Origin of the sequence: Methylobacterium frigidaeris, from assembly GCF_022179185.1 — a bacterium.
Taxonomy (GTDB): Bacteria; Pseudomonadota; Alphaproteobacteria; order Rhizobiales; family Beijerinckiaceae; genus Methylobacterium; species Methylobacterium frigidaeris.
The window spans coordinates 169,372-219,910 of sequence record NZ_BPQJ01000008.1 but is presented as its reverse complement, the minus strand read 5'-3'; the positions used below and the strand labels follow the sequence as shown (position 1 = coordinate 219,910).

Annotated in this window: 47 protein-coding genes (1 of these 47 cut by a window edge); 33 read left to right on the top strand and 14 right to left on the bottom strand. The window is 71.2% G+C overall.

The features are described from left to right. Window positions 1-107: 107 nt before the first annotated feature. From MFF64_RS11425 to MFF64_RS11405, 5 genes are all read right to left on the bottom strand, one after another. On the bottom strand, window positions 108-1,106 hold the full coding sequence (locus MFF64_RS11425; RefSeq protein WP_099901518.1) for a MaoC family dehydratase: 999 nt from the start codon (window positions 1,104-1,106) through the stop codon (window positions 108-110). Window positions 1,107-1,156: 50 nt separating this feature from the next. Then, window positions 1,157-1,822: a deoxyribonuclease V gene (nfi, locus tag MFF64_RS11420; protein WP_238190806.1), complete on the bottom strand. Its 666-nt coding sequence runs from the start codon at window positions 1,820-1,822 to the stop codon at window positions 1,157-1,159. A gap of 16 nt (window positions 1,823-1,838) precedes the next feature. Continuing rightward, window positions 1,839-2,936, bottom strand: a complete 1,098-nt coding sequence (ychF, locus tag MFF64_RS11415) for a redox-regulated ATPase YchF (protein ID WP_238190804.1) — start codon at window positions 2,934-2,936, stop codon at window positions 1,839-1,841. A gap of 79 nt (window positions 2,937-3,015) precedes the next feature. Beyond that, a complete protein-coding gene (pth, locus tag MFF64_RS11410; protein WP_238190798.1) occupies window positions 3,016-3,627 on the bottom strand; it encodes an aminoacyl-tRNA hydrolase in 612 nt (203 codons plus the stop codon). Window positions 3,628-3,721: 94 nt separating this feature from the next. Next, window positions 3,722-4,402, bottom strand: a complete 681-nt coding sequence (locus MFF64_RS11405) for a 50S ribosomal protein L25/general stress protein Ctc (protein ID WP_099904944.1) — start codon at window positions 4,400-4,402, stop codon at window positions 3,722-3,724. Window positions 4,403-4,717: 315 nt separating this feature from the next. Between MFF64_RS11405 and MFF64_RS11400 the strand changes: the two genes are divergently transcribed. Beyond that, window positions 4,718-5,263, top strand: a complete 546-nt coding sequence (locus MFF64_RS11400) for a retropepsin-like aspartic protease family protein (protein ID WP_099904946.1) — start codon at window positions 4,718-4,720, stop codon at window positions 5,261-5,263. Window positions 5,264-5,300: 37 nt separating this feature from the next. Here MFF64_RS11400 and MFF64_RS11395 read toward each other — a convergent pair whose 3' ends face one another. The 3 genes from MFF64_RS11395 to MFF64_RS11385 all read right to left on the bottom strand — a co-directional run bounded on the left by MFF64_RS11395 (window position 5,301) and on the right by MFF64_RS11385 (window position 7,219). Beyond that, window positions 5,301-5,966, bottom strand: coding sequence for a TadE/TadG family type IV pilus assembly protein (locus MFF64_RS11395; protein ID WP_099904948.1), 666 nt, complete (start codon window positions 5,964-5,966; stop codon window positions 5,301-5,303). Further along, window positions 5,963-6,616, bottom strand: a complete 654-nt coding sequence (locus MFF64_RS11390) for a TadE/TadG family type IV pilus assembly protein (protein ID WP_238190797.1) — start codon at window positions 6,614-6,616, stop codon at window positions 5,963-5,965. The genes MFF64_RS11395 and MFF64_RS11390 overlap by 4 nt, the downstream gene beginning before the upstream one ends. Window positions 6,617-6,733: 117 nt before the next feature. Beyond that, entirely contained in the window at window positions 6,734-7,219 is a 486-nt protein-coding gene (locus MFF64_RS11385; protein ID WP_099904950.1) for a pilus assembly protein N-terminal domain-containing protein, read from the bottom strand. Between the two features lie 276 nt (window positions 7,220-7,495). Here MFF64_RS11385 and MFF64_RS11380 point away from each other — a divergent pair, with 276 nt between their 5' ends. From MFF64_RS11380 to MFF64_RS11340, 9 genes are all read left to right on the top strand, one after another. Beyond that, window positions 7,496-7,660 (top strand): Flp family type IVb pilin, encoded by a 165-nt coding sequence (locus MFF64_RS11380; protein ID WP_099904952.1) that lies wholly within the window; start codon window positions 7,496-7,498, stop codon window positions 7,658-7,660. A gap of 227 nt (window positions 7,661-7,887) precedes the next feature. Continuing rightward, window positions 7,888-8,394 (top strand): A24 family peptidase, encoded by a 507-nt coding sequence (locus tag MFF64_RS11375; RefSeq protein ID WP_099904954.1) that lies wholly within the window; start codon window positions 7,888-7,890, stop codon window positions 8,392-8,394. A 360-nt stretch (window positions 8,395-8,754) separates the two neighbouring features. After that, window positions 8,755-9,564, top strand: coding sequence for a Flp pilus assembly protein CpaB (cpaB, locus tag MFF64_RS11370; RefSeq protein WP_238190796.1), 810 nt, complete (start codon window positions 8,755-8,757; stop codon window positions 9,562-9,564). Between the two features lie 59 nt (window positions 9,565-9,623). Further along, window positions 9,624-11,201: a type II and III secretion system protein family protein gene (locus MFF64_RS11365; protein WP_438823066.1), complete on the top strand. Its 1,578-nt coding sequence runs from the start codon at window positions 9,624-9,626 to the stop codon at window positions 11,199-11,201. 94 nt (window positions 11,202-11,295) lie between these two features. Beyond that, entirely contained in the window at window positions 11,296-12,009 is a 714-nt protein-coding gene (locus tag MFF64_RS11360) for a CpaD family pilus assembly protein (protein ID WP_238190794.1), read from the top strand. Between the two features lie 117 nt (window positions 12,010-12,126). Next, window positions 12,127-13,371, top strand: a complete 1,245-nt coding sequence (locus tag MFF64_RS11355) for a CpaE/TadZ family protein (RefSeq protein ID WP_099901879.1) — start codon at window positions 12,127-12,129, stop codon at window positions 13,369-13,371. A gap of 75 nt (window positions 13,372-13,446) precedes the next feature. Further along, window positions 13,447-14,913 carry a TadA family conjugal transfer-associated ATPase gene (locus MFF64_RS11350; protein ID WP_238190793.1) on the top strand — a complete coding sequence of 489 codons (1,467 nt, stop codon included), beginning with the start codon at window positions 13,447-13,449 and terminating at the stop codon, window positions 14,911-14,913. A 34-nt stretch (window positions 14,914-14,947) separates the two neighbouring features. Further along, window positions 14,948-15,913: a type II secretion system F family protein gene (locus tag MFF64_RS11345; protein ID WP_438823065.1), complete on the top strand. Its 966-nt coding sequence runs from the start codon at window positions 14,948-14,950 to the stop codon at window positions 15,911-15,913. An 86-nt stretch (window positions 15,914-15,999) separates the two neighbouring features. Continuing rightward, window positions 16,000-16,962: a type II secretion system F family protein gene (locus tag MFF64_RS11340; RefSeq protein ID WP_099904461.1), complete on the top strand. Its 963-nt coding sequence runs from the start codon at window positions 16,000-16,002 to the stop codon at window positions 16,960-16,962. Window positions 16,963-17,004: 42 nt separating this feature from the next. Here the strand turns inward: MFF64_RS11340 and MFF64_RS11335 are convergent, their stop codons facing one another. Continuing rightward, window positions 17,005-18,342 carry an LLM class flavin-dependent oxidoreductase gene (locus tag MFF64_RS11335; RefSeq protein ID WP_099904459.1) on the bottom strand — a complete coding sequence of 446 codons (1,338 nt, stop codon included), beginning with the start codon at window positions 18,340-18,342 and terminating at the stop codon, window positions 17,005-17,007. A 129-nt stretch (window positions 18,343-18,471) separates the two neighbouring features. Here MFF64_RS11335 and MFF64_RS11330 point away from each other — a divergent pair, with 129 nt between their 5' ends. The 8 genes from MFF64_RS11330 to MFF64_RS11295 all read left to right on the top strand — a co-directional run bounded on the left by MFF64_RS11330 (window position 18,472) and on the right by MFF64_RS11295 (window position 29,861). Further along, window positions 18,472-19,293 carry an NADPH-dependent oxidoreductase gene (locus tag MFF64_RS11330; protein ID WP_099904457.1) on the top strand — a complete coding sequence of 274 codons (822 nt, stop codon included), beginning with the start codon at window positions 18,472-18,474 and terminating at the stop codon, window positions 19,291-19,293. Between the two features lie 95 nt (window positions 19,294-19,388). Continuing rightward, entirely contained in the window at window positions 19,389-20,555 is a 1,167-nt protein-coding gene (gene metB, locus MFF64_RS11325) for a cystathionine gamma-synthase (RefSeq protein ID WP_238190791.1), read from the top strand. A gap of 62 nt (window positions 20,556-20,617) precedes the next feature. Then, entirely contained in the window at window positions 20,618-21,958 is a 1,341-nt protein-coding gene (locus MFF64_RS11320) for an LLM class flavin-dependent oxidoreductase (protein WP_099899995.1), read from the top strand. A 75-nt stretch (window positions 21,959-22,033) separates the two neighbouring features. Then, window positions 22,034-23,227 (top strand): L-dopachrome tautomerase-related protein, encoded by a 1,194-nt coding sequence (locus MFF64_RS11315; protein WP_099899993.1) that lies wholly within the window; start codon window positions 22,034-22,036, stop codon window positions 23,225-23,227. A 435-nt stretch (window positions 23,228-23,662) separates the two neighbouring features. Beyond that, the gene (locus MFF64_RS11310; RefSeq protein ID WP_238190790.1) at window positions 23,663-24,553 is read left to right on the top strand and encodes an endonuclease domain-containing protein; all 891 of its coding nucleotides are present in this window, start codon (window positions 23,663-23,665) and stop codon (window positions 24,551-24,553) included. Further along, window positions 24,550-25,308, top strand: coding sequence for a hypothetical protein (locus tag MFF64_RS11305; protein WP_238190789.1), 759 nt, complete (start codon window positions 24,550-24,552; stop codon window positions 25,306-25,308). The genes MFF64_RS11310 and MFF64_RS11305 overlap by 4 nt, the downstream gene beginning before the upstream one ends. Then, a complete protein-coding gene (locus MFF64_RS11300) occupies window positions 25,305-28,694 on the top strand; it encodes an ATP-binding protein (protein WP_238190788.1) in 3,390 nt (1,129 codons plus the stop codon). The genes MFF64_RS11305 and MFF64_RS11300 overlap by 4 nt, the downstream gene beginning before the upstream one ends. Before the next feature lie 111 nt (window positions 28,695-28,805). Then, window positions 28,806-29,861, top strand: coding sequence for a PAS domain-containing protein (locus MFF64_RS11295; RefSeq protein ID WP_133123498.1), 1,056 nt, complete (start codon window positions 28,806-28,808; stop codon window positions 29,859-29,861). A gap of 75 nt (window positions 29,862-29,936) precedes the next feature. Here the strand turns inward: MFF64_RS11295 and MFF64_RS11290 are convergent, their stop codons facing one another. Beyond that, a complete protein-coding gene (locus MFF64_RS11290) occupies window positions 29,937-30,209 on the bottom strand; it encodes a hypothetical protein (protein ID WP_133123497.1) in 273 nt (90 codons plus the stop codon). 147 nt (window positions 30,210-30,356) lie between these two features. On the opposite strand from MFF64_RS11290, the gene MFF64_RS11285 reads away from it, so the two are divergent. From MFF64_RS11285 to MFF64_RS11235, 11 genes are all read left to right on the top strand, one after another. Beyond that, window positions 30,357-30,494, top strand: coding sequence for a hypothetical protein (locus MFF64_RS11285; protein ID WP_165795749.1), 138 nt, complete (start codon window positions 30,357-30,359; stop codon window positions 30,492-30,494). A gap of 155 nt (window positions 30,495-30,649) precedes the next feature. Beyond that, a complete protein-coding gene (locus MFF64_RS11280) occupies window positions 30,650-31,894 on the top strand; it encodes an ABC transporter substrate-binding protein (protein WP_238190787.1) in 1,245 nt (414 codons plus the stop codon). A 31-nt stretch (window positions 31,895-31,925) separates the two neighbouring features. After that, window positions 31,926-33,812, top strand: a complete 1,887-nt coding sequence (locus MFF64_RS11275) for an ABC transporter permease (RefSeq protein WP_099905383.1) — start codon at window positions 31,926-31,928, stop codon at window positions 33,810-33,812. Further along, a complete protein-coding gene (locus MFF64_RS11270) occupies window positions 33,809-34,591 on the top strand; it encodes an ABC transporter ATP-binding protein (protein WP_099905385.1) in 783 nt (260 codons plus the stop codon). Before MFF64_RS11275 ends, MFF64_RS11270 begins: the two co-directional genes overlap by 4 nt. Then, window positions 34,591-35,304 carry an ABC transporter ATP-binding protein gene (locus tag MFF64_RS11265; RefSeq protein WP_099905387.1) on the top strand — a complete coding sequence of 238 codons (714 nt, stop codon included), beginning with the start codon at window positions 34,591-34,593 and terminating at the stop codon, window positions 35,302-35,304. The genes MFF64_RS11270 and MFF64_RS11265 overlap by 1 nt, the downstream gene beginning before the upstream one ends. A gap of 160 nt (window positions 35,305-35,464) precedes the next feature. Next, a complete protein-coding gene (locus MFF64_RS11260) occupies window positions 35,465-37,501 on the top strand; it encodes a hydantoinase/oxoprolinase family protein (RefSeq protein WP_238190786.1) in 2,037 nt (678 codons plus the stop codon). Beyond that, complete coding sequence (locus MFF64_RS11255; RefSeq protein WP_238190785.1) at window positions 37,498-39,186, top strand: hydantoinase B/oxoprolinase family protein; 1,689 nt, start codon at window positions 37,498-37,500, stop codon at window positions 39,184-39,186. The genes MFF64_RS11260 and MFF64_RS11255 overlap by 4 nt, the downstream gene beginning before the upstream one ends. Next, window positions 39,183-40,697, top strand: coding sequence for a 6-hydroxynicotinate reductase (locus tag MFF64_RS11250; protein WP_099904434.1), 1,515 nt, complete (start codon window positions 39,183-39,185; stop codon window positions 40,695-40,697). Before MFF64_RS11255 ends, MFF64_RS11250 begins: the two co-directional genes overlap by 4 nt. Further along, window positions 40,694-41,164, top strand: coding sequence for a MarR family winged helix-turn-helix transcriptional regulator (locus tag MFF64_RS11245; RefSeq protein ID WP_099904436.1), 471 nt, complete (start codon window positions 40,694-40,696; stop codon window positions 41,162-41,164). The genes MFF64_RS11250 and MFF64_RS11245 overlap by 4 nt, the downstream gene beginning before the upstream one ends. A gap of 4 nt (window positions 41,165-41,168) precedes the next feature. Next, entirely contained in the window at window positions 41,169-42,023 is an 855-nt protein-coding gene (locus tag MFF64_RS11240) for a UPF0280 family protein (RefSeq protein ID WP_099904438.1), read from the top strand. Then, entirely contained in the window at window positions 42,020-42,598 is a 579-nt protein-coding gene (locus MFF64_RS11235; protein WP_099904440.1) for an amino acid synthesis family protein, read from the top strand. The genes MFF64_RS11240 and MFF64_RS11235 overlap by 4 nt, the downstream gene beginning before the upstream one ends. Window positions 42,599-42,851: 253 nt before the next feature. Here the strand turns inward: MFF64_RS11235 and MFF64_RS11230 are convergent, their stop codons facing one another. After that, window positions 42,852-44,204: a GGDEF domain-containing protein gene (locus MFF64_RS11230; protein ID WP_238190784.1), complete on the bottom strand. Its 1,353-nt coding sequence runs from the start codon at window positions 44,202-44,204 to the stop codon at window positions 42,852-42,854. 717 nt (window positions 44,205-44,921) lie between these two features. Next, the gene (locus tag MFF64_RS11225) at window positions 44,922-46,070 is read right to left on the bottom strand and encodes a DUF2125 domain-containing protein (RefSeq protein ID WP_099900019.1); all 1,149 of its coding nucleotides are present in this window, start codon (window positions 46,068-46,070) and stop codon (window positions 44,922-44,924) included. Window positions 46,071-46,230: 160 nt separating this feature from the next. On the opposite strand from MFF64_RS11225, the gene MFF64_RS11220 reads away from it, so the two are divergent. From MFF64_RS11220 to MFF64_RS11205, 4 genes are all read left to right on the top strand, one after another. Continuing rightward, a complete protein-coding gene (locus tag MFF64_RS11220) occupies window positions 46,231-46,773 on the top strand; it encodes a gamma-glutamylcyclotransferase (protein WP_099900017.1) in 543 nt (180 codons plus the stop codon). A 174-nt stretch (window positions 46,774-46,947) separates the two neighbouring features. Further along, entirely contained in the window at window positions 46,948-48,219 is a 1,272-nt protein-coding gene (locus MFF64_RS11215; protein ID WP_099900015.1) for an MFS transporter, read from the top strand. Between the two features lie 103 nt (window positions 48,220-48,322). Continuing rightward, the gene (locus MFF64_RS11210) at window positions 48,323-49,165 is read left to right on the top strand and encodes a universal stress protein (protein WP_099900013.1); all 843 of its coding nucleotides are present in this window, start codon (window positions 48,323-48,325) and stop codon (window positions 49,163-49,165) included. A 9-nt stretch (window positions 49,166-49,174) separates the two neighbouring features. Next, complete coding sequence (locus MFF64_RS11205) at window positions 49,175-49,588, top strand: HIT domain-containing protein (RefSeq protein ID WP_238190783.1); 414 nt, start codon at window positions 49,175-49,177, stop codon at window positions 49,586-49,588. Window positions 49,589-49,671: 83 nt separating this feature from the next. Here MFF64_RS11205 and MFF64_RS11200 read toward each other — a convergent pair whose 3' ends face one another. Together MFF64_RS11200 and MFF64_RS11195 are read right to left on the bottom strand one after the other, a co-directional pair. Further along, window positions 49,672-50,103, bottom strand: coding sequence for a SixA phosphatase family protein (locus MFF64_RS11200; protein ID WP_099900011.1), 432 nt, complete (start codon window positions 50,101-50,103; stop codon window positions 49,672-49,674). 141 nt (window positions 50,104-50,244) lie between these two features. Continuing rightward, window positions 50,245-50,539, bottom strand: partial view of a protealysin inhibitor emfourin gene (locus tag MFF64_RS11195; protein ID WP_133123049.1) — the 3' portion only. It continues 35 nt past the right edge of the window; the window shows 295 of its 330 coding nt (coding positions 36-330); its start codon lies beyond the right edge, outside the window; it ends in the stop codon at window positions 50,245-50,247.

The following is a 50,539-nucleotide window of genomic DNA, read 5'->3' as shown; positions in this document are numbered from 1 at the left end:
CCATCGCCAACTTCAAATACATCGCACGCGTCAATGCTTAAGCGCGGTGGTATGACACCTCAGGATGAGGTCGTGGATGGGATGACGCTTTTCATCTAGGCTCTGCCTCACGCACCCCGACTCGGCGCCAGCCACGCCCCCGCGAACCGAAAAACCGCCTCGCCCCGCTGGTTCGTCCCGGTCGCCGTATGGCTGACCACGCCCCAGCCCGGCCGGGTGCGCGAGGGCCGGGCCTCGGTCAGGGTCACGTCGTAGCGAATCGTGTCGCCGGCATAGACCGGCTTCAACCATTGCAAGTCGCGAAAGCCCGGCGAGGGACCGCCCTCGACCACCGGCTCGCCCCGCTCCAGCGCGAGCATGCGGCCGCGGTCGCGGGCCGCCACCATCCGCTTCATCCAGGCCGCGGCGGTGTGCCAGCCGGAAGCGCACAGGCCGCCGAAATGCGTTTGCGCCGCCGCCGCCTCGTCGACGTGGAAGGGCTGCGGGTCGAAGGCGCGGGCGAAGCGCAGGATGTCGTCGCGGGTGAAGTGATGCGCGCCGAGGTCGAAAGGCCGGTTCAGCGGCATGTCCTCCAGACAGGCCGGCGGCAGCGCCTCCCCCTCCGGCAGGTCGGCGGGCGTCTGCTCCTCGGGCGGGCGCGGGCGAGGCGGCAGCGGCGGCGTGCCGCGTCGGCCGAACATCGCCCAGAAATCCTGGGTCATCACCGGCTGGCCGGCGCCGTTCGCGATCTCGAGCAGGACGCGCACGAAGCCGCGGTCGGGCTTGCTGCCGGAGGGCCGGCTCTCGGTGACGCTCATGCGCATCGACAGGGCGTCGCCGGGGCGGACCGGACGCAGCCAGCGCACTTCCTCGATCCCGGGAGAGCCCATCGAGCTCGATTGCAGGATGAAGCCGTCGGCGACGAGGCGCATGCCGAGCGCGCAGGTATGCCAGCCCGAGGCGATCAGCCCGCCGACGAAGCTTTTTTCCGCCGCCGCCTCGTCGGTGTGGAAGGATTGTGGGTCGAACTCGCGGGCGAAGCCCACGATGTCGTCGCGGCTCACCGGAAGCGGCCCGAAATCGAGCCGGAAGCCGGGCGTGAGATCCTCGAAGCAGTAGCGGGGCATGACGGGCGTCCGGCGGCGTTTCGGGCCGCCGGGCTAGCACGGCCAGGGTCTCAACTGAAAGCGCCGGCGGCCTTGTGGGCGAGGCGGATCGGCTCCGGCAGCCGGAATTTCGGCGCGCAGGCCAGCACCAGGGCGACGCTCGTCGGGATGTCGGCGAGGTGGCCGGGGGAGATGAAGAGCGGATGCTTGCCCGTGCGCGTACGGACGACCGCGCCGATGGTCTCAGCCCGATCGATCAGCGGCTGGTGCGCGCCCTTCGCCTCGTCGAGCGGCGCGTTGCGGCCGCAGAGCCGGGTCTTGCCGACGCCGATCGTCGGGCGCTGGAGCCACAGGCCCATATGACTGGCGATGCCGATCCGGCGCGGATGCGCCGTGCCCATGCCGTCGAACAGGAAGACGTCCGGCTCGGCCTGGAGGCGCCCGAACGCCTCCTCCAGCACCGGGCCCTCGCGGAAGCTGAGGAGGCCCGGCACGTAGGGAAACGGCGTCGGCATCAGCGCCGTCACGGTCTCGACCACCCGGAAATCCGGATAGGTCGCGACCACGATCGCCGCGTGCGAGCGGTCGTTCTTCACGCTGACATCGACGCCGGCGACGAGACGCACGGCGTCGAGGGCGAGGGGCCGGTCGGCCACGACCTCGGCGGCGAGCTGGCGCTGGAGCGCGATCGCCTGCGCCGGCGTCAGGTCCCAGTCGTGGCGCCGGACGAGGTCCATCCCTGCCTTCCGTGCCTCAGTTGGCGAAGCGGAAATGCAGCACGTCGCCGTCCTGCACCAGGTACTCCTTGCCCTCGAGCCGGAGCTTGCCGGCCTCTCGGGCTCCCGCCTCGCCCTTCAGCGCCGTGTAATCGGCGAAGGCGATGGTCTCGGCGCGGATGAAGCCCTTCTCGAAGTCGGTGTGGATCACCCCGGCGGCGGCCGGGGCGCGGGTGCCCTTGGTGATGGTCCAGGCCCGGGCCTCCTTCGGCCCGACGGTGAAGTAGGTGATGAGACCCAGAAGCTCGTAACCGGCGCGGATCACCCGGTTCAGGCCCGGCTCGGCGAGGCCGACCGCCTCCAGGTACTCGACCTGCTCGTCCGGCGGCAGCACCGCGATCTCGCTCTCGATCTTGGCCGAGACGACGACGGCCTTGGCGCCCTCCGCCGAAGCGCGGGCGAAGACGGCGGCCGAGTGGGCGTTGCCCGAATCGGCCGATCCCTCCTCGACGTTGCAGACGTAGAGCACGGGCTTCGCCGTCATCAGGCCGAGCTGGGAAAAGAGGCGCTCCTCCTCCGGCTTGCGCTGGACGAGGCGGGCCGGCTTGCCGTCGCGCAGGAGCGGCAGCGCCCGCTGGACGAGATCGAGGACCTCCTTGGCCTCCTTGTCGGAGCCCTTGGCCTTCTTCTCGAGCGCGGTGACGCGCTTCTCGAGGCTGTCGAGGTCGGCCAGCATCAGCTCGGTCTCGATCGTCTCGATGTCGGCGATCGGGTCGACCTTGCCCTCGACGTGGGTGACGTCGCCGTCCTCGAAGCAGCGCACGACGTGCGCGATGGCGTCGACCTCGCGGATGTTGGCGAGGAACTGGTTGCCGAGCCCCTCCCCTTTCGAGGCGCCGCGCACCAGGCCGGCGATGTCGACGAAGGTCAGGCGAGTCGGGATGATCTCCTTCGAGGAGGCGATCCGGGCGAGGTTGTCGAGCCGGCTATCCGGCACCGCCACCTCGCCGACATTCGGCTCGATGGTGCAGAACGGGTAGTTCGCCGCCTGCGCCGCCGCGGTCTGCGTCAGCGCGTTGAAGAGCGTCGACTTGCCGACGTTCGGCAGGCCGACGATGCCGCATTTGAAGCCCATCAGATCAGTCCGTTCGATTCGTGTAGACCGCCGGCCCGCGGCCCTGTCGCGTCGCCATTGGGGGGTTAGGGGGCACGGGTCAAGCCGGCTTCTCGCCCACGCGCTTCACCTCGTCCCAGCCCCGCCCGGCCATGGCGAGGTGGACCTTGTTCTGGAAGCGGGCATCCTCGCCCGCGGCCAGCAGCTCGGCGGCGTCGGCCATCGCGTCGCAGAGGTCCTCGACCCAAGGAGTCTCGGCCTTGGCGAAGTCGTTGAGCACGTAGGCGTGGACGAGCGCCTTGTCGCCCGGATGCCCGATGCCGAGGCGGGCACGCCAATACTCGTTGCCGCATTGCGCCGTGATCGAGCGCAGCCCGTTATGGCCGGCATTGCCGCCGCCCTTCTTCACCCGCAGCTTGGCGGGCGCGAGGTCGAGCTCGTCGTGGAACACCACCACGTCCTCGAGGGGAATCTTGTAGAAGCGCTGCGCCTCGGCGACCGCCCGGCCCGATTCGTTCATGTAGGTCAGGGGCTTCAAGAGCAGCACGCGCTCGGAGCCGATCACCGCCTCGGTGCTCTCGCCCTGGAACTTGCGGCGCCACGGCGCGGCGCGGTACCGGCGGGCGATCGCGTCGAGCGCCATGAAGCCGATATTGTGCCGGTTGCCCGCGTAGCGGGTGCCGGGATTGCCGAGGCCGACGAACAGCCGCATGGCGACAGAAAGCTCCCCGAGAAAGCGGAAACGCCCCGGGTCTCGCGACCGGGGCGTCCCGATTGAACAGGTGAGGCCGGAGCCGGAGACCGGCTCAGTCCTCCTTGGCGGCCTCGCCCTCGGCAGCCTCTTCGGCGGCCTCGGCAGCCGACTCGGCGCGGGCGGCCTCGGCCACCGCGGCCTCCTCGGCCTCGACCTCGGCGCCGAGCACCGTCGGCGGCACGATGGTGGCCACCACCTCGGCCCCGTCGAGGGCGAGGGTGGCGCCGGCCGGCACGGGCAGGTCGGAGACGTGGATGGTGTCGCCGATGTTCTTGCCGGTCAGGTCGACGGTGATCGCGTCGGGGATCGACTCGGGCGCGACCTCGACCGCGACGGTGTGGTGCACGACATTGAGCGTGCCGCCGTTCTGCTTGATGCCTGGGGCCGCATCCTCGTTCGAGAAGTGCACCGGCACCGCGACCTCGACCGTCTGGCCGGCGACGACGCGCAGGAAGTCGACGTGCAGCGGCACGCCGGTGACCGGGTCGAGCTGGTAGTCGCGCGGGATCGCCCGGACCTTGCGACCGCCGGCGGTGATCTCGAACACGGTGGTCAGGAAACCACCGGCGTAGATCAGGGTGCGGGTGCGGATGAGGTCGACGGCGATGGCCTGCGGCGGCTGGTTGCCCCCGTAAATGACGGCCGGCACCTGGCCCTGGCGACGAACGGCCCGGGCGGCCCCCTTGCCGACCCGGTCGCGTGCCACGGCCTCAAGCGGCTTCACGGCGCTCATGGCGTGATCCTTAAATTCAGTGTTGATAGATGGCTCAAACGCCGAAGGCCGCCCCCTCGAGGACGGCCCTGTGAACCGACGTCGCCACGCCCGTTCCCTGGCGGGAATCCGGCCTCCAAGGGTGTCCGGCGGGCGGGGTGCTGCTAGCAGACGCGAGCCCCGATGGCAAGGACGGGCAAGGATCAAGAAAGCTCGAGGGAGAGATCGAGAACTGCGCCGGAGTTTCACGCGGTCGCCGGACGGATCCTTAACCGGTCGGGCGCGAGCCTCGCCCCGGTCTTCCCCACCCGCCCTCCCCGATTTCGGAGACTCATCGTGACGCGCCCGATCCTCTGGGCCCTCGGCGTGCTCGCCGTCGCCGCCGTCGCCGGCGGGTCGATGACCGAGCGATTCGCCCGGATCGGCCGCGGCCCGGCCGCAGCCCCGGCCCAACTCTCGGCCCCACTCTCGGCCTCTGCGGCCGGGGTGGTTCAGGCCGCGCCGGGATCCGATCCCAGTGTGACCCTGGCCCAAGACCTGTCCGGCCATTTCCGGGCCCACCCGCAGGTCGACGGGCAGGTGCTGCGCATGCTGGTCGATACCGGCGCCACGCTCTGCGTCTTCACCCGCGAGGATGCGGGCCGGATCGGGCTCACCGTTGCCGAGCGCGACTACACCGCGCGGGTCGCCACCGCCAACGGCACGGTGCCGGCGGCGCGCGTGCGGGTGCGGGAGATGCGCCTCGGCGGGATCACGGTGCGCGACGTCGAGGCCCTGGTGCTGCCGGGCGGGCGTCTCGAGACCAGCCTGCTCGGCATGTCGTTCCTGCGCCGCCTGCGCGGGTTCGAGGTCGCGGCGGGCCGGATGATCTTGCGGGGATGATACGCTTTCAGCCGGCTTTCGTGTGAGACCGGCTTTTTCAGGTGCTCGGGCAGGCCCCGCCGTTGCTGTTGGAGACGACGGTCGGCAGCACGACTTCCGGGACCGAGGTGACCGAGACGTTGTAGACCCTGCCGTTGCGCACCGGCCAGATCACGGACTCGGTCAGGGTGCCGAGGTTGAACCGCTTGGCGAAGCTGGCGACGAAGGTCGGCCTGTAGGCCATCGTCAGTTCGACGACGACGTAGCGGGCACCCGCGCTCTTGAAGGCGTCGGGCACCGGCGGCACCTCGGTCGGGCCGGTCGGGGCCGATGCGGCGGCGTTGCCGGCATCCACCGCATAGGAACAGACCTTGGCCCTGCCGCCCGCGTCGTAGACGCCGATCGCCTTCGCGGAGATCCGAGCCGTGGCGCCGTCATAGGGGGCCAGCACCGCCTGCCCGGCCTTCACGATGGTGGCGAACTGGGCCGCCGAAATGTCGCCCCCCTCCCGCGCCACCAGATCGGCTACGGTGCGGGCCGCCAGCGTCACCTTGCGGAAGTTGCTGATGTAGCCGGCGAGATCGGTCGTGCCGAAATAGAGCAGCAGCAGGAGCGGCAGCACCAGCGCGAACTCGACCGCGGCGACGCCGTCCCGCCCGCACCGGAAGCGGGCGAGCGCAGACCGGAGGGCGCACGGGAGGTCCGACGCACGCCGAGCGCTCATGAGAACGGCTCCGTGCGGAAGGCCACGGTGCTCTGCAGCACCCTTCTGCCGTTCGAGAGGGTGTTGGGGTTGAGGAAGCCGAAGAAGACCGGGAACTCCACTGCCGCCTGCACGATCACGATCTGGCTCGGTCCCGGATTCTGGTACTTTGTGCCGAAGTCGTTTCGCCAGGACCGCGAGCCGGCATCGACCGGGCTTGCCGGCGTGTAGGTGGTACCGTCGGTCACCGTCAGCACGTCGACCTTGACGGTGCTGCAGGAAAAGATCGCGACCCGGCTGTTGCAGATCGCGTCCTTGAACTTCTGCAATGCGACCTGCTGCGTCGTGGTATTGGCGGGCGGAGCCGGATCAGCCGCGCGGGCGGCCTGGAACTGCCCGGTATAGAGCTGGCGGGCCGCACTCGAGACGGCGTTGTCGAGGACCTGGCCGGCGAAGAACGCCAGCGCGGTCTCGGTGATCGCCGCGACGAGGCAGAGGAACGGCATCCCGATCAGCCCGAACTCCACCGCGGTCGCCCCCTCGCGGGCGAATGGGAAGCCTGCGATCCGCCATCGGATCGCGGGGATGCGCGAGCGGAGAGAGGTGCCGCGCGCCATCGAGGCCCGCCCGGCCGGCGGCCCTTCGGCATGGAGCAGGCGACGAGGGATCATGGGGCGGTTCGGGTCCGGAAAGGGGGCTGGGGCAAAGGGAGTGGGTGGATCAAGGGAACCCGGAGGCGTGTCGATGACGGACCCAGGGTCTCGGATGACGATGCGCAAGGCCGGCGCTCAGCGCGTCCCGCCCGATCCGCCGCCCGTCGCCAGGGAGTTGCGCTGGCCGGCCTGCCCGCTCACCTCGGAGAAGTAGCGCTGCGCGTCGCCGAGTTGCACCGCCGGCTGGCAGGCGGGGGTGCAGGAATAGGATTCGCGCTCGAGCCCGCGCTGCACCGTGATCACCGACGGGTTGCCGGCCCGCACGCTGATCGCCGACTCCGCCAGCATCGTGCCGGCCGCGTCCAGGGCGATGAGGTTGGTGCTACCGAAGCTCTTGCCGGTCAGGACCACGATGCCGTTCCGCTGCAGCGACACGTCGGCGATGATCGGGTTGCCGACGATCACGGTCGCGGTGCGCTCCGGCAGGCGGATCACCTTGGCGTTGTCGACGGAGACGGTGACGGTGGCGCCGTCGTTCGCCCGCGCGGCGGCGGGGACCAGCAGCGCGAGGGCCAGGAGGCACGCGGCACGCGGGAGGCTCGGGCGGCGGTGCGGGCTCATCGGCGGAGAAGTCTTTCGGACGCGATCATGACTGCCGTCAGTCAAGCGTCGGATGGGTTGACAAAACGCTAAGCCTGCCGCGCTGCCCTTGGGACAAAAGGCTCACGCTACAGTCGATGATCGTTAACCAAGCCCGCGATTTCGCCTCGACCGGCGGGGATCCGCAATCGCTTTAACCCAACTTCAACGGGCCTCGGCCTAGCTTGCCGTCAGTCCCGATCGGCGCCAGTCGATTGTCGACGGACTAACCGATACCACTCAAGCGGGAACACAGTTATGATGACCAAGCTGAAGCGTTTCGTCAGCGACGAGTCGGGCGCCACTGCGATCGAGTATGGCCTGATCGCCACCCTGATCGCCATCGCGGTGATCGTTGCGGCAAAGGCGGTCGGCACCAACCTGGCGGCTCAGTTCAACACGATCGCCGGCAACCTGAAGTAAGGGACGCGAGGCCGACCCGCATCGGGCGGGTCGGCGCGTTCATCCAGCGGCGCGAGGCGCCGAGCCGGCCTTCGTCCGGCGGCTCGGTCCGCGCCTCGCCGCGCGGGTCGCATCCCCTTCACCTCCGGCCGGCCCCGCACGACGCTCGAGACGGCCGAGAGCGGCGGCTCCCGACGGAAGACCGGTCGACAGGCACCGCGCTCCACTTCAGCCCGCCGCGAGCCCGCATGGTCAGCCTCTGCCTCCTCGTCGCGTTCCCGTTCCTGATGGCCTACGCCGCCGCCAGCGACGTCCTCACGATGCTGATCCCCAACCGGGTCAGCCTGGCCCTCGTCGCTGCCTTCGCGGTGCTGGCCCTCGCCGCCGGGCCCGGCTGGTCCGAGGTCGCGAGCCATCTCGGCGCGGGCGCGCTGGTGCTGGTGGTCGGCTTCGGCCTCTACCTGACGGGCACGATGGGGGCCGGCGACGTCAAGCTGGCGGCGGCGACCGCCCTGTGGCTCGGCTTCGGCGCCTTGCCCGATTACCTCCTCAACACCGCCCTGTTCGGCGGCCTGATGGCCCTGGGGCTGGTGCTCCTGCGCGGCCTTCCCCTCCCCGGCTTCGCGGCGACCTGGCCCTTCGCGCTGCGCCTGCACGACGAGCGCGTCGGCATTCCCTACGGCGTGGCCCTCGCGGCCTCCGCCCTCGTCACCTGCCCGTCCGCACCGCTGTGGCGGCTGGTTCTGGCGGGCTGATACGGCCGCCGGGTAGGAATTCCTTCCGGAAGCCGTCATCATGAGCGCGCGGCGCCTGAGCGAAGCCGAGATCCGTGTTGCGAGAGCGATGGCCTGACGCGATCGTTTGGGTTTCGCGTGGACGTCCATCATTCGGTCGCAGGGATCCGAACGTCGCGGCGGGGGAGGCACGCGCCTCGTCCGCCGCATGCGCCTGTCGCGTCTCCTGCACCGAGTTCCCGGCTCCAGCCCCTCCGCCCGGAATCCGCCGAACCCGGCGCGTTAACCCTAAGGGCGGTTAACCTTAATTTGAGGAATGCCTGATGGATTCCGGCAGGGGCGGCACCGCGCCGCCCTGCCGTTCCCTCTCGTTGGCGCCCCATGAAGTCATCGCGCTTGCTTCTCATCAGCGTCGCCGTCGTGACCGGGGCGGGGGCCTTCATCGTGATGAGCGGCCGCGAGCCGCCCCCCCCGCCGCCGGCCGAGCCGGTCGCCGCGCAGGCCCCCGCCATCGAGATGGTGGAGGTACTGGTGGCCGCCGCCGAGCTACCGATGGGGCAGACGCTCAAGCCAGCGGACCTGCGCTGGCAGCCCTGGCCGAAGGGCGCGGCGAGCGACAGCACGCTGCAGCGCGCCAGCGCGCCGACGGCCCTCGAGGACACGGTGGGCTCGATCGTGCGCAGCCCGTTCCTCTCCGGCGAGCCGATCCGGCGCGAGAAGCTGATCAAGGCCAATGGTAGCGGCTTCCTGTCGGCGATTCTGCCCGCGGGAATGCGTGCCGTCGCGATCTCGATCGATGCCCGCGGCTCGAACACCGCCGGCGGCTTCATCCTGCCGAACGACCGGGTCGACGTCCTGCGCATCTCCCGGGACGAGGACGCGGCCCGCTCCGGCGGCGGCGACGCCCAGACCGCTGAGACCATCCTGACCAATATCCGGGTCCTGGCGGTCGGCCAGACCGTGCAGGAACGCAACGGCGAGCGGGTGGTCACCGGAGACACCGCGACGCTCGAGCTCACCCCGGCCCAGGCCGAGACCGTGACCCTGGCGCAGAAGGTCGGCCAGCTCTCCCTGACCCTGCGCAGCCTCGCCGATGCCGGGCAGGTCGCCCAAGCCGCGGCGGAGCCGCAGGCCGAGGGCGGCGTCACGGTCGTGCGCTACGGTGTCACCAAGCAGATGCCCCGCCGATGAGCGCGTGCCCGTCAACCTCAACCGCGCGACCGGTCCCCGCGAGCCTCCGTTCCATGACGATGTCCGAGCCTCCCCCGGCGATCCTTCGCGCCGCATCCGCCTTCCGCGCCGTCTTCCCCTCGGCCTTGCGCTCGGGCTTGCGCCCGTCCCTGACCGGAACCTTGACCGCCGGCGCCCTGGCGGTGCTCGCGGTCGCGCCCGCTGCCGCCCAAGAGGGATTCAGCCAGGGCTTCAGCCTGCGCGGGACGAGCCAGCGCAGCGGCATCGTCCCGGCGCCGGTGGTGAATGTCGGCCCCAACGAGGCCGATGTGTCGCGCCGCATCGACCTCACCATGGGGCGGTCGCTGGTGATCGACCTGCCCCGGGACGCCAAGGAGGTGTTCGTCGCCAATCCCAAGGTGGCGAACGCCGTGGTGCGCTCGACCCGCAAGGTGTTCATCATCGGCATCGAGAACGGCGCCACCTCGATCTTCGTGATGGACGGCGACGGGCGCCAGATCGCCGCCCTCGACGTCACGGTGGGGCGCGACCTCAACGTGCTGCGGCAGACGCTCACCGGCAGCATCCCGGGCGGCCGCTTCGACGTGCGCCCGGCGGGCGATTCGGTGCTGCTCACCGGCTCGGTCGGCTCCGCCGCGGAGGCGCAGCAGGCGGTCGACATCGCCAACGCCTTCGTGGGCACCGGCGGGACCGGGACGGCGGCCCGCGGCGCGGTGATCAACAACCTGACGATCCGCGGCAAGGATCAGGTGATGCTGCGCGTCACCGTGGTCGAGGTCTCGCGCCAGGTGCTCAAGCAGTTCGGGGTCAACCTGAATGCCAGCTGGAGCACGATGAACTTCGTCAACGGCGTGCCGTTCCCGCTCACCGGCGGCTCGTACCCGGCCGGCAACGAGCTCTCCGGCAAGCTCACCTCCGGCGGCTTCTCGCTTCAGGCCAACCTGCGCGCCTTCGAGCAGGCCGGGGTGTCGCGGATCCTGGCCGAGCCGACCCTGACGGCGATCTCCGGCGAGGCCGCGAACTTCACCGCCGGCGGCGAGATCCCGGTTCCGACCAGCCAGAGCTGCTCCGCGGTGCTCGCGTCGAACTCGTCGAACTGCTCGGTCGGCATCGAGTACAAGCCCTACGGCGTCGCGCTGAACTTCACCCCGGTGGTCCAGTCCGAGAACCGGATCTCGATCCGGGTCGGCACCAACGTCACGGAGCTCGATCCGCAGAGCGCGGTGCCGGTCTCGAACGGCAACAACACCATCTCGGTACCGGGCCTCACGGTGCGCAAGTCCGAGACGACCATCGAGCTGCCCTCGGGCGGGACGATGATGATCGCGGGCCTGATCCAGCAGCGCAACCGCCAGGCGATCAGCGGCCTGCCGGGAATGCTCAACCTGCCGATCCTCGGCGCCCTGTTCCGCTCACGCGACTACCAGCGCCAGGAGACGGAGCTGATGATCATGGTCACGCCCTACGTCGCCAAGCCGATGGATCCGGGCCAGGTCCGCAAGCCCGACGACGGCTTCACCGAGTCGACCGACAGCCAGGCGATCGTGCTCGGGCGCCTGAACCGCCTCTACGGCGTGGTCGGCGCCGCGCCCCTCGGCTCCGGCTATCGCGGCCGGGTCGGCTTCATCACCGACTGACCGCCGAAGGCCCGCCCGGGCCGCTCTCCGCGCCAAGGGCCCGCCCGGCCCGCTTTCGAGATTTCGCCGAGACTCCGTCGAGACCATGCCAGCGATGAGCCGCACCCTCCGCCTGACGATCCTCGCCGCCTCGGCCGGCCTCGCGGCCTGCGCCGCCGACCGCCGGCTGACCACGGGCTCGACCTACCCGATGACGGTCCCCGAGCGGCACCCGATCGTCCTGTCGGATTCGCCCCGCAACCTCGACGTGTTCGTGACCGGGACCGGGCATATCGACCCGCGCCAAGCCGACGACGTCGACGCGTTCCTCACCGAGTACCGCCGCTACGGCCGCGGCGTGCTGGTCCTGGAGGTGCCCCGCGGCTCGCAGGTTGCCGGCGGCGCGGTGGAGCGCACCCTCGCGCGAGTGCGTGCCCGGGCGGTCGCCTGGGGGGTCGGACCGCGGGAGATCGTCGTCGCGCCCTATCCGGTCGCCAACGTCGCGGTGAGCGCTCCGGTGCGCCTCAGCTTCCAGCGCATGCAGGCCAAGGTGGCTGGCGCCTGCGGGCTCTGGCCGCAGGATCTCGGCGTCACGAATCCAGGCTTCAATGCCCGCAACGAGAGCTACTGGAACTTCGGCTGCGCCACCCAGTCGAACCTCGCGAGCCAGATCGCCGATCCGGTCGACCTCGTGCGTGGCCGCCAGGAGGGCCGGATCGACACGGTGACCCGGACCCAGAACCTGATCGACCTGCGCACCGGAAAGGATCCATCAACCACTTGGAAGCAGGATGGTCGCGCGAGCGTGAAAGATCAGGTGGGGCAGTGATGAGGACGCGCCGGACGAGAGTCGCTCCCGCGACGAGGCGCACCGGCGCCGACCAGGCCCGGTCGGGCGAGGGATGGCGTCCCTCCCGGTCGCTCCCCTCCCGACGGATGCCGCACCATGTCTGAGCCGGGCGATCCCACCGGCCGGGTCATCGCCCCGGTTCCCCGCATCACCGTGCAGGCCTTCTGCGAGACCGGCGAGGTCGCCGGCGCGATCGAGGCGGCCTCTGGCGACCGGCGGATGCAGAAGGCGCATACCCGCGTCCAGATGGGCGGAGCGCCTGCCGCCGTCGAGGCCTATCGCAGCGCGCCGACCCCGAACGTCATCATCGTGGAGATCGGCACGGCCAAGGGCAACCCGCTCTCCGCCCTCGACAGCCTGGCCGAGGTCTGCGACGCCGGCACCAAGGTGGTGGTGGTCGGCCACGTCAACGACGTCGTGCTCTACCGCGAGTTCATCCGCCGCGGCGTGAGCGAGTACCTGATCGCGCCGATCGATCCCGTCTCGGTGATCGCGGCGATCTCCGAGCTGTTCTGCGATCCGGCCGCCGAGCCCCTGGGGAGGACCATCGCGGTGGTCGGTGCCAAGGGCGGCGTCGGCGCCTCGACGCTCGCCCACAACCTCGCCTGGTCGGTCGCCCGCGACTACGGCACCGCGACGGTGATCGCCGATCTCGACATCGCCTTCGGCACCGCCGGCCTCAACTTCAACCAGGACCCGCCGCAAGGGGTGGCCGAGGCGGTGTTCGCGCCGGATCGGGTCGACGCGAACTTCGTCGACCGCCTCCTGTCGAAATGCACCGACAACCTGAGCCTGCTCGCCGCGCCCGCGACCCTCGACCGCCCGACCGATTTCGTCGAGGGCGCCTTCGACGGGGTGATCGACGTGCTGCGGGCGAGCGTGCCCTGCATCGTGCTCGACGTGCCGCATGCCTGGTCGGCCTGGTGCCGGCGCATGCTGATCGGCGCCGACGAGATCGTGGTGGTCGCGGCCCCCGACCTCACCTCGCTGCGCAACGCCCGCAACCTGTTCGAGGTGCTGCGGCAGGCCCGGCCGCACGACCGCATGCCGCGCCTCGTCCTCAACGGGGTCGGGATGCCGAAGCGGCCGGAGATCGCGGTGGCGGAATTCGCCAAGGCCCTCGACGCGCCGGTCGCCGCCACGGTGCCGTTCGAGCCCGCCCTGTTCGGCACCGCGGCCAATAACGGCCAGATGCTGGCGGAGGTGCAGCCCGGAGCCAAGGTCACGGAGACCTTGAGCGAACTCGCCGGATCCCTCACCGGACGCGCCGAGACGCGCCGCGGCCGGGGGAAGCTCCTGGAGCCGCTGCTGGCCCGGCTCGCCCGCCGCAAGGCGTCGTGAGCCGGCCCCGTGCCGTATCGCCGAAGATTGCCCGCTTCCTCACCGAAGCCCGTTTCCCGAGAAGGTCGCTGATTCATGTTCGGCAGGAGACCCGGAGCGACGGCGCAGAAGGCGCCGGCCCCGCGCCCCGCCGGCCCCGCCCCGGTGCTCACCGAGGCGTCGGCGCCGGTCTTCCAGGACGGCAAGCGGGCCGAGTCCGCTCCCCTGCCGGCGGCCCGCGAGGCCCCGGCGCCGGTGGAGAACGCCCGCTCGGACGAGTATTACCGCACGAAGAGCATGATCTTCGGCGCGCTGATCGAGGCGATCGACCTCACCCAGCTCGCCCGGCTCGAACCGGACGCGGCGCGGGAGGAGATCCGTGACATCGTCATCGAGATCATCGGCCTCAAGAACGTCGTGATGTCGATCGCCGAGCAGGAGGAGCTGCTCGACGACATCTGCAACGACGTGCTCGGGTACGGGCCGCTCGAGCCGCTGCTCGCCCGCGACGACATCGCCGACGTGATGGTGAACGGCGCCAACCGGACCTACATCGAGGTCGGCGGCAAGATCCAGATGACGGGGGTGCGCTTCCGCGACAACCAGCAGCTGATGAACATCTGTCAGCGGATCGTCAGCCAGGTCGGCCGCCGGGTCGACGAATCCTCGCCGATCTGCGACGCCCGCCTGCCGGACGGCTCGCGCGTCAACGTGATCGCGCCGCCGCTCGCCATCGACGGCCCGGCCCTGACCATCCGCAAGTTCAAGAAGGACAAGCTCACCCTCGACCAGCTCGTGCGCTTCGGCTCGATCTCGCCCGAGGGCGCCAAGATCCTGCAGATCATCGGGCGGGTGCGCTGCAACGTGGTGGTGTCGGGCGGTACCGGCTCGGGCAAGACCACGCTCCTCAACTGCCTCACCCGCTACATCGACGACGACGAGCGGATCATCACCTGCGAGGACGCGGCCGAGCTGCAATTGCAGCAGCCGCACGTCGTGCGCCTCGAGACCCGGCCGCCGAACCTCGAGGGCCAGGGCCAGGTCACGATGCGCGACCTGATCAAGAACTGCCTGCGCATGCGGCCCGAGCGCATCATCGTCGGCGAGGTGCGCGGCCCGGAGGCCTTCGACCTCCTGCAGGCGATGAATACCGGCCACGACGGCTCGATGGGCACGCTGCACGCCAACTCGCCGCGCGAGTGCTTGGGCCGCATCGAATCGATGATCTCGATGGGCGGCTACAACCTGCCCTCCAAGACCCTGCGCGAGATGATCGCGGGCTCGATCGACGTCGTCGTCCAGGCCGCACGCCTGCGCGACGGCTCCCGGCGCATCACCCACATCACCGAGGTGATGGGGATGGAGGGCGACGTCATCATCACCCAGGACCTGTTCGTCTACGACGTCGTCGGCGAGGACCAGAACGGCAAGCTGATCGGCCGCCACCGCTCGACCGGCGTCGGTCGGCCGCGCTTCTGGGATCGGGCCCGCTACTACGGCGAGGACCGGGCGCTCGCCGCCGCCCTCGACGCCGCCGAGGTCCGCGCGGAGGAGAGCGCGTGAGACGCTGCGGCCGTCAGGGCAGGGGGTGCCCGTGATCGACTTCGAGCTCCTGGTCGGGGCGGGCCTCCTGGCGATCAGCGCCGCGTCGCTCGCCTCCGCTCTGGTGGTGCCGCTGCTGCCGAGCGAGGCCCGGGCCGCCAAGCGCCAGCAAGCCCTGGTCGGCCAGCGCCAGGCCGCCGAGCGCGTGCAGGCTGTGAGCCGCCGCGACCAGGTGGCCAAGAGCCTGAAGGAGATCGAGGACAAGGAGAAGAAGAGCCGCATCAGCCTCGACTTGCGGCTGACCCAGGCGGGCCTCGCGATCTCCAAGACCCAGTTCTACGTGTTCAGCGCGGTGGGCGGCCTCCTCGTCGGAGCCTGCGGCTTCGTGATGAGCGGGGACACGCTCCTGGCGCTTGGCCTCGCCTTCGCGGCGGGGCTCGGGGTGCCGCGGTGGCTGCTCTCCTACCTGCGCCAGCGCCGGATGACCCGCTTCATCCTCGAGCTGCCCAACGCCATGGACGTGATCGTGCGCGGTATCCGCTCGGGGCTCCCGGTCGGCGATTGCCTGCGCGTCATCGCCCGCGAGGCCCGGGAGCCGGTCAAGAGCGAGTTCCGGGCGCTGATCGAGGCCCAGGCGCTCGGCATCTCCCTCGGCGACGCGGTCGGCCGCCTGTACGAGCGGATGCCGGTGCCGGAGGCGAACTTCTTCGCCATCGTGATCGGCATCCAGCAGAAATCCGGCGGCAACCTCTCGGAGGCTCTGGGCAACCTCTCGCGGGTGCTGCGCGACCGGCGCAAGATGGCCGACAAGGTGAAGGCGGTGAGCATGGAGGCCAAGGCCTCGGCGTCGATCATCGCCTCCCTGCCCTTCGTCGTCGCCACCCTCGCCTACATCACAAGCCCCGATTACATCTCGCTGCTCTGGACCACCACCCTCGGTCACATCGCCCTCGCCTGCTCCGCCGTGTGGATGATCGTCGGCGTGGTGGTGATGAACCGGATGATCCGCTTCGACATCTGAGCGCGGCGGGCCGGGCGGCGAACCGGCATCCCCAGCGCAAGACATCCCCACCGCTCTAGCATCTCCACCGCTCCAGGAGGCGGCGCGTGCAGTTCCTGTATCAGCTGACCGACCCCTACATCCTCGGCGCGGCGCTCGCCGCGGTGGCCGCAGGAGCCACGATCTTCACCCTGGCCCAGCCGTTCCTGGAGCCCGACCGGCTCCGCCACCGCCTCAAAGGGGTGGGCAAGGAGCGCGACCGCATCCGCCTGCGCGAGCGCGAGCGGCTGAACCAGAAGGCGTCCCTGCGCCAGGAGCCCAAGGCCTACATGAAGCGCGTGGTCGAGCGCCTGCGCCTGGACGACTGGCTCGGCACCGAGAACGCCAAGAACAACCTGATGATGGCGGGCTATCGAGGCGCGCAGGCCGAGATCGCCTTCCTGTTCTTCCGACTGGTGATGCCGATCGCCTTCTTCGTCCTGGCGGTGTTCTACCTGTTCGTGCTGGAGGTGCTGGACCAGCCGGTGCTGATCCGCTTGGGGCTGGTGGTGGTGGCGCTCTATCTCGGGATCAAGGCGCCGGAACTCTTCCTGCGCAACCAGACCTCCAAGCGCCGGGCGGTGATCCAGCGCAACTGGCCCGACACGCTCGACCTGCTGCTGATCTGTGTCGAATCCGGCATGGCGATCGAGGCGGCGTTCCGGCGCGTCGGCGTCGAGATCGCCAACCAGTGCATGACGCTGGCCGAGGAGATGGCGCTCACCACCGCCGAACTGTCCTACCTCACCGACCGGCGCGTCGCCTACGAGAACCTCGCCACCCGCACCGGGCTCGAATCGGTCAAGAACGTCACCACGGCGCTGATCCAGGCCGAGCGCTACGGCACCCCGGTCGGCCAGGCCCTGCGGGTGCTGGCCCAGGAGAGCCGCGACCAGCGCATGAACGAGGCCGAGAAGAAGGCCGCCGCCCTGCCGCCGAAGCTCACCGTGCCGATGATCATCTTCTTCCTGCCGGTGCTGTTCGTGGTGATCCTCACCCCCGCCATGGTGCAGGTGTTCAGCTCCAAGTAGCGCCCCGCCTCATCAAGTGACGTCCCGCCTCGACGTCCCGCCTCACCGGCGCGCCTCGGGAAAGAACCGGTTCTCCGGGCGGGGCAGGCCGAGGTGATCGCGCAAGGTCGTGCCCTCGTACTCGGTGCGGAACAGACCACGGCGCTGCAGCTCCGGCACCACCTTGGCGGTGAAGTCCTCGAGCCCCTGCGGCACGTCCGAGACCATGATGTTGAAGCCGTCGCTGGCCCCGGCCTCGAGCCAGGCCTGCATCTCGTCGGCGATGGTGGCGGGCGTGCCGACCATCGCGAGGCCGGCATAGCCGCCGAGGCGCTGCGCCAGCTGCCGGACGCTCAAGCCGTCGCGCCGCGCCAGCGCGATCGCCCGCTCGCGCCCGGTCTTCGACTGGTTGGTCTCCGGGATCTCCGGCAGCGGCCCGTCGGGGTCGAAGGCCGCGGCGTCGACGCCGAGCGCGATCGACAGGGCGGCGATCGCGCTCGCCTCGTGGACCAGCCCGTCGAGATGCGCGCGCTTCTCGCGCGCCTCCTCCAGCGTGTCGCCGACCACCACGAAGCAGGCCGGCAGGATCTTGAGGTGGTCGGGGTCGCGCCCGACCGCGACCATGCGGCCGCGCACGTCCTCGGCGAAACGCCGCCCGTCCTCGATGCTGGCCGCCGCTCCGAAGATCACCTCGGCGGTCTCGGCGGCGAGCTGGCGCCCGGCCTCGGACGCGCCGGCCTGCACGATCACCGGCCAGCCCTGGACCGGCCGGGCGACGTTGAGGGGGCCGCGCACCGAGAGGTGGGGCCCTTGGTGATCCAGCACGTGCATCCGGTCGGGATCGAAGAAGATCCCGCTCTTGACGTCGCGCAGGAAGGCGTCATCGGCGAAGGAATCCCACAGGCCCTTCACCACCTCGACGAATTCGTGCGCCCGGTCGTAGCGGTCGGCGTGGTCGGGATGGTGCTCGAGCCCGAAATTCCGCGCCGCGTCGGGGTTCGAGGTCGTCACCACGTTCCAGCCGGCGCGGCCCCCGCTCAGATGATCGAGGGAGGCGAAGCGCCGGGCGATGTGGAAGGGCTGGTCGTAGGTGGTGGAGGCCGTGGCGATGAGCCCGATCCGCTCGGTCACGACGGCGAGCGCCGGCAGGAGCGTCGCGGGATCGAACGAGGTCACGGTGGCCGAGCGCTTGAGCGCCTCGACCGGCATGTTCAGCACCGCGAGATGGTCGGCCATGAAGAAGGCGTCGAACTTCGCCGCCTCGAGCTCTTTCGCGAAGCGGGCGAGATGGCGGAAGTTGAAGTTGGCGTCCGGCAGGCCGCCCGGATAGCGCCACCAGGCGGTGTGGATGCCGACCGGGCGCATGAAGGCGCCGAGGTGAAGCCTGCGGGATCGCGCCATGTCGGCCTCCTGTGCGGGCCCTTCCGGCCGCGCCGCCTCGATCTGGGATCGCGGCCCTGGTTAGTCAATGAATTTCGTGTACTACTCCGCCCCGAGGGCGCGGCCGGATCGGCGGGAGGCGAGGATCGGATGAGCGAGACCGGACGGGGGGACGCCCTGAGGGCGCGCTACGGCGCGGAGACGAGCCTCGACATCGCCTGGAACGAGGTCATCGCGGGTCTCCTCGCCCACCGCACGGTGCGGGCGTTCCGGTCCGACCCGCTGCCGACCGGAGCCCTGGAGGCGCTCGTCGCCGCGGCCCAATCGGCGCCGAGCTCGTCGAACCTCCAGACCTGGAGCGTCGTCGCGGTCGAGGATGCGGCCACCAAACGCCGCCTGTCCGAGGTGGCGCGCGGCCAGCGCCACGTCGCCGAGGCGCCCTTGGTCCTGGTCTGGCTCGCCGACCTGTCGCGCCTCGGCGCGATCGGGCGCGACCGGGACAGGCCGACGGACGGTCTCGATTATCTCGAGATGCTGATGGTCGGCGTGGTCGATGCCGCGCTCGCCGCCCAGAACGCCACGGTGGCGCTCGAATCCCTCGGCCTCGGCTCGGTCTATATCGGGGCCTTGCGCAACGACCCGGAGGCGGTGGCCGCGCTGCTCGGCCTGCCGCCGAACGTGCTGGCAGTGTTCGGCCACTGCGTCGGCTATCCCGATCCGGAGCGGCCCGCTTCCGTGAAGCCGCGCCTGCCGCAAGAGGTGGTGCTGCATCGCGGCCGCTACGATCCCGCCCTCGCGACCGGGGCGATCGAGGCCTACGACGCGGCGATGATGGCGTTCCAGGCCGGGCAGCGGATGCCGCAGGTCGGCTGGGGGGATGCCGCTCTGGAGCGGGTGCGCGGGCCCGACTCGCTGAGCGGCCGCGACCGATTGCGGGAGATCCTGGCGCGCCGCGGCTTCGGCTTGAAATAGCGGCTTGTCCGCCGCGCCGAACACTTTCTCGTTGATCGTCCGTTTCGTTCTTCATAAAGAACGACGCGGGCGTATCGCGAGACCAGGAGCACGACGTGGCGGACGAGCACAGGCGGGCGGAGACGATCGCCGCCGCGAACGGGATCGGGACGGACACGGCCTTCGGCGCGGTGACCCCGCCGCTCTATCTCTCGACGACCTACACGTTCGCCGAGTTCGACAAGGCGCGGGCCTACGATTACGCCCGGCTCGGCAACCCGACCCGCGATCAGCTCGCCGACACCCTGGCGAAGCTGGAGGGCGGGGCCCGCGCGGTGGTGGTGTCGAGCGGCATGGCGGCCCTCGACCTCGCCCTGTCGCCCTTGCGGCCCGGCGACCTGCTGGTGGCGCCGCACGATTGCTACGGCGGCACCCACCGGCTGCTCTCGATGCGCGCCGCCCGGGGCCATTACCGGGTCGCCTTCGTCGACCAGACCGACGAGGCCGCGCTCGAGGCCGCCCTGGCCGAGGGCGCCCGGATCGTCCTCACCGAGACGCCCAGCAATCCGCTGATGCGCATCACCGATGTGCGCCGTGTGGCGGCTCTGGCCAAGGCGGCCGGGGCGCTGTTCGTCGTCGACAACACCTTCCTGTCCCCGGCCCTGCAACGGCCGCTGGCGCTCGGGGCCGACCTCGTCGTCCACTCGACCACCAAGTTCCTCAACGGCCACTCGGACGTGGTCGGCGGCGCGGTGATCGCCGCGGAGGCCGCCTTGGGCGACGAGCTCGCCGCCTGGGCCAACACCGTCGGGGTCACCGGCTCGCCCTTCGACGCCTACCTCACCTTGCGCGGCGTGCGCACGCTGTTTCCCCGCATCGAGCGCCAGAGCCGCAACGCCGCCGCGGTGGCCGCCTTCCTCGACGCGCATCCGGCGATCGCCCGCGTCTACTATCCGGGGCTCGAAGGCCATCCGGGGCACGCCGTCGCCAGGGCGCAGCAGAGCGGCTTCGGCGCGATGCTGAGCGCCGAGCTCGCCGGGGGACGCGAGGCGGTGCGCCGGCTCGTCGGGGCACTCCGGGTCTTCAGCCTGGCCGAGTCCCTCGGCGGGGTCGAGAGCCTGATCGCCCATCCGGTGACCATGACCCACGCCGCCATGGACCCGGAGGCGCGGGAGCGAGCCGGCGTCGGCGACGGGCTGGTGCGGCTCTCGGTCGGGCTGGAGGCGGAAGCGGACCTGCTGGGCGATCTGGCCCAAGCGCTCGACGCGGTCGCCCGCGGGTGACGGGCGGATCGCCCGCCCGGCACTAGATCTGACGACACCGGTCCCGACACCCCGAGCGAGCGATGACACAGGGTACGATGCGCCTCGGCGCCTTCTTCTACGCCACCGGCCACCACGTCGCCGGCTGGCGCCATCCGTCGAGCGAGGCCGATGGCGGGCTCGTGCTCGACCGCTACGTGGGATGGGCCAAGCGCGCCGAGGCCGCGAAGTTCGACCTGATCTTCCTGGAGGACGGCACCGGCATCCGCGACGCCGACCTGCGCTCGAGCGAGCGCACCGCCCGCTCGGCGCATTTCGAGCCCGTGACCCTGCTCTCGGCGCTCGCCGCCGTCACGAGCCGCATCGGTCTCGTCGCCACCACCTCGACGAGCTTCAACGAGCCCTACAACGTCGCCCGCCGCTTCGCCTCCCTCGACCACCTGAGCGGGGGCCGCGCCGGCTGGAACCTCGTCACCTCGGCCACCGACCTCGAGGCGGCGAATTTCGGCAACGACAGGATCGCGCGCCACGCCGACCGCTACGAGCGGGCGGAGGAGTTCGTCGACGTGGTGCTGGGGCTGTGGAACACCTGGGACGACGACGCCGTCGTCATCGACAAGGCGTCGGGCCAGTTCTCGAAGCCCGACGGGTTCCGGCCCCTCGACCACAGGGGCAAGCATTTCGAGGTCCGCGGCCCGCTCAACATCGCGCGCACGCCGCAAGGGCAGCCGGTGCTTGTCCAGGCCGGCTCGTCCGGTCCCGGCAAGGACCTGGCGGCGCGTACCGCCGAGATCGTGTTCACGGCCAACCAGACCCTGGACGAGGCGGTGGACTTCTACCGCGACCTCAAGGGCCGCATGGCCCGGTTCGGCCGCGCGCCCGACGACCTCAAGATCATGCCCGGGCTGTTCCCGGTGGTCGGCCGGACCGAGTCCGAGGCGCGGGACAAGTTCGAGGAGTTGCAGGCGCTGATCGATCCGGTGGTGGGCCTGGCGCTCCTCAGCCGCATGGTCGGCCACGACCTCTCGGGGTTCGACCCCGACGGCCCGGTGCCGGAGCTGCCCGAGACCGAGGGCGGCAAGTCGCGCCAGCAGCTCATGCTCGATCTCGCCCGCCGCGAGGGCCTGACCCTGCGCCAGCTCTACCTGCGCATCGCCGGGGCGCGAGGCCACTCGCAGATCGTCGGCACGCCGGCGCAGATCGTCGACGAGATGGAGGCGCGGTTCCGGGCCGGCGGCGCCGACGGCTTCAACATCATGCCGCCGACCCTGCCGGGCGGACTCGACGACTTCATCGCACTCGTCCTGCCCGAGCTGCGCCGCCGCGGCCTGTTCCGCACCGAGTACGAGGGCCGTACCCTACGCGCGCATCTCGGCTCGCGCCCGCCCGCGGGCTACGGTCCGGGACGGACGATCGTCGGGTAGGATACTCCCTGGGACCTTGGCCGGGTTCCGCTGCGTTTGTCGTCCGGGCGATCGCCCGGACGGGGAGTTCTTTCGATGACGCACCACGCTGGCGCCCGCCTCGGGCTCGCCCTGTTCCTGACGGCCGGCATCGCGCCGCTCGCCGCTCACGCTCAAGGAACCTCCGTTCAAGGAGCCTCCGCCCGCCTCGACAAGGTCGCGAGCTTTTCCCATCAGGTCACCGGCGTCACGGTGGCGCGCGACGGCCGGATCTTCGTCAACTTCCCGCGCTGGAGCGAGGACGCCCCGGTCTCGGTGGCCGAGGTGAAGGACGGCAAGCCGGTGCCCTACCCGGATGCCGGCTGGAATTCCTGGCGCAACGCCAGACAGGACGAGGTCGACCCGAAGACCCACTTCGTCTGCGTGCAGAGCGTCGTGGCCGACGCCCAGGACCGGCTCTGGGTGGTGGATGCCGCCGCCCCCGCGATGGCGGCAGTGGTGAAGGACGGACCGAAGCTCGTCGGCATCGACCTGAAGACCAACCAGGTGGTCAAGACGATCCCGTTCGACACCGCGACCGTGATGCAGGCCTCGTACATCAACGACGTGCGGATCTCGCCGGACGGCAAGACCGCCTATCTCACCGATTCCGGCGCCGAGGGTGCCCTGATCGTCGTCGACATCGACAGCGGTGCGGCCAAGCGCGTCCTCTCCGGCCATCCCTCGACCATGCCGGACAAGAGCGTGACGGTGACCTACGATGGCCAGCCCCTGCGCCGGCCGGACGGGCGCGGCGTCGCGTTCTCGGCCGACGGCATCGCGCTCTCGCCCGACGGCAAGACGCTGTACTGGCAGGCGATCAAGGGCAAGACGCTCTACAGCCTGCCGACCGACGCGCTGACCGGCTGGGCCACCGCCGCCGTGGTGCCCGAGATGCTCACCGACCGGACGCTGGGGTCCAAGATCGTCACGGTCGGCGAGAACGGGCCGGCGGACGGCCTGCTGATCTCCCGCAAGGACGGCCGGATGTACGTGACCTCGCCGCAGGACGACGCGGTCAAGGTGCGCGACCTCACGAATAGCGGCGCCGGGCTGACCACCCTGGTTCAGGACAAGCAGCTGCGCTGGCCCGACACCTTCAGCGAGGGGCCGGACGGCACGATCTACGTCACCACCTCGCACATCCAGGACTCGGCCGATTACAAGCCCGGCGCGCCGATCAGCCTGCCGACCGAATTGTGGGCGATCCGGACGGGACCGGCGGCGACGGGGTCTGGACCGGTGCGGTGAGCCTGCACGACCCCTCCCCCGTCCGCGGGGAAGGGTGCCCGGCGGATGCCGGGCGGGGGAGGGAAGCCCCGCTCCCGGACGGGTCGCGGCGTCCATGAAGGGCGCACCCGGACGAGGGCCGCGCTGCCCCTCTGCCGGCCTCCCCTCCGCAGGGGAGGAGGGATCTTTCTGAGCCTCGACACCCGGCGCGACGGAAAACACCGTTCCACCGCCCGCCGCGCCACAACCCCCTGGAAAAGACCGGCAACCTGTGCTGGATATCCCGGTATAGCAGCCGTGGAACGCACGCAGCGTCGTCGGCCAATCCGGGGACGCGGTCTCGTCGTGCGCAAGTCCGGAGAAAGCACAGCCACGGCCCGGCCGCGCCTGACGCCCGATGCACTCGCAGAGCGCGTCGCGGATCTCGGACGGGGTGAGCGTCTCGCCGTCATCGGAATGACGCGCGACGGCGTCGGCGAGGCGCTGGCGGCGCGCGAGATCGGCCGCGGGGTGCTTCTGGTCGCCGTCGAGGATCTTCGGACCGCGCGCGCGATGATCGGCCGCCTGCTCGACGACCTTGCCGACCTGGCCCTCGCCCGGTGGCCGGACTGGCCGGGGCGGGACGGGTCGGCGCCCGAGGTGTCCGGCCCCTGGCTGAAGGCGGCCGCGACCCTGGCGGGGGCCGGGCGGCCGCCGCGGTTCCGGCGGGCGGCGCCGGGGCTCGAGTTCGGGCAGCTGCTGCAGGCGGTCGACCCGGGCAGCGTGATCCTGGTGGCGGAGGTCGATCCGGCTTCCCCGGCGCAGGCGGCCCCGGTGATCGAGGCGCTGGAATGGTGCGCCGGCCACGGCGCGGCCTGCATCTTCGCCCTGGCGACCGCGCCGCCCGATGCCTCGCCCTACGACCGCATCCTCTACGGCGCCTGCGAGATCGGCCGCGCATCGGCGCCGGTGGCGGAGCGCTTCATCCCCTCGCGCTCGCGGGCCCACCCCGCCAGCGTGGCCGAGCGGTGGGTCGAGGCGGCCCTGGCCAAGGACCCGGAACTCGCCGGCCTGTTCGTCTGCAACGAGGTCGTCCGCCTGAAGGGCGACGGCCGGCAGCCGCGCGTCGACCTGCTGTGTCGGGAGCACCGCATCGTCGTGGAGCTCGACGGGCCGGAGCATCAGGCCAGCCCGAAATTCGGCCATGACCGCCACCGCGACTACGAGTTGCTGGTCGCCGGCTACTTCGTGCTGCGCCTCACCAACGAGCAGGTCGCCCAGGACCTTCAGTTCGCGGTCGAGAAGATCCGCGCCGTCGTCCGGCTGCGCCGTCCCGACCCCGCCCCCGCCGGAGACACGACCCGATGAGCGAGACACCGACGCCACCGCAGGCGCTGATCCTCTGGCGCCTGCTCGGCCGGCAGGGCACCGCCCTGAACAGCGAGATCACGCCGAAGAAGGCCGAGCGCGACGCGCTGGTGAAGGCCGGGCTGCTCGCGGTCGAAAAGGAGGGCCGCTCCTCGCGGCTGACCGTGACCGACAAGGGCTGGAACTGGGCCGGCGCGCATCTGCGCGACGCCCTGCCGCCGACCATGCGGGTGCTTCAGGACTGGCTCACGCGCCTCCACCACCACCTCGACGCGACGGGCGCGACGCTGGCCGACTTCGTCGGTCCCGCCCCCGAGCGCGTGCCGCCGGAGCCGAAGGCGCCGAGAGACCCGAAGCCCAGGGCTGCTGCGAAGACCAGGACTACCTCCAAACCTGTATCGAAGACGAAATCCGCCTCGAAGACCAGGGCTGCCCCGAAGACCGAGGTCGCCGCGCCGCCGGAAGCGCCCGCCGCCCCGCCCGATCCGGCCCGACTCCGCGCCCGCATCGAGAAGGCCTATCTCGCCTGTAGCGACGGCCGGAAGGCCGCGCCCGTGCGCCTCAGCGCCCTGCGGGCAGAGCTCGCCGACCTCGACCGCGCCACCGTCGATGCCGGGCTGGCGGCCATCCTGAGCGGCGACCCGAGCATCGGGCTCACCCGGATCAGCGACCCCAAGGCCCTCGACGCCGCCGAGCGCGCGGCGGCCTTCAACCCGGCGGGCGAACCCTTCCACGAGATCTGGATCAACGCATGAGCGACGCCCTCGACGCCCTGCGCCGCGTCAACTTCGATTGGGTGCGCACTCTCGACAGCGTCTGGCTCAATGCCGAGCCGACCGGCGCGCCCAACGAGGCGCTGATCCCGGGAATCGTCGACGCGCTCCACGCGCAGACGCCGGGCAGCCGCCCGCGCGGCCGGGTGCTCGTCGGCGAACCGGGCATCGGCAAGACCCACCTCGTCGGCCAGATCCGGCGCGAGGTCTGGGCTTCCGGCGGCTGGTTCGTGCTCCTCGACGTGCTCGGCCTCACCGATTTCTGGCGCAGCGCGGCGCTCAGCTACCTCACCGCCCTGATGCAGCCGATGCCGGACGGCCGGCGCCAGTCCGACGCGGTGCTGGCCGGCGTCGCTCGCCGCTTCAAGGTCGAGGAGCAGGTCGAGCAGGCCTTCAACACGCCCAACATCGACACCCGCAAGATCGTCGACCTGCTCGTCCGGGCGCTGATGCACGTCGATACGGTGCGGGCGCTCAAGCACCAGGACGTGTTTCGTGCCCTCTGCTTGCTGCGCTCGCAAGACCTCGCCGCGGTCGGCCTCGCCCATGCCTGGCTGCAGGGCTACGACGCCGACCCGGCCGCCCGCACCGCCCTCGGCTTCACCATGCCGCCGCCTCCGCCGATCGAGCTGGTGCGCGGCATGGCCTGGATCATGGGCCTGAGCGGCCCGACCCTCGTCGCCGTCGACCAGATCGACGGCGTGGTCGATGCGAGCCGTCTGACCCTTGACGACGATTTCGAGCCCGGCCCCGGCCTCGCCGAGATGCTGGCCGCGGGCCTGATGGAGCTGCATGACGGCGGCGGCCGCGGCATGACGCTCATCACCTGCCTGAGCGATTCCTGGCGGCGGCTGGAGGAGCGTGGGATGAAATCCGCCTTCGACCGATTCGAGCCGCCGGTGCTGCTGAAGGGCATGAACACGCCCACCGCCGCAGCCGCGCTCATCCGCACCCGCCTCGCGCCCGCCTATACCGAGGCGGGTTTCGCGCCTCCCTTCCCGACCTGGCCGTTCGGCGAGGCGGCGATCGCGGCCGTAGCCCAGAACGCGATGCGGCCGCGAAAACTGCTGATGAACTGCGATGCCTTCCGACGCACCTGCCTGGCCAACGGGGTCGTCACGATCTGCAAAGATCTTATTGAACCGAACAGCGGCGACAATCAAACCATTGAAACCAGTCCCTTCGACCTCGACGAAGCCCGCCGCAACGCCGACATCTCCGGTATCCTCCACGACGAGGATGCCGGGCTCGGCGAGTTGCTGCGCACGGCCTTCGACCTCTATGCCTTGGAGGACGACCCGCACGACGCGATCGACGTGGTGAGCAAGGGCGAGCCGGAGCAGCGCCTGCCGCCGCTGCACGGCCGGCTCACCTTCCTCCACCGCGAGGAGAACGACCGCGAGCGCCACGTCTGCTACCGCGCCCTGCTGCAATTGCACCCGATCGCCTTCCAGGCGCGGTTGCGCGCTGCGCTCACTGCCTCGGGCATCTCGGCGAAGATCCCGGGCCGCGAATTGCTGGTGGTGCGCCGCAGTGCGGTGCCGGCGGGCGCCAAGACCAACACCCTCGTCGACCGGTTCATGGCCGCGGGCGGCAAGCTGATCGACCCTTCGGATGACGACCTGCGCACCTTCGTAGCCTTGCGCAACTTGCACGACGCGGCTGTGCGGGACGGACAGTCCGACAAGTTCGAGAGCTGGATGCGCGAGACGTTGCCGGTGCGCGGGACCGAGTTCTTCCGCAAGATCGGCTTGCCAGGCGACGGCACGACGGCGCAACCGGCGCGGGGACGGCGTCCTCCGGGTGAGATCCTGCCCCGGCCGGGGCGCAGGACGGTGCAGCTGCCGCTTCCGCTCCCGACGGGCGATCTGGCCTCGCCCGCCACCCCCTCCGCGCCGCGCCCCACGGCGCGACCCTCACCCGGCTTCGACGCGGCACGCCGCGCGATGCCGGCCCGCGAACCGGACGCAACGACCAGCACCGAGGGCGAAGCCTCCGCGGCCGAACCGACAATCCCCGCGGCCGAGCCCGAGACGAAGCCCGCTCCGCGGACGGCATCGCCCACGGGGGACGCGCCATCTCGCGCCACTGTGCCTCTCGCCGCCAGCCTGGCCGCCCCCGGGCCGGTGCCCGACGCCATCCCGGTCGGGCACCGCCTCACCCCCGACGCACCGCCCGTGTCCCTGCCGCTGCGGCTCCTGCCGCGCCACACCGCGATCATCGCGGGGTCCGGCTCGGGCAAGACCGTGCTGCTGCGGCGCCTGGTCGAGGAGGCGGCGCTCACCGGCATTCCGGCGATCGTGGTCGATCCCAACAACGACCTGTCGCGCCTCGGCGATCCTTGGCCGGAGCGGCCGGACAAGTTCACGCCCGAGGACGACCGCAAGGCCGCCTCCTACGCCGAGCGGGTCGAGGTGGTGGTGTGGACGCCGGGCGTCCATGCCGGCAATCCGCTCTTCCTCTCGGTGATGCCGGACCTCGCGGCGAGCGACGACCGCGACGAGCGCGGCCAGGCGATCGAGATGGCGGCAGAGACCCTGGCGCCCCTCGCCGGCGCGACCAGGATCCTCCAGCGCGGCGTCCTGGCGGATGCCCTGCGGGCCTTCGCGGCGCGAGGCGGCGGCACGCTGGCCCAGTTCACCGAACTCCTGGCCGACCTGCCGGACGGCACCAGCCAGATCGGCAGGGCCCAGAGCCTCGCCGCGACCATGGCGGACCAGCTGCTCGCCGCCGTCGCCACCAACCCGCTCCTGCGGGTCGAGGGCGCGGTGCTCGATCCGGCCCGGCTGTTCTTCGGTCCGGACCGGGGCCGCACCCGGATCTCGGTCGTCAACCTGTCGGGCCTCGCGTCGGAAGCGGCACGGGAGGACTTCGTCAACCGGCTGCAGATGGCCCTGTTCGGCTGGATCAAGAACAACCCGTCGCCGCGGGGCCTGCTGTACGTGGTCGACGAGGCGCAGACCTTCCTGCCCTCGGGGCGGACGCCGCCGAGCCTCGGCAGCGGCATCAAGCTGGTGGCGCAGGGGCGCAAATACGGCCTCGGGATGATCGTGGCGACGCAGGTGCCCAAGGGCATCCACAACCAGGTCGTGTCGAACTGCACGACGCAGTTTTTCGGCCGCCAGAGCGCGCCGGCGACCATCGCGGCCGCCCAGGAGATCATGGCGGCGAGCGGCGGGGCGGCGCCCGACATCGGACGGCTCGGCGCGGGCGAGTTCTACTTCGCCACGGAGGGCTCGGGACGGCCGGCCAAGCTGCGCACGCCGCTCTGCCTCAGCCACCACCCGGCCAACCCGCCGGCGCCGCACGAGGTCGTCGCCCGGGCGAAGCGCTCCGCTGCACCGCTCAGCCATGCGCCGGAGACCTGACTCTCGCGCGGACCGGGCCAACTTGCCGTCACGCCGCGATACCCCGGTTTGAGTCCGCGGCAGCCTGTCCTATAGCCGAGGGAAGGATGGTCTTCTCCGGCTGTGCGACGCATGGATGCTGCGGATCTTCGTTCGTGCTCGGACAGCTTCCTGCACACCATCGAGGAGCATGGCTTCGCCGGCCGCTGGCACTGGTCCCTCGCGTTGGGTGAGCAGCTCTGGTCGCCGGGCTTCTTCCGGCTCCTCGGCCTGGATTCGCACCGCGTCGCGGCCTCCTACGACCTCTTCCGCGAGCTGGTGCATCCGGACGACCGGGGGAGGCTGGCGAGCGCGGGCGAGATCCTCCAGGGCCACGTCTGGCCGAGCGACCACGCGCCGAGCGAGGTCGTCCGGCTGATCCGGCCGAGCGGGGAGCTGCGCACCCTGTCGATCCTGTCGGAGCGCCGTGTCTCGCCGGAGGGCCGGCCGCTCGCGCTGGGCGGGGTGGCCCTCGACGTCACCGACCGCGAGCGGCTGGGGCGGATGCAGGCGCTCGAGCAGCGGCGGCGCCAGTCGCTTTACCTGACCTCCTACACGACGACCTACGCGGTGGAGCCGGACCACCTCCACGACTTCCCGCATGCGGTGGCACAGGTCCACGGCCCGTCCCTCGACGAGATCAACCTGAACCCGTTCGTCATGGTCGTTCCCGAGGAGCGCGCGGCCTTCCGCGACCGGGCCATGGCGGTGCATGACCCGCAGGTGCCCTTCCAGGGCACCGCACACGAGCGCCTCGCCAACGGTGAAGTGTGGCACTTTCGCATCGTCGGCGTTCCGATCTGGGACGGCGCCGGGCGTTATCTCGGCAGGGCCGGCGTGAAGTACCCGGTCCACGAATTCGGCGCCCCGGTCCACGCCGATGGCGCGCCCGGGGACGCCCGGCTGCAGCGGGCCCTCGAGCAGGCGGTGCGCGGCCATCACCTGCGGGCGGCCCGCGGGCTGCTCGACTGGTCGATGCTGCGTCTCGCCGAGGCCAGCGGCCTGTCGCTCTCGACCGTGCGGCGCCTCGAGGCCGACGCCGAGATTCAGGGCGCCCGCTCGCGCCACAAGGCCGTCGCGGCGCTGCGCGCGGCCGGGATCCGGTTCGTCAGCCTCGACGGCGGCACGATCGCGGTGGCGAAGCTGTGACGGCCCGTCCGGCGTGAGACGGGCTGCATGAATCCTTCGGATCAGGCGGGGCCGAACCCCGCCCGCCGCACCCGCTCAGCGGTTCCGGTTGGCCGGGCTCGTCGCCGCGGCGTTGCCGCCGCTGTGGCTCGGCAGGTCGTCGGTGCGGGTGGCGGCGCCGGGGGCGGTCGGCATCACGGTGCCGGTGGCGGCGGGCACGTCGCGACCGGGCATGCCCTTCTCCGCGTTGCTCTTCACGCTGCCGGGATTGTTCATGTTGTTCTCGGCCGAGCCGGGAACGCCGGTCTGCGCCGCGGCGGCGCCCGTAAGGGCGAGCGTGGCAGCGAGGGCGAGCAGGGTCGTACGCATGAGGGATTCCTTCTCCGAGGTATCGTGGGGCGGCAACGCGTGGCGGGCCGGCCAAGCTCCCGACTTTCCACAAGGTCCCCGGCTTGCCGTCACCAACGCATGTTCCTATTTTGTTCTTATCGGAGACGGGAGAACGGGAGGTTCGCGATGCAGCAGGCACCGGAGCGGGACGAGGATCCCTCGGAGACCGCACGCATCGAGCAGGCGGCCTGGATCGCCGCGATGATCGAGGCGGAGCGCGAGCGCGCCCTCGACGCCTGGCTCGCCCGCGAAGCCGGGCTCTGACGCAGCAACTCTGCGCATTTACGCGACAAGTGGCGCCCTGATTTTCCGCAGACTTGACCCTTGCGTCTCGGCTCAGGCACAGTATCGTTCGTCTACGAACGAGTTTGCATCCCGGCGGCGCGAAGTCCTGCCGGGATCGGCCGGAGGTTCGCGCCATGTCGACCCGCGACGAGACGTTTCGTCCCCTGTCCCGCCGCACCATCCTGGGCGGGCTCGCCGCGGCACCCTTGAGCCTCGCGGCGTCCCGGGCGGTCGCGCAAGGCACCGGACCGATCCGGATCGGCGAGTTGAACTCCTACGGCCGCATGGCCGCCTTCGCGGTGCCCTACCGCAATGCCATGCAGCTCGCACAGGACGCCGTCAACAAGGCCGGCGGCATCAAGGCGCTCGGCGGCCGCCCGATCGAGATCGTCTTCCGCGACGACGGCTCGACCCCGGGCGACGCGACCCGGGTCGCCGAGGAGCTCCTGACCCGCGAGAACGTCGCCTTCCTGTGCGGCACCTTCCTGTCCAACGTCGGCCTCGCGGTGGCGGATTTCGCCAACCAGCGCAAGGCCCTGTTCCTCGCCACCGAGCCGCTGACCGACGCGCTCACCATGGGCAGCGGCAACCGCTACACCTTCCGGGTGCGGCCCAACACCTACATGCAGACCCGCATGCTGGTCGACGCGGTGAAGGACCGCGGAATCAAGCGCTGGGCGATCGTGGCGCCGAACTACGAGTACGGCCAGTCGGCCGCCGCCAACTTCAAGCGCCTGATGGCCGCCGCCGTGCCGGGCTTCGAGGTGGTGGGCGAGCAGTTCCCGGCGCTCGGCAAGGTCGATGCCGGCGCCACCGTCGGCGCCCTGTCGCAGATGAAGGCCGACGGCCTGTTCAACGTGCTGTTCGGCGCCGACCTCACCGCCTTCGTGCGCGAGGGCAACACCCGCGGGCTGTTCGAGAAGCGCACCGTGGCGAGCCTGCTCACCGGCGAGCCGGAATACATGATCCCGCTGGGCGACGAGACGCCGGAGGGCTGGGTCACCACCGGCTATCCGTGGGAGACGATCGACACCAACGGCCACAAGGAATTCGTAGCCGCCTACCGGGCCCGGTTCAACGACACGCCGCGCCTCGGCTCGCTCCTCGGCTACGTCGTCGTCGGCATGATCCGCGACATGCTGGAGAAGGCGGGCTCGACCGAGACCGAGGCGATGATTGCAGCGCTCGAGGGCCTGACCTCCCAGACCATCGCCGGCCCGGTGACGATGCGGGCCCTCGACCATCAATCGACGCTCGGCGCCTGGATCGGCGAGACGGCGCTCAACGGCCGCCAGGGCACGATGAGACGAGTCCGCTACGCCGACGGGGCCAACTACATGTTCCCCGAGGCCGAGGTGAAGGCGGCCCGCAAGGCCTGATCTCCTCGAAGCGCGCCGGAGCGGAGGCCCCATGGACCCGTCCTTCCTCGTCCTCCAGGCCTTGTCGGGGCTTGCCAGCGCCTCGTCGCTGTTCGTGATCGCCTCCGGGCTGACGATCGTGTTCGGCGTCACCCGGATCGTGAACTTCGCCCACGGCTCGTTCTACATGCTGGGGGCCTACATCGCGGTCACGCTGGTGCCGCGGCTCCTCGACCTGTCGTACTCGCCCGCGACGTTCTTCCTCGGGGTCCTGCTCTCCGCCCTCCTCGTCGGGCTGATCGGCGTCGCGGTCGAGGTGCTGCTCTTGCGCCGCATCTACCGGGTGCCGGAACTCTTCCAGCTTCTCGCCACCTTCGGCGTGGTGCTGATCGTCGAGGACCTGGTGCTCAAGGTCTGGGGTCCGGTCGACATCGCCGGCCCGCGCGCGCCGTCCCTGCGCCACGGCGTCGAAATCCTGGGGCAGCGTTTTCCCGCCTACGAGCTGGTGCTGATCGCGGTCGGTCCCCTGGTGCTGGGCCTGCTCTGGCTCCTGATGCACCGCACCCGCTTCGGCGTGCTGATCCGGGCCGCGACCCAGGACCGCGAGATGGTCGGGGCGCTGGGCGTCAACCAGGCCCGGCTCTTCACCCTGACGCTGTTTCTCGGTGCCAGCCTCGCGGGGTTGGGCGGCGCGCTCCAGATCCCGCGCATCCCGGCCAACGCCCATATGGACCTGTCGGTCATCACCGACGCCTTCGTGGTCACGGTGATCGGCGGCATGGGCTCGGTGCCGGGGGCTTTCGTCGCCGCGCTGCTGATCGGCCAGCTCCAGGCCTTCGGCATCCTGATCTTCCCGAAGGTGACGCTCGTCCTGGTCTTCGCCCTGATGGCGGTGGTGCTGGTGGTCAAGCCCTGGGGGCTGTTCGGCCGGCCCGAGGCCGCCTCCGGCCGGGTGATGCCGCCGGAGGGCATCCCGGGTCTGCGCCGCTTCCGCCCGGCCGAGACCGCGCTCGCGGGTCTCGCCATCGTCGCCCTGCTGGCGGTGCCGCTCCTCGGCGACGCCTACAAGGTCAAGGTCGCCACCGAGATCCTGATCTTCGCTCTCGCCGCCTTCTCGCTGCAATTCCTGGTCGGGGTCGGCGGCCTCGTCTCCTTCGGGCACGCGGCGTATTTCGGCCTCGGCGCCTACGCCGCCGGCCTCCTCGTCACCGGTCCCTTCAAGGCACCGATGGAGGTGGCGCTGATCGCCGCACCGCTCGCGGCGGCGGTGGGCGCGGCCCTGTTCGGCTACTTCATCGTCCGGCTGTCGGGCATCTACCTCGCCATGCTGACGCTGGCCTTCGGCCAGATCGTCTACGCGATCTGCTTCCAATGGGTGGAGGTGACGGGGGGCGACAACGGCGTCGTCGGGGTCTGGCCCTCGTCCTGGGCGGCGGGCCGCACCACCTACTTCTACCTCGTCGCCGCCCTGTCGCTCACCGCGATCGTCGCCTTGCGCCGGGTGATCTACGCGCCCTTCGGTTACGGTCTGCGGGCGGCGCGCGATTCCGCCACCCGTGCGGAAGCGATCGGCCTCGATGTCCGCACCCATCGCTGGCTCGGCTTCACCCTGGCGGGGGCCGCGGCCGGGCTCGCCGGCGGGCTCTACGCCTTCCTCAAGGGCTCGATCGACCCGACGCTGACCGGCATCCCGCTCTCGATCGACTTCCTGGTGATGGTGCTGGTCGGCGGCATCCAGACCGTGATGGGGCCGCTCGTCGGTGCCGCCTTCTTCCACGCCCTAAAGGACGCGGTGATGCCGCTGACCGAGTTCTGGCGCCTGCTGCTCGGGATCGCGATCATCGCCACCGTGCTCGCCTTCCCGCGCGGGCTCGCCGGCGCCGCCGAGGCCCTCCGCGGCCGCAAGGTCGCCCCCAAGCCCGTGGAGGCCTCGGCATGACCCTGCTCGTCGTCGAGGGCCTGACCAAGCGCTTCGGCGGCGTCGCCGCCGCCAGGGACGTGTCGTTCACGCTGGACGCCGGCGAGATGCTGGCGATCATCGGGCCGAACGGGGCCGGCAAGTCCACCACCTTCAACATGGTGGGCGGCCAGCTCAAGCCCGATGCCGGCACCATCGCCCTCGACGGCCGCTCGATCGCCGGCCTGCCAGCCCGCGCGATCTGGAAGGCGGGCGTCGGGCGCACCTTCCAGGTCGCCCAGACCTTCGTGTCGATGACGGTGGCCGAGAACGTCCAGATGGCGCTGCTCTCGCATCACGGCCGCACCCGCAGCCTGTTCCGGGATGCCCGCGCCCTCTACCGCGACGAGGCCCTGTCCCTGCTCGCCGGGGTCGGGATGCGGGCCGACGCCGACCGATCCGTCTCGGAACTCGCTTACGGCGACGTGAAGCGGGTGGAACTGGCCGTGGCGCTCGCCTCGCGGCCGAAGCTCCTGCTGATGGACGAGCCCACCGCCGGCATGGCGCCGCGGGAACGCTCAGGGCTCATGGCGCTCACCGCCGAGGTGGCGCGCACGAACCGCATCGGGGTTCTGTACACCGAGCACGACATGGAGGCGGTGTTCGCCCATGCCGACCGGGTGCTGGTGCTGGTGCGCGGCGAGATCATCGCCGCCGGCACGCCGGAGGAGATCCGGGCCAACCCTCGGGTCAAGCAGGTCTATCTCGGCGAGGCCGGCACCGAGGCGGCGATGCGCGCGCGCCGGAAGGCGGTGGCGTGATGGACAAGCCTCTCCTCGACGTCTCCGGGCTCACGGCGGCCTATGGCCGGGCCCGGGTGCTGTTCGGCGTCACCCTGACGCTCCGGCCCGGCGAGGTCGTGGCGCTGATGGGCCGCAACGGCGCCGGCAAGTCGACCACGCTCAAGGCGATCATGGGCGTGCTGCCGCCGACCGGCGGCACGGTCTGGTTCGAGGGCCAGGCGGTCACCGGCTGGGAGCCGTTCCGCGTCGCCCGTCGCGGCCTCGGCTACGTGCCGGAGGAGCGGCGCATCTTCACCGACCTCACGGTGATGGAGAACCTGGAGGTCGGCCGGAAGGTGCCGGCCGATGGCCGCGCCGCCTGGACGCCGGACAAGCTCTTCTCGATCTTCCCCAACCTCGCCGAGATGCGCGGCCGCCGCGCCGCCGCGATGTCCGGCGGCGAGCAGCAGATGCTCACCATCGCCCGCACCCTGATGGGCAACCCTCACGCGGTTTTGCTCGACGAGCCGTCGGAGGGCCTGGCTCCCGTCATCGTCGAGCAGATGGCCGATGCGGTGCTGCGGATGAAGCGCGAGGGCATCGCGGTTTTGCTCTCCGAGCAAAACTTGAGCTTCGCCGGCGCGGTCTCGGACCGGGCCTACGTGATCGAGAAGGGCGCGATCCACTTCGAGGGCACGATGGCGGCGCTCGAGGCGGACGAGGCGGTGCGGGAGGCGTACCTGACGGTGTGAGAGGCTTTCCGGAGATGGCGCGGGATCCCCTCTCCCACTGGGGGAGGGGGACAGTGCACGCCTCTCGGCGGGTGTGTCGAGAGAAGCGGATGCAGGACGAGGCCGGCTACAAGCCTGCCAACCAACAAGACTGTTCGTAGGCGAATGATCGAGGTGTGACGTGAGACGCGTGGCAGGCATCGATGTCGGCGGCACCTTCACCGACCTTCTCCTGACGGAGGCGGATTCCACCGGCGTGCGGGTGCGCCTCGCCAAGGTGCCGACGACAGTGCGCAACCAGGCCGAGGGTGTGCTGGCGGCGATTTCCGCTGCCGAGGTAGCGCCGGCCGACCTCGACCTCGTCATCCATGGCACCACCGCCACCACCAACGCGGTGCTGGAGCGCAAGACCGCGAGGGTCGGGCTCATCACCACCGCAGGCTTCCGTGACGTTCTCGAACTCGGCCGCCGCACCCGGCCGAAGCCCTACGGGCTGTTCGGCACCTTCGAGCCGCTGATTCCCCGCGAGCTGCGCCGCGAGGTGCCGGAGCGCGTGATGGCCGACGGGGCGGTGCGCACGCCCCTCGACGAGGCGGCGGTGGCCGACGCCGTGCGCGCGCTGCTGGCGGAGGGCTGCGAGGCCCTGGTGATCCACTTCCTGCACGCCTACGCCAACCCGGAGCACGAGCTGCGCGCCGGCGCCATCGCCCGCGCGCTGTGGCCGAATGCCTACGTCACCCTCGGCCACGCCCTCCTGTCGGAGTTCCGCGAATACGAGCGCGGTACCACCGCCTCGGTCAACGCCGCGGTGCAGCCGATCCTCGACCGCTACATCCGCCGCCTCCAGGACGACCTGCGCAGCCAGGGCTTTTCCCGCGACCTCCTGGTGATGAACGGCAATGGCGGCACCGTGCCGGCGGGGCTCGTCGTCGAGGCGGCGGCGAAGACCGTGATGTCGGGCCCGGCCTCCGGGGTGATGGCGGCAGCCGCCACCCTCGCCCAGTCGGGGCTCAAGAACGCCATCACGTACGACATGGGCGGCACCTCGACCGACGTGGCGCTGATCGCCGGCGGCGTGCCCGAGGTCTCGGCGGAGCTGACCATCGATTACGGCTTGCCGATCCACCTGCCGATGGTCGACGTGCACACCGTCGGCGCCGGCGGCGGCTCGATCGCGTCGGTCAACCGGGCCGGGATGCTTCAGGTCGGACCCGAGAGCGCCGGCTCGGAGCCCGGCCCGATCGGCTACGGCCGCGGCGGCACGCGGCCGACCATCACCGACGCCAATCTCGTCCTCGGGCGGCTCGACCCGGCGAGGCTCACCGCCGTGCGGGCGGGCGTCTCGCTCGACACCATCCGCGAGGCCTTCGCCCGCGATCTCGCCGGGCCGCTCGGCATGAGCGTCGAGGAATCCGCAGAGGCGGTGATCCGGCTCGGGAACGTCCACATGACAGGCGCCATCCGCATGGTGTCCCTGTCGCGGGGCTACGACCCGCGCGATTTCGTGCTCTTCGCCTTCGGCGGCGCCGGGCCGCTCCACGCCGTGGCGCTCGCCCGGGAACTCGGCATCCCGGAGGTGCTGGTGCCGGCCCGGCCCGGCCTCACCAACGCGCTCGGCTGCCTCGTCGCCGATCTGCGTCAGGACCGGGTGCGCACCCTCAACCGCCCCCTCGACGGACTCGACATGGAGGATCTCCGCGCCGTCCTCGAGGAGCAGGCGGCGGACGCGCTGGCGATGGTGGCCGAGGAGCAGGCCGAGATCGAGGAGACCACGGTCACCTACGGGGCCGACATGCAGTTCCGCGGCCAGACCCACCTGATCCGCGTCGCCCTGCCCTCCCCCGGGATCGACCGGGCGACGCTTCAGGAGTTGTTTGAGGCCGCGTATTTCCGGCGCTTCCAGGTCCGGCTGCCGGAGATCCGGGCGGTGGTGGTCAACCTCGTCACCTCGGTGATCGGCCGGCGCCGGCCCTTCCCCCTCGCGGCGCTCCTCGATGAGGCGCACCGCACCGACCTCGCGGGCGCCCGCCTCGGCACCCGCCCGGTCTACGCGGGCGGCGCCTGGCACGAGGCTGCGATCTACGCCCGCGAGGCCCTGCCGCCCGGGGCCGAGATCGCCGGGCCGGCGGTGATCCAGCAGATCGACGCCACCACGGTGGTCGAGCCCGGCGCGACGGCGCGGGTCGACGCCATCGGCAACCTGAGGATCCGAGTATGAGCCAGCTCGACGCCCTCACCCTCGCGGTGATCCAGGCCGGGTTGCAGCAGGTCTGCAACGAGATGGACATCGCCTTCTCGCGCTCGGCCTTCTCGCCGGTGATCGCCGAGGCCGACGACCGCTCGGACGGGATCTACGACCGCGACACCGGCGCGCTGATCTCGCAGGGCGAGTACGGCCTGCCGGTCTTCGTCGGAACGATGCAATACTCGACCGGCGAGCTGATCCGCCTGATCCGCGAGGGCCGAGCCGGGAGCCCGGAGCCTGGCGACATCTACATCGTCAACGACCCCTATCTCGGCGGCACGCACCTGATGGACGTGCGGTTCGTCAAACCCGTCTTCGTCGAGGGCGAACTCTTCTGCTGGCTACAGAATACCGGCCACTGGCCCGATATCGGCGGCATGGTGCCGGGCGGCTTCTCGGCCCATGCCACGGAGGTCGAGCAGGAGGGCCTGCGCCTGCCGCCGGTCAAGCTGTTCAAGCGCGGCACGATGGACCAGGAAATCTTCTCCATCATCGCCTCGAACATCCGCGTCGCCGACCAGCGCATCGGCGACATCAAGGCGCAGGCCGCGGCGCTGATGGTCGGCGAGAGCCGGCTGGCCGACCTCCTCGCCAAGTACGGCCGCGACACCCTCGACGCCGCGATCAAGGAGATCCGCGCCCGCTCGGCGGAGCGGATGCGGGCCGAGATCCGCCAGATCCCGGACGGCATCTACCGGTCGGAGGCCTTCGTCGATTCCGACGGCGTGGTGGACGAGCCGCTGCGCATCGCCCTCACGATGACCAAGGCCGGGGACGGCCTGACCTTCGACTTCTCGGGTTCGTCGCCTCCGTGCCGCGGCCCGATGAACTCGGTGGTGGCGACGACCTATTCGTCGGTCTACCTCGCGGTGAAGCACGTCTTCCCGGACGTGCCGATCAATGCCGGCACCTTCGAGCCGCTGACGATCCACCGGCCCGAGGGCACCTTCCTCGACGCGCGCTATCCCCGCCCCGTCTCGGGCTGCGCCGCGGAGGTGAGCCAGCGCATCGCCGAGGCCGTGTTCCTGGCTCTCGTCCAGGCCATTCCCGACAAGGTCACGGCGGCGCCCGCCGGCACCTCGGGCAACTTCGCGCTCGGCGGCTTCGACCCGGCGAAGAACGCGCCCTACGTCATGTACCAGATCACCGGCGGCGGCTATGGCGGCAACGCGGCCCATGACGGGCTCTCCAACGGCTGCTCGACCATCGGCATCTCGAAGACCGCGCCGGTCGAGGTGATGGAGCAGTACTACCCTGTCCTGTTCCGCCGCTTCGCGCTGCGCGAAGGCTCGGGGGGAGCCGGCGCCCATCGCGGCGGGTTCGGCGTCCATTACGAGGTGGAACTCCTGCGCGGCGAGGCCCGGGCCTCCTTCGTGATGGATCACGGTCGCTTCGGGCCGCCCGGCGTGCTCGGCGGGGCTGCCGGGGCACCGAACGTGGTGCGGATCCATCGCGACGGAGAGACGATCACCCCGCTCCACCTGTCGAAGGACCAGAACATCGCGATTCGCGCCGGCGACCGGGTCGAGGTGATGACCCCGGGCGGCGGCGGCTACGGCGCGCCCGAGACCCGCGACCCCGCCCTCGTCGCCCGCGACCTGCGCCGGGGCTATTACCGCGCGGACGAGGCCGACACCTTGTGGGGGAGCCAGTCATGAGCACCGACACCCTCTCCACGGAAGCCCGCTCGAAGAAATTCGGCGCGGCCGAGGCCGACGGCATCGTGCGCTGCGACGCCTGCCCGGTCCTGTGCCGGATCCGGCCGGGCCGCTCCGGCGCCTGCGCGCGCTACGCCAACGAGAACGGGCACCTGGTGCGCACCGATCCGGTCGTGCTCCTGCACGACGCGGCGGAATCCGGCCAGAAGCTGGTGCCGTTCGGGGCGGCGGAGTGGGACGGGCGGGTGCTCGATCCCTCGCGCACCTTCGTCACCGGCATCGGCGCCGGCACCACCTATCCGGACTACAAGCCCGCCCCCTTCATCGTGGCGAGCGAGCACGAAGGGGTTGAGACCGTCACGGTCGTGACCGAGGGCATCTTCAGCTATTGCGGCGTGAAGGTGAAGATCGACACCGACCGCCATCTCGGCCCCGAGCGCGCGGCCGTGCGGGTGAATGGCGAGGAGGTCGGCCACGTCACCACCGCCGAGTACGGCTCGCAGATGCTCTCGGTCGGCGGCGTGCGCCACCTCACCGGCGGCTCGAAGAAGGAGGGCACCGTCACCTGCGACACGCTCCTGCGCCTGTGCTCGGGCGATGCGGTGACGATGACGATCGAGGGCGGCCACGAGGTCGTGGTCCAGGCCGGCCATGCCCCGATCGTCGACGGCACCCCTGAGCAACGGATGCGCGTCGGCTGCGGCTCGGCGACGGTCGGGATCTTCGCCAAGCAGTGGCTCGGACACGCCGACGAGGTGATCGTCGTCGACGACCACATCACCGGCGTGCTCACCGAGCATCAGGCGGGCAAAGTGCTGGGCATGCGCCCGGCCGGCATCCGGGTCCGCGGGCGGCGCTCGACGCCCGGGCGCTACTTCCAGGTCGCCAATCCGGGCATCGGCTGGGGCGGCACCGACATCGCTGATCCGCTCACGATCATCCAGGCGATCGACCCCGCCACCGCCTGGCCGGGCCTGCGCCTCCTCATGACCTCGACCACCGGGGAGCACGCCCTCTGGCTCGTCCTCGACGACGATCTCAAGCCCGTGCCGGCCGAGATGCCGGCCCCGGTGCGCGGGGTGGTCGACCGGATCGGCGAGAATTGCGAGCCCTCGCTCTGCACGGTGCTGTTCATGGCCGGCGCGGGTGGCAGCCTTCGGGCCGGGGTCACCGAGAACCCGGTGCTGCTGACCCGCTCGGTCGCCGCCGGCGAGACGAAGGTGACGATGGGCGGGGCCCCGGTCACCGTCTGGCCCGGCGGCGGCATCACGGTGATGGCCGACGTGACGCGCCTGCCGCGAAACGCCTTCGGCTCGGTGCCGACGCCGGCCATCGTGGCGCCGATCGAGTTCACCCTGCCGCGGGACCTCTACGCGCGCCTCGGCGGGCACGACGGCGACGTGGTGGCGATGACGGATGTTCTGCGCGAGGTCGGGCCCGCCGCCCGGATCGATCCGTGGCATCCCGGCCATCCCTGGCCGGCGGGCGAGGTCGCAGGAGGGCCGGCATGAACGCCCCGCACCGGCACGAGGCGCCAACCCCTGAGATCGACGCCGAGGCGGTCCGCACCTACCGGGTCGAGGAGCAGATCGGCTACCTGATCCGGCGGGCGCACCAGCGCGCCTCCGCGATCTTCGAGACGGTGATGCGGGACTTCTCCGTCACGCCGGTGCAGTTCGCCGTGATGACGAAGCTGCACGACCTCGGGCCGACCTCGCAGAACCAGGTCGGGCGCCTCGTCGGGGTCGATCCGGCGACGATGTTCGGCGTCGCCCGCCGCCTCACCACCCGCGGCCTGGTGCGGCCGACGGCCGACGAGGCCGATGCCCGGCTGGTGCTGCTGACGCTGACCGCGGAGGGGATTCAGGTGATCGAGGCGATGAAGAGCCGCGGCGCCGAGGTGACGGCCCGCACCCTCGAGCCGCTCTCGCCCGACGAGGCGGCCGAGCTGGTCCGCCTCATTGCCCGGCTGGGCTAGGACGGTGGACGGCCCGGCGGTCCAGGTCCTGGCAGATGGCCGGCTGCACCTGCAGCACGGGCCGATCGACCTGGTGCTGCGCGCCTACGGGGCCGAAGCCGCGGTGGCGGAGGCGCACCGGGCCGCGGTCGGGCGCTTCTCGACGATCCTGGGCGAGCTCGTCGGCGAATTGCCCGAGCTGCGTAAGGCCATGAGCGCGCGGCCGCAGGTTCGGGGCGCGGTCGCCCGCCGGATGGTGGCGGCGTGCCGGCCGCACAAGGAATTCATCACCCCGATGGCCGCGGTGGCGGGCGCGGTGGCGGACGAGATCCTGGCGGCGATGTGCGAGGCCGCCCCCCTCGACAAGGCCTTCGTCAACGATGGCGGCGACATCGCCCTGCACCTCACCGAGGGCGAGACCCTGACGGTCGGCGTCGCGGCGGATTTCTCCCGCGGCCCGGTGCCGGCGATGAACGGCCGGGTGATCCTGTCCCACGCGGACGGCATCGGCGGCATCGCCACCTCGGGGCGGCAGGGCCGCTCCTTCTCCCTCGGCCTCGCCGATTCGGTGACGGTGCTCGCCCGCGACGCTGCCGGGGCCGACGCCGCCGCGACGCTCATCGCCAACGCGGTCGACCTGCCCGACCATCCCGGCGTGGACCGCGCGCCCGCCACCGACCTCGACCCCGATTCCGACCTCGGAGACCGGCTCGTCACCGTCGCGGTGCCGGCGCTCTCGACCGACGCGATCTCCGACGCCCTCGAGGCCGGGCGGCGCCGGGCGGCGGCGATGCGTGCGGCCGGCCTGATCCGCTCCGTCGCCCTGATGCTGCAGGGCCGGTCCGTCGTTCTCGAAGACAGAAGGGAGATCCGCCCATGATCGAGGTCCGCAAGATCGTCGTCACCGTCGAGGAGGTCCGCCACGATGGCGGTCCGGTACTCGGCCATCCCATCCTCAAGGGCTCGGTCGCCTGCCTCGTGAAGAATCCCTTCGCCGGGCGCTACGAGCCCGAGATCACCCCGATGATGGAGGCGCTCAAACCCCTCGGCGTCGAATGCGCCCGCAAGCTCCTCGACGCGCTCGGCGGCGATCCCGGCCGGATCGAGGCCTACGGCAAGGGCTCGCTGGTGGGGGCCGCGGGCGAGCTGGAGCACGGGGCGCTGTGGCACGTCCCCGGCGGCTACGCCATGCGCGAACTGCTCGGCCAGGCGCTCGCGATCGTGCCGTCGATGACCAAGGTCGGGCCGATGGGCGCCTCCCTCGACGTGCCGATCCACCACAAGGACGCGGCCTACGTGCGCTCCCACTTCGACGGCGTCACGGTGGCGGTGGCGGACGGCCCCCGCGCCGACGAGATCCTGTTCGCGCTGGCGATGACCACCGGCGGGCGGCCGCATGCCCGGGTCGGGGGTCTGGCGAAGGACGCGATCGCGAAGTGGGACGGGCAGCGCTAGCGGTCGCAGACTCGGCGACGCCGCAACAAATAAATCACCGCCCTTTCCCGCGCGAGTGAAGCGAGGTGGAAGAAGATACGGGGTCCAGCACCAGAACTCGCGAAGCGTCCTTATCCCCGCCCCATTGAAAAGATAGAGCTGATTCGCGGCACTTCTCTCCTGGACCCTGGATCTCCTTCCGCTGTCGCTGCAGTCGTCGGGGAAAAGGGGTGAGAGCATGGAACGTCACGGACCACGAACGGGGCGATGCGCCTCACGCCGCCCCCCGCTCCGGCACCGCCGCATCCGGCCGGGGCCAGGGGCTCGCCTCGACCCGGTTCCGCCCGTTGCGCTTGCAGCGATAGAGCGCGGCGTCGGCGCGGGCGACCAGGCTGTCGGTGCTCTCGCCCGGGGCCAGGGTAGCGATGCCGAAAGAGCAGGTGCGGGGGCCGACCTCCGGCAGGGCCGTGGCCTCGACGCGCAGGCGCAGGCGCTCGGCGATGGCGGTGGCCGCCGTGAGGTCGGTAGCCGGGCAGAGCAGCATGAACTCCTCGCCGCCCCAGCGGCCGAGGGTGTCGGTGGGCCGCACGGCGTCGCGCAGCAGCGCCGCGAAGGCGACCAGCACCTGATCGCCGACCTTGTGGCCGTGTCGGTCGTTCACCGACTTGAAGTTGTCGACGTCGCCGAGGATCAGTGCCAGGGGCGCACCGCTCGCCTGCGCCCGCTCCGCCGCCTCGGCCAGGGCCTCGTCGAGCTTGCGCCGGTTGAACAGACCGGTGAGCAGGTCGGTATGGGCCAGGGCCTCGAGGTCGCGGGTGCGCTCGGCGATCCGGTCCTGCAGCGTCGCGTTCATCTCGCGCAGGTCGCGCATGAGGGCGGCGTTCTCCTCGAAGGAGCACCGCAGCCGGTCGCGCATGGTGTTGAGCGCCCCGGCGAGCGCGTGCAGCTCGTTGCGCCCACCGGCCTCGATCGTGAGCGGCGGCGCCGCGAGAGTGTCGGCGTCGATCCGGGCGAGGTAGTCGCGAATCTGCCCCAGCGGCCGGCCCACCATGGTGCGGATCACCAGGTAGAAGATGAACCACAGCATCACCGACTTGAGCGCCGAGTTGATCAGGATCACGTACAGCGTGTTCTTGACCTGCTCGATGGCGATGCTGTCATCGGAATGGACGGTCCAGGACCCGATCGGGTAGCGGCGGCCGTTCTCGTCGGTATGGACGACCGGGAAGGTGCGGCTGAACGGGGTGCCGAAGCGGCGGGCCGCCGATGGCGCCCCGTCCCGGCTGCCGATCGCCTGAATGCGCCGGCCGGCCTCGTCCAGCACCTCGACCCCGACGACGGCCGGGATCTCGTGCATGCCCGCCAGGATGCCGCGCAGCACCTCGCCGTTGTAGCGCCACATGGCATCCTCGATGCCGGGGCTGAAGGTGCGCTGGAGCGCCGCCACGTCGTCCTGCAGGCGCTGGCTGGCCGCCCGGTACGCGACGAGCATCTGCAACGCCGTGAGGCCGACCGCCACCAGGACGTAGCAGCCGAAGATCACCCGCATCAGACGGCCGGCGAGCGCCCGATCCCGCCCGGGCAGCCCCGCGGCGAAGATCCCGCGGACGGAGCGGAGGATCGCCATACCCTACGCGCGGCTCCGGACGAACCGGGCTCTCACGACGGGCGTGGACAGAACGGCCGTGCTCAGCCCAAGAAGGCGGCCTCCCGTTCCCATGTGCCTCTCCGCCCCACCCGCTCAGATTGATCTTGTTAGACTCGAAGCTAACACTCAAGATTGGGTTAAGCGCCGACGATGCAGCATCGTAGTCATAAATTCCTAGTCATGAGTTCCTGAACCAGATCCGCGCGAAAGGGCGGCTCCGCTGCGGCAGGGGCGGGAGCGACTGGCCGGGAAACGCTGCCTCGACCTAGCCGCGGCCGGAGCGACCGCGAACGACCACGCTCGTCTCCATCTCGTGGACGCGCTGCCGGCTCAAGCGAATTCCACGGCCTGGGTCCGATTGACGGTGCATGCTGGGCCGGTGCGCCATGCCCGCCCCGGGCTGGGCCCTCGTGTCGCGCCCCGTCGCCGCGCAGGGTCAGAAGGCCCCGTGTCGGCATTGCCTGCGCGAGCCGACCGATCCGGGGGCCGGCCGGAACGACCGGTTGGCCGAGCCCGCGCCGTCGCGGCCCTCGACGGGAGTCGACAGCCGGTGACCTCGCGAGACATCACCACCGTTTCGCCCGCGACGCGCCGCTGCCGGACGGGACGTGGCTGCCTCCCGTCGTGTCCCGGGGGGCAGCGGAGACCGGAAGGACGACGAACGGCGCCGACCCGGCGCGACGGTCGGCGGAGACCTCAATACAACGGCTGCAGACGCACGTTCGGCACCGCGAAGGGCCCGACCACCACCCGCCCGCCGGTGAGGCGCACGGTGGGCAGCACCTTCATCGGCGGCTCGCCGGGGCGGCCTTGGGGATCGTGCGCGTCCTGTCCGGGCGCCGGCTCCTTGCGCCGCCCGCCGAGGAATTGGCCGACGATGTTGCCGATCAGCGCCGCGCCATCGCCGCCGAGCCGCGCCCCGAGCTGCTCGCTGATCAGCGGCGCGATCACCTGCTCCAGGCCGGCGGTGCGCACGTCGAGCTGGCCCGTGGGGCGGTGCTGGTCGTCGAGGGCCAGCACCCCTTGCGCCCGCAGGCGCCGGCTGCCCTTCTCGGCCGCGAGGCTGGCGATCTCGACCGTGCCGCCGGCCTCGCGCCAGCGCTCCAGCTCCTGCGCCAGGGGACGGGTGCGGAAACCCGCGGCCCGGGTCGCGGTGGCGTCGAGCGCGATGTCGGCGGGCTCAGGGCCGCCGAGCACCGGATCGAGGAGCGGCAGGCCGGCCCGCAGCACCCGGGCGCTCAGGTCGACCGCGCCGTCAGTGGCGAAGCGCCCCGGCGTCGGCCGCGCGTGAAGCTCCAGATGGCCGACGGTGAAGTCGATCGGCGAGGGATCGGCGCCGGTGACGGTGCCCTTCAGCCCGTCCGTCACCAGGGAGGCGCGCTGGAAGCCGTCGCCCGTGACGTGCAGGCTCGCCTCCAGCTGGCCCCAGGTCACGGTGCCGTCGAGCCCGTCCTGCTGCACCCGGAACGGCCCGGTCGCCTCCAGGATCACGTGGCGCGGCTGGTAGACCTGCGCCACCGCCACCACCGGACCGGTGGTGAAGCGGACGTCGGAGCGGTCGAAGGCCAGCTGCGTGCAGCGCAGCTCGAACCGGAACGGGAAGCCGGTCAGCGAGCGGTCGGCGCAGGTCCATTGCCGGCCGGCCTGCGCCTCGCGGGCGAACCACGCCTCGATCTCGCCCTCGGCCTTGCCCCGCAGCCAGAACCAGCCCGCGCTCCAGGCCAGGGCCAGCAGGAGCAGCAGCGCGAATGGCGCGAACAGGCCGAGGCGAAGGCCGGGCCCGCGGCTGGGTCCCTGGCTCGGCGGCGTCTCGTTGGTCGGCCCAACGGTGGTCGGCCTGTTCATCGGCATGATCCCGGCTCTGCGGCGGCCCGGCGCGGGCCGCCCGGATTGAACCGCGTCCCCGTAGCTGCTACCGGCGGCGCCCGGCAAGGGAGGTAAGCCGGGAGGCGCGCTCACGAGGTCGTGCCGGACGAGCTTGCCGGGAGGAAGCGGGGTCGAGGCGATGCAGGCGGGCGAGCCGTCGGATCTCTGGGTGTTCGGCTACGGCTCGCTGATGTGGCGGCCGGGCTTCTCCTTCGTGGAGCGTGGGCCGGGCCGCCTGCGCGGCTATCACCGCTCGCTCTGCGTGCTCTCGCACGTCCATCGCGGCACGCCGGAGCGGCCGGGCCTGGTGCTGGGGCTCGACCGCGGCGGCTCCTGCCGCGGCATGGCCTTCCGGGTCGCGGCCGCGGAGGCGGCGGGCACCCTCGCCTACCTGCGCGAGCGTGAGCAGGTCACGGCGGTCTATGTCGAGCGGGTGCTCGGCGTCACCCTCGACGACGGGCGCCGGATCGAGGCGGTGACCTACCTCGTCGACCGCCGCCACCCGCAATATGCCGGCCGCCTGCCGGAAACCGAGCTGGTACGGCTGGTGCGCCAGGGCCTCGGCCGCTCGGGCGCCAACCCGGACTATGTCCGCCACACCCACGACCAGCTCGTCGCCATGGGCATCCCCGACCCGATGCTCGCCCGCCTCGCCGCCGCCTGCGCGGTGCCGAGCCCTTGAGCCGAATCCTTGATCGGTGCCTTCGCGCCGCGAAGGCCCTGCGGACGGACACCAGCCCCTAACAGGAGCATCACCGCGGCGAGGCGATCATTCGCCGTTCAGGCGCGTTGGTCCGTTAGGGCCAGAAGAGACCCACGAGAGCCCGCACGGGCCAGCCGGAGCGCCTCCGCGTTGATGAATCCCACGACCCACCTCGCCCTGATCAACGTCTTCGTCGGCGACATCCAGGGCGGGCTCGGCCCCTTCCTCGGCACCTGGCTGGCGCAGGCCGCGCAATGGGGCCCGAGCCAGGTCGGCCTCGTCACCACCATCGTCGGCTTCGCGACCCTCGCGTTGAGCGGGCCGCTCGGCGCCCTGGTCGACCGGCTCGGCCGGCCCCGGATGCTGATCGCGGCAGCCTGCGCGGCGATCCTCGTCGGCACCCTGCTGCTGCTGCCGGCCCGCTCGTTCATGGCGGTGCTCGCCGCCCAGTTCGTCGCCGCCGCGGGCGGCACCCTCGTGGTACCGGCGGTGACGGCGCTGACCCTCGGCATGGTCGGCAAGCAGGCCTTCCCGAAGCAGCAGGGCCGCAACCAGGCCTGGAACCACGTCGGCATCCTGGGGGCAGCCCTGGCGATCAGCTTCGGCACGCCGATCATGGGCCCGAGCATCGCCTTCTGGGTGCTGGGCGGGCTCTCCGCCTGCGCCATCGTGGCGGCGGTGACGACGCCGAAGAAGGCCTGGAACGGCCGGCGCGCCGTCGGCTGGAAGGAGGACGATCCGGACGACAAGCCGGAGCGTTCCGGCATCCTGAAGGTCCTGTCCGACCGGCGCCTGCTGATCCTCTCGGCAGCCCTCGCCCTGTTCAACCTCGCCAACGGCTCGATGCTGAGCCTGCTCGGCCAGAAGCTGGTGGCCGCCGGCCAGGACGGCACTGGCTGGACCGCCCGCTACGTCATCGTCGCGCAGGCGGTGATGATCCCGGTGGCGCTCTTCGCCGGATCGCTCGCCGACCGGCGCGGCCGGCGCCAGCTCCTCCTCGTCGCCTGCGCGGTGCTGCCGGCGCGCGCCCTGCTCTCGGCCTTCCTGTCCGATCCGTACTGGCTCGTGCTGGCGGAGGTGCTCGACGGCGTCGCCTCGGGCGTCATCGGCGTCGCGGTGCCGGTGGTGGTGGCCGACCTCACCTGGGGCTCGGGCCGCACCCAGACGGCGCTCGGCACCGTCGCGGCGGTGCAGGGGGTGGGCGGCGCCCTCTCGGGCTGGGTCGGGGGCCTGCTCGCGCTCCATCTCGGCTGGACCTGGGCCTTCCTGGCGCTGGCGCTCCCTGCCGGCCTCGCCCTGGTGCTGGCCCTGTGGCTGGAGGAGACCTGCGCCCCCGGCGGCCGGGACGGTGCGGGTGCGGCCTGCGGCCAGGACGAGCCGCCGGAGCCGCGGCGGGGGACGGTGGGCGCCCCGGCCGGGCCCTGAGCCTGGGCCGGGGATTGCCCCAGGGGCCCACTGGACAGGCCGGAGGCGGCCGTGATGCAATCGCGCCCGTCGTCCCCGAGGCCCCTGAGGTGAGTGCGCCATCATGAAGACGCTCCTCGTTCCGGTCGCCCGCCACACCCTGCTCGATTCGGTGCTCGATACCGCGGTCCTCACCGCCCGCCGCTTCGGCGCCGGCATCGAGGGCTTCGGCCTGCGCCCGGCGCTGGCCGAGTACGTCCCCGTCGACATGGTCGGGGGCATGACCTGGGTGCGCGACGAGGAGACCGACCTCGTCGAGGCCCGCGATTGCGGCGGTCTGTTCACCGCCGCGATGGAGCGGCACGGCATCGCCCGCGAGAGCGCCGACGCGGGCAAGAACGGCCCGCGCTACCGCTGGCGGCCCGACGCGCCTCCCGGCGACGGGTTCCTGGCGCAGCACGCGCGGCTGTTCAACGCCACGGTGGTCGGCCGGCCCAGCAGCGGCGAGGGGGCGCCGCGCATGACGACCCTCGAGGCGGTGCTGTTCGAGAGCGGCCGCCCCCTGATCATCGCCCCGCCGAATTCTCCCGCCAGCATCGGCGAGACCGTGGTGATCGCCTGGAACGGCTCGACCGAGACCGCCCGCGCGGTCGCCTTCGCGGCGCCGTTCCTGCGCGCCGCGTCCCGGATCGAGGTGCTGGGGGTCGATGCCGGCATGGTGCCGGGCCCGAGCGCCGAGGAGATGGCCGCCGCCCTCAACCGCGAGGGCCTCTCGGCGCAAGGGCGGACCCTGGCCGCCGGCCGCCGCACCGTCGGCGAGATTTTTTTGACGGAGGCCGAGGCGATCGGCTGCGATCTCCTGATCAAGGGCGCCTACACCCAGAGCCGCCTGCGCCAGATGATCTTCGGCGGGGCCACCAGCCACATCCTCGCCCACGCCGCCATGCCGGTGCTGATGGCGCATTGACGGACCGAGATGAGCGACTTCACCCTCGACCCGCGGCTCTCCGCCGACACCATCGCGCTCGGCGACCTCGCCCTGTCGAGCGTGCTGCTCCTGAACGACAAGCGCTTTCCCTGGCTCGTCCTGGTGCCGCGTCTCCCGGGAGTCTCGGAACTCACCGACCTGAGCCCCGAGGATGCCGCCCGGCTGATGGAGGAGACCCGCCTCGCGGTCGGCGTGATGCAGGCGCTCGCCAAGCCCGACAAGGTGAATGTCGGGGCGCTCGGCAACGTGGTGGCGCAGCTCCACGTCCACGTGGTCGGGCGGTTCCGATCGGATCCGGCCTGGCCGGGGCCGGTCTGGGGGCACGGCACGCGGGAGCCGTATCCGGCGCATGCGGCGGCGCAGCTGGTGGAACGGGCGCGGGGGTTGTTCGCGGCGGCGTGAGGCGGCCCGCCTCTTGCCGAAAGCGCGACGGCATCAGTGCCGCGGCTGCTCCTGCGACGTCGCACGCCACGACACGGTCGCGATCACGTCTCGGCTCCGTACTTCAAATGAGTGAAGTTCGGTCGGCCGGCGGGATTCAGAGACACCATGAAAAGATCGTCGAACGTCTCATCCGCGATCGGAGTCACGGCGATCCCGCACAGGCCTTCGATGATCGGTCCGACCGTGTTGCTGTGACCAACGACGATCGCCACGGTCGTCTCCGGCAGGGCGATGATGGTGCGTATGATGTCCGGTGGAGCGGGCAGCTCAACGATGTCCAGCGACGAACCGATCGCGTGCGCCAGCGGATCGAGGGTCTTTCGTGCACGGACCGCTCCGCTGTGGTACGCTTTCTTGACGCCACTGCGGGCGAGCATCCGGGCCAGCAGCTCTGCCCGTTCCCGTCCTGCCTCGCTGAGATCGTCCGCCGGGAATGGCCGCTTATCAGCGTGGCGTAACACAAACACGAGCACGGCAGCCCTCCAGATGGCTGTGGGGCGTGCAGAAACCTGCTGCACTCTGTGGCAGGACCTGGAGCGGCGCGCGGGCGCGGCTCCAAGTTTCCGATCTTGCGGATTTTTTCAAAAACAAACATATGCTTCGCCGAAAATACTCTAACGCTTCGAGTTCTTCTCGACGAAATTCAGCAAGGCCTGTATGTCGGCGGATTTCGAGGCCAGGTCGGAGAGATGAACGGTTCGCACGTCATCCCCCCGCTCAACCGTAACGATTTTCTGCTCGTAATCCGCCGCGCCCCGCGCCGATGGTCTGCCGGCCGCCGAAGGATCCGCGTCCGGCCCGTCGAAGATCTTGGCGGCTTCCACCAGCTTCTCCAGCTCCATCGCTGCGGCCGGCGACAGAGCTTTGCTGTCAACGACCACAGGCTTCGCCAGACCGGGAAAGAAAGCT

What these genes read in the sequence shown, in the direction of transcription:
- MFF64_RS11425 (WP_099901518.1), bottom strand. Translation starts at nt 1,106, where the DNA reads ATGCCCCGCTACTGCTTCGAGGATCTCACGCCCGGCTTCCGGCTCGAT.
- nfi (WP_238190806.1), bottom strand. Translation starts at nt 1,822, where the DNA reads ATGGACCTCGTCCGGCGCCACGACTGGGACCTGACGCCGGCGCAGGCG.
- ychF (WP_238190804.1), bottom strand. Translation starts at nt 2,936, where the DNA reads ATGGGCTTCAAATGCGGCATCGTCGGCCTGCCGAACGTCGGCAAGTCG.
- pth (WP_238190798.1), bottom strand. Translation starts at nt 3,627, where the DNA reads ATGCGGCTGTTCGTCGGCCTCGGCAATCCCGGCACCCGCTACGCGGGC.
- MFF64_RS11405 (WP_099904944.1), bottom strand. Translation starts at nt 4,402, where the DNA reads ATGAGCGCCGTGAAGCCGCTTGAGGCCGTGGCACGCGACCGGGTCGGC.
- MFF64_RS11395 (WP_099904948.1), bottom strand. Translation starts at nt 5,966, where the DNA reads ATGAGCGCTCGGCGTGCGTCGGACCTCCCGTGCGCCCTCCGGTCTGCG.
- MFF64_RS11390 (WP_238190797.1), bottom strand. Translation starts at nt 6,616, where the DNA reads ATGATCCCTCGTCGCCTGCTCCATGCCGAAGGGCCGCCGGCCGGGCGG.
- MFF64_RS11385 (WP_099904950.1), bottom strand. Translation starts at nt 7,219, where the DNA reads ATGAGCCCGCACCGCCGCCCGAGCCTCCCGCGTGCCGCGTGCCTCCTG.
- MFF64_RS11380 (WP_099904952.1), top strand. Translation starts at nt 7,496, where the DNA reads ATGATGACCAAGCTGAAGCGTTTCGTCAGCGACGAGTCGGGCGCCACT.
- MFF64_RS11375 (WP_099904954.1), top strand. Translation starts at nt 7,888, where the DNA reads ATGGTCAGCCTCTGCCTCCTCGTCGCGTTCCCGTTCCTGATGGCCTAC.
- cpaB (WP_238190796.1), top strand. Translation starts at nt 8,755, where the DNA reads ATGAAGTCATCGCGCTTGCTTCTCATCAGCGTCGCCGTCGTGACCGGG.
- MFF64_RS11365 (WP_438823066.1), top strand. Translation starts at nt 9,624, where the DNA reads ATGTCCGAGCCTCCCCCGGCGATCCTTCGCGCCGCATCCGCCTTCCGC.
- MFF64_RS11360 (WP_238190794.1), top strand. Translation starts at nt 11,296, where the DNA reads ATGAGCCGCACCCTCCGCCTGACGATCCTCGCCGCCTCGGCCGGCCTC.
- MFF64_RS11355 (WP_099901879.1), top strand. Translation starts at nt 12,127, where the DNA reads ATGTCTGAGCCGGGCGATCCCACCGGCCGGGTCATCGCCCCGGTTCCC.
- MFF64_RS11350 (WP_238190793.1), top strand. Translation starts at nt 13,447, where the DNA reads ATGTTCGGCAGGAGACCCGGAGCGACGGCGCAGAAGGCGCCGGCCCCG.
- MFF64_RS11335 (WP_099904459.1), bottom strand. Translation starts at nt 18,342, where the DNA reads ATGGCGCGATCCCGCAGGCTTCACCTCGGCGCCTTCATGCGCCCGGTC.
- MFF64_RS11330 (WP_099904457.1), top strand. Translation starts at nt 18,472, where the DNA reads ATGAGCGAGACCGGACGGGGGGACGCCCTGAGGGCGCGCTACGGCGCG.
- MFF64_RS11320 (WP_099899995.1), top strand. Translation starts at nt 20,618, where the DNA reads ATGACACAGGGTACGATGCGCCTCGGCGCCTTCTTCTACGCCACCGGC.
- MFF64_RS11315 (WP_099899993.1), top strand. Translation starts at nt 22,034, where the DNA reads ATGACGCACCACGCTGGCGCCCGCCTCGGGCTCGCCCTGTTCCTGACG.
- MFF64_RS11310 (WP_238190790.1), top strand. Translation starts at nt 23,663, where the DNA reads ATGACGCGCGACGGCGTCGGCGAGGCGCTGGCGGCGCGCGAGATCGGC.
- MFF64_RS11305 (WP_238190789.1), top strand. Translation starts at nt 24,550, where the DNA reads ATGAGCGAGACACCGACGCCACCGCAGGCGCTGATCCTCTGGCGCCTG.
- MFF64_RS11300 (WP_238190788.1), top strand. Translation starts at nt 25,305, where the DNA reads ATGAGCGACGCCCTCGACGCCCTGCGCCGCGTCAACTTCGATTGGGTG.
- MFF64_RS11295 (WP_133123498.1), top strand. Translation starts at nt 28,806, where the DNA reads ATGGATGCTGCGGATCTTCGTTCGTGCTCGGACAGCTTCCTGCACACC.
- MFF64_RS11290 (WP_133123497.1), bottom strand. Translation starts at nt 30,209, where the DNA reads ATGCGTACGACCCTGCTCGCCCTCGCTGCCACGCTCGCCCTTACGGGC.
- MFF64_RS11285 (WP_165795749.1), top strand. Translation starts at nt 30,357, where the DNA reads ATGCAGCAGGCACCGGAGCGGGACGAGGATCCCTCGGAGACCGCACGC.
- MFF64_RS11280 (WP_238190787.1), top strand. Translation starts at nt 30,650, where the DNA reads ATGTCGACCCGCGACGAGACGTTTCGTCCCCTGTCCCGCCGCACCATC.
- MFF64_RS11275 (WP_099905383.1), top strand. Translation starts at nt 31,926, where the DNA reads ATGGACCCGTCCTTCCTCGTCCTCCAGGCCTTGTCGGGGCTTGCCAGC.
- MFF64_RS11270 (WP_099905385.1), top strand. Translation starts at nt 33,809, where the DNA reads ATGACCCTGCTCGTCGTCGAGGGCCTGACCAAGCGCTTCGGCGGCGTC.
- MFF64_RS11265 (WP_099905387.1), top strand. Translation starts at nt 34,591, where the DNA reads ATGGACAAGCCTCTCCTCGACGTCTCCGGGCTCACGGCGGCCTATGGC.
- MFF64_RS11255 (WP_238190785.1), top strand. Translation starts at nt 37,498, where the DNA reads ATGAGCCAGCTCGACGCCCTCACCCTCGCGGTGATCCAGGCCGGGTTG.
- MFF64_RS11250 (WP_099904434.1), top strand. Translation starts at nt 39,183, where the DNA reads ATGAGCACCGACACCCTCTCCACGGAAGCCCGCTCGAAGAAATTCGGC.
- MFF64_RS11245 (WP_099904436.1), top strand. Translation starts at nt 40,694, where the DNA reads ATGAACGCCCCGCACCGGCACGAGGCGCCAACCCCTGAGATCGACGCC.
- MFF64_RS11235 (WP_099904440.1), top strand. Translation starts at nt 42,020, where the DNA reads ATGATCGAGGTCCGCAAGATCGTCGTCACCGTCGAGGAGGTCCGCCAC.
- MFF64_RS11230 (WP_238190784.1), bottom strand. Translation starts at nt 44,204, where the DNA reads ATGGCGATCCTCCGCTCCGTCCGCGGGATCTTCGCCGCGGGGCTGCCC.
- MFF64_RS11225 (WP_099900019.1), bottom strand. Translation starts at nt 46,070, where the DNA reads ATGAACAGGCCGACCACCGTTGGGCCGACCAACGAGACGCCGCCGAGC.
- MFF64_RS11220 (WP_099900017.1), top strand. Translation starts at nt 46,231, where the DNA reads ATGCAGGCGGGCGAGCCGTCGGATCTCTGGGTGTTCGGCTACGGCTCG.
- MFF64_RS11215 (WP_099900015.1), top strand. Translation starts at nt 46,948, where the DNA reads ATGAATCCCACGACCCACCTCGCCCTGATCAACGTCTTCGTCGGCGAC.
- MFF64_RS11210 (WP_099900013.1), top strand. Translation starts at nt 48,323, where the DNA reads ATGAAGACGCTCCTCGTTCCGGTCGCCCGCCACACCCTGCTCGATTCG.
- MFF64_RS11205 (WP_238190783.1), top strand. Translation starts at nt 49,175, where the DNA reads ATGAGCGACTTCACCCTCGACCCGCGGCTCTCCGCCGACACCATCGCG.